At 72.7% G+C, this 53,996-nt stretch carries 56 protein-coding genes and 1 riboswitch (1 of these 57 running past the window's edge); of the genes, 25 read left to right on the forward strand and 31 right to left on the reverse strand.

What is annotated here, in order from left to right; genetic code table 11:
- The 3 genes from AB0M99_RS28115 to AB0M99_RS28125 form a co-directional block, all read right to left on the reverse strand.
- On the reverse strand, positions 1-460 hold a 460-nt coding region (locus AB0M99_RS28115; protein ID WP_365925188.1), incomplete at its 3' end, for an IS607 family transposase.
- 623 nt (positions 461-1,083) lie between these two features.
- Entirely contained in the window at positions 1,084-1,425 is a 342-nt protein-coding gene (locus tag AB0M99_RS28120; protein ID WP_365925190.1) for a hypothetical protein, read from the reverse strand.
- A gap of 40 nt (positions 1,426-1,465) precedes the next feature.
- Positions 1,466-2,152, reverse strand: a complete 687-nt coding sequence (locus AB0M99_RS28125) for a zinc ribbon domain-containing protein (RefSeq protein WP_365925339.1) — start codon at positions 2,150-2,152, stop codon at positions 1,466-1,468.
- 199 nt (positions 2,153-2,351) lie between these two features.
- On the opposite strand from AB0M99_RS28125, the gene AB0M99_RS28130 reads away from it, so the two are divergent.
- Entirely contained in the window at positions 2,352-2,504 is a 153-nt protein-coding gene (locus tag AB0M99_RS28130; RefSeq protein WP_365925192.1) for a hypothetical protein, read from the forward strand.
- A 10-nt stretch (positions 2,505-2,514) separates the two neighbouring features.
- Here the strand turns inward: AB0M99_RS28130 and AB0M99_RS28135 are convergent, their stop codons facing one another.
- Entirely contained in the window at positions 2,515-3,507 is a 993-nt protein-coding gene (locus AB0M99_RS28135) for a zinc-binding dehydrogenase (protein ID WP_365925341.1), read from the reverse strand.
- Between the two features lie 113 nt (positions 3,508-3,620).
- On the opposite strand from AB0M99_RS28135, the gene AB0M99_RS28140 reads away from it, so the two are divergent.
- Positions 3,621-4,304, forward strand: a complete 684-nt coding sequence (locus tag AB0M99_RS28140; protein ID WP_365925194.1) for a pentapeptide repeat-containing protein — start codon at positions 3,621-3,623, stop codon at positions 4,302-4,304.
- Between the two features lie 105 nt (positions 4,305-4,409).
- Here AB0M99_RS28140 and AB0M99_RS28145 read toward each other — a convergent pair whose 3' ends face one another.
- From AB0M99_RS28145 to AB0M99_RS28160, 4 genes are all read right to left on the reverse strand, one after another.
- Positions 4,410-4,913 (reverse strand): hypothetical protein, encoded by a 504-nt coding sequence (locus tag AB0M99_RS28145; RefSeq protein ID WP_365925196.1) that lies wholly within the window; start codon positions 4,911-4,913, stop codon positions 4,410-4,412.
- Positions 4,914-4,983: 70 nt separating this feature from the next.
- Entirely contained in the window at positions 4,984-6,435 is a 1,452-nt protein-coding gene (locus AB0M99_RS28150; protein WP_365925198.1) for a M4 family metallopeptidase, read from the reverse strand.
- Between the two features lie 485 nt (positions 6,436-6,920).
- On the reverse strand, positions 6,921-7,544 hold the full coding sequence (locus AB0M99_RS28155) for a response regulator transcription factor (protein WP_365925200.1): 624 nt from the start codon (positions 7,542-7,544) through the stop codon (positions 6,921-6,923).
- Positions 7,541-8,674 (reverse strand): sensor histidine kinase, encoded by a 1,134-nt coding sequence (locus tag AB0M99_RS28160; protein ID WP_365925344.1) that lies wholly within the window; start codon positions 8,672-8,674, stop codon positions 7,541-7,543. The genes AB0M99_RS28155 and AB0M99_RS28160 overlap by 4 nt, the downstream gene beginning before the upstream one ends.
- A 309-nt stretch (positions 8,675-8,983) precedes the next feature.
- On the opposite strand from AB0M99_RS28160, the gene AB0M99_RS28165 reads away from it, so the two are divergent.
- Together AB0M99_RS28165 and AB0M99_RS28170 are read left to right on the forward strand one after the other, a co-directional pair.
- Positions 8,984-9,547, forward strand: coding sequence for a heme-binding protein (locus tag AB0M99_RS28165; protein ID WP_365925202.1), 564 nt, complete (start codon positions 8,984-8,986; stop codon positions 9,545-9,547).
- Positions 9,548-9,614: 67 nt separating this feature from the next.
- Positions 9,615-11,060: a M1 family metallopeptidase gene (locus tag AB0M99_RS28170; RefSeq protein WP_365925204.1), complete on the forward strand. Its 1,446-nt coding sequence runs from the start codon at positions 9,615-9,617 to the stop codon at positions 11,058-11,060.
- 17 nt (positions 11,061-11,077) lie between these two features.
- Here AB0M99_RS28170 and AB0M99_RS28175 read toward each other — a convergent pair whose 3' ends face one another.
- Together AB0M99_RS28175 and AB0M99_RS28180 are read right to left on the reverse strand one after the other, a co-directional pair.
- The gene (locus tag AB0M99_RS28175; protein ID WP_365925206.1) at positions 11,078-11,605 is read right to left on the reverse strand and encodes a GNAT family N-acetyltransferase; all 528 of its coding nucleotides are present in this window, start codon (positions 11,603-11,605) and stop codon (positions 11,078-11,080) included.
- Positions 11,606-11,718: 113 nt separating this feature from the next.
- Positions 11,719-12,294: a TerD family protein gene (locus tag AB0M99_RS28180; RefSeq protein ID WP_365925208.1), complete on the reverse strand. Its 576-nt coding sequence runs from the start codon at positions 12,292-12,294 to the stop codon at positions 11,719-11,721.
- 146 nt (positions 12,295-12,440) lie between these two features.
- Here AB0M99_RS28180 and arfB point away from each other — a divergent pair, with 146 nt between their 5' ends.
- Complete coding sequence (arfB, locus tag AB0M99_RS28185; protein WP_365925210.1) at positions 12,441-12,866, forward strand: alternative ribosome rescue aminoacyl-tRNA hydrolase ArfB; 426 nt, start codon at positions 12,441-12,443, stop codon at positions 12,864-12,866.
- A 17-nt stretch (positions 12,867-12,883) separates the two neighbouring features.
- On the opposite strand, the gene AB0M99_RS28190 is transcribed toward arfB, so the two are convergent.
- On the reverse strand, positions 12,884-13,369 hold the full coding sequence (locus tag AB0M99_RS28190; RefSeq protein ID WP_365925347.1) for a flavin reductase family protein: 486 nt from the start codon (positions 13,367-13,369) through the stop codon (positions 12,884-12,886).
- A gap of 352 nt (positions 13,370-13,721) precedes the next feature.
- On the opposite strand from AB0M99_RS28190, the gene cdgB reads away from it, so the two are divergent.
- Positions 13,722-15,497: a diguanylate cyclase CdgB gene (gene cdgB / locus AB0M99_RS28195; protein ID WP_365925212.1), complete on the forward strand. Its 1,776-nt coding sequence runs from the start codon at positions 13,722-13,724 to the stop codon at positions 15,495-15,497.
- Between the two features lie 68 nt (positions 15,498-15,565).
- Entirely contained in the window at positions 15,566-16,606 is a 1,041-nt protein-coding gene (locus tag AB0M99_RS28200; RefSeq protein ID WP_365925214.1) for a CBM35 domain-containing protein, read from the forward strand.
- A gap of 6 nt (positions 16,607-16,612) precedes the next feature.
- Here AB0M99_RS28200 and AB0M99_RS28205 read toward each other — a convergent pair whose 3' ends face one another.
- The 3 genes from AB0M99_RS28205 to AB0M99_RS28215 form a co-directional block, all read right to left on the reverse strand.
- Positions 16,613-17,533: a 1-phosphofructokinase family hexose kinase gene (locus AB0M99_RS28205; protein WP_365925216.1), complete on the reverse strand. Its 921-nt coding sequence runs from the start codon at positions 17,531-17,533 to the stop codon at positions 16,613-16,615.
- Between the two features lie 125 nt (positions 17,534-17,658).
- Complete coding sequence (gene nagA / locus AB0M99_RS28210; protein ID WP_365925218.1) at positions 17,659-18,822, reverse strand: N-acetylglucosamine-6-phosphate deacetylase; 1,164 nt, start codon at positions 18,820-18,822, stop codon at positions 17,659-17,661.
- Positions 18,822-19,715 (reverse strand): ROK family protein, encoded by an 894-nt coding sequence (locus AB0M99_RS28215; RefSeq protein ID WP_365925349.1) that lies wholly within the window; start codon positions 19,713-19,715, stop codon positions 18,822-18,824. The genes nagA and AB0M99_RS28215 overlap by 1 nt, the downstream gene beginning before the upstream one ends.
- Positions 19,716-20,010: 295 nt before the next feature.
- Between AB0M99_RS28215 and AB0M99_RS28220 the strand changes: the two genes are divergently transcribed.
- From AB0M99_RS28220 to otsB, 3 genes are all read left to right on the forward strand, one after another.
- On the forward strand, positions 20,011-21,312 hold the full coding sequence (locus AB0M99_RS28220; RefSeq protein WP_365925220.1) for an extracellular solute-binding protein: 1,302 nt from the start codon (positions 20,011-20,013) through the stop codon (positions 21,310-21,312).
- Between the two features lie 36 nt (positions 21,313-21,348).
- The gene (locus tag AB0M99_RS28225; RefSeq protein ID WP_365925222.1) at positions 21,349-21,585 is read left to right on the forward strand and encodes a DUF3263 domain-containing protein; all 237 of its coding nucleotides are present in this window, start codon (positions 21,349-21,351) and stop codon (positions 21,583-21,585) included.
- A 74-nt stretch (positions 21,586-21,659) separates the two neighbouring features.
- Positions 21,660-22,508, forward strand: coding sequence for a trehalose-phosphatase (otsB, locus tag AB0M99_RS28230; protein WP_365925224.1), 849 nt, complete (start codon positions 21,660-21,662; stop codon positions 22,506-22,508).
- A 375-nt stretch (positions 22,509-22,883) separates the two neighbouring features.
- Here the strand turns inward: otsB and AB0M99_RS28235 are convergent, their stop codons facing one another.
- Positions 22,884-24,245, reverse strand: coding sequence for a trehalose-6-phosphate synthase (locus AB0M99_RS28235; RefSeq protein WP_365925226.1), 1,362 nt, complete (start codon positions 24,243-24,245; stop codon positions 22,884-22,886).
- A 63-nt stretch (positions 24,246-24,308) separates the two neighbouring features.
- A complete protein-coding gene (locus tag AB0M99_RS28240) occupies positions 24,309-25,259 on the reverse strand; it encodes a glucosyl-3-phosphoglycerate synthase (protein WP_365925351.1) in 951 nt (316 codons plus the stop codon).
- Between the two features lie 198 nt (positions 25,260-25,457).
- Positions 25,458-25,614, forward strand: a riboswitch (SAM riboswitch).
- Here AB0M99_RS28240 and thrC point away from each other — a divergent pair.
- The 4 genes from thrC to groL all read left to right on the forward strand — a co-directional run bounded on the left by thrC (position 25,608) and on the right by groL (position 29,783).
- A complete protein-coding gene (gene thrC / locus AB0M99_RS28245) occupies positions 25,608-26,906 on the forward strand; it encodes a threonine synthase (RefSeq protein ID WP_365925228.1) in 1,299 nt (432 codons plus the stop codon). Its footprint overlaps the riboswitch before it by 7 nt.
- A gap of 36 nt (positions 26,907-26,942) precedes the next feature.
- Positions 26,943-27,218: a MoaD/ThiS family protein gene (locus AB0M99_RS28250; RefSeq protein ID WP_365925231.1), complete on the forward strand. Its 276-nt coding sequence runs from the start codon at positions 26,943-26,945 to the stop codon at positions 27,216-27,218.
- Positions 27,219-27,627: 409 nt separating this feature from the next.
- Positions 27,628-27,834, forward strand: coding sequence for a cold-shock protein (locus AB0M99_RS28255; protein WP_030009783.1), 207 nt, complete (start codon positions 27,628-27,630; stop codon positions 27,832-27,834).
- Between the two features lie 326 nt (positions 27,835-28,160).
- The gene (groL, locus tag AB0M99_RS28260) at positions 28,161-29,783 is read left to right on the forward strand and encodes a chaperonin GroEL (RefSeq protein ID WP_365925234.1); all 1,623 of its coding nucleotides are present in this window, start codon (positions 28,161-28,163) and stop codon (positions 29,781-29,783) included.
- Between the two features lie 99 nt (positions 29,784-29,882).
- On the opposite strand, the gene AB0M99_RS28265 is transcribed toward groL, so the two are convergent.
- Together AB0M99_RS28265 and AB0M99_RS28270 are read right to left on the reverse strand one after the other, a co-directional pair.
- Entirely contained in the window at positions 29,883-30,464 is a 582-nt protein-coding gene (locus AB0M99_RS28265; protein WP_365925236.1) for a Uma2 family endonuclease, read from the reverse strand.
- 59 nt (positions 30,465-30,523) lie between these two features.
- Positions 30,524-30,691, reverse strand: coding sequence for a hypothetical protein (locus AB0M99_RS28270; RefSeq protein WP_365925238.1), 168 nt, complete (start codon positions 30,689-30,691; stop codon positions 30,524-30,526).
- A 311-nt stretch (positions 30,692-31,002) separates the two neighbouring features.
- Between AB0M99_RS28270 and AB0M99_RS28275 the strand changes: the two genes are divergently transcribed.
- From AB0M99_RS28275 to AB0M99_RS28285, 3 genes are all read left to right on the forward strand, one after another.
- Positions 31,003-31,623, forward strand: a complete 621-nt coding sequence (locus tag AB0M99_RS28275; RefSeq protein WP_365925240.1) for a phosphoribosylanthranilate isomerase — start codon at positions 31,003-31,005, stop codon at positions 31,621-31,623.
- 81 nt (positions 31,624-31,704) lie between these two features.
- Positions 31,705-32,433 (forward strand): beta-glucanase, encoded by a 729-nt coding sequence (locus AB0M99_RS28280; protein WP_365925242.1) that lies wholly within the window; start codon positions 31,705-31,707, stop codon positions 32,431-32,433.
- Between the two features lie 140 nt (positions 32,434-32,573).
- Positions 32,574-34,016 (forward strand): alanine/glycine:cation symporter family protein, encoded by a 1,443-nt coding sequence (locus AB0M99_RS28285; protein ID WP_365925244.1) that lies wholly within the window; start codon positions 32,574-32,576, stop codon positions 34,014-34,016.
- Positions 34,017-34,053: 37 nt separating this feature from the next.
- On the opposite strand, the gene AB0M99_RS28290 is transcribed toward AB0M99_RS28285, so the two are convergent.
- From AB0M99_RS28290 to AB0M99_RS28310, 5 genes are all read right to left on the reverse strand, one after another.
- The gene (locus tag AB0M99_RS28290; RefSeq protein WP_365925246.1) at positions 34,054-34,647 is read right to left on the reverse strand and encodes a peptidase inhibitor family I36 protein; all 594 of its coding nucleotides are present in this window, start codon (positions 34,645-34,647) and stop codon (positions 34,054-34,056) included.
- 336 nt (positions 34,648-34,983) lie between these two features.
- Positions 34,984-35,493: a dihydrofolate reductase family protein gene (locus tag AB0M99_RS28295; RefSeq protein WP_365925249.1), complete on the reverse strand. Its 510-nt coding sequence runs from the start codon at positions 35,491-35,493 to the stop codon at positions 34,984-34,986.
- 211 nt (positions 35,494-35,704) lie between these two features.
- Positions 35,705-37,183 carry a PTS transporter subunit EIIC gene (locus AB0M99_RS28300; RefSeq protein ID WP_365925251.1) on the reverse strand — a complete coding sequence of 493 codons (1,479 nt, stop codon included), beginning with the start codon at positions 37,181-37,183 and terminating at the stop codon, positions 35,705-35,707.
- 36 nt (positions 37,184-37,219) lie between these two features.
- Positions 37,220-38,224 carry an N-acetylmuramic acid 6-phosphate etherase gene (gene murQ, locus AB0M99_RS28305; RefSeq protein ID WP_365925253.1) on the reverse strand — a complete coding sequence of 335 codons (1,005 nt, stop codon included), beginning with the start codon at positions 38,222-38,224 and terminating at the stop codon, positions 37,220-37,222.
- Complete coding sequence (locus AB0M99_RS28310) at positions 38,221-39,162, reverse strand: MurR/RpiR family transcriptional regulator (protein WP_365925255.1); 942 nt, start codon at positions 39,160-39,162, stop codon at positions 38,221-38,223. The genes murQ and AB0M99_RS28310 overlap by 4 nt, the downstream gene beginning before the upstream one ends.
- 100 nt (positions 39,163-39,262) lie before the next feature.
- Between AB0M99_RS28310 and AB0M99_RS28315 the strand changes: the two genes are divergently transcribed.
- The 3 genes from AB0M99_RS28315 to AB0M99_RS28325 are packed head-to-tail and all read left to right on the forward strand — an operon-like array spanning position 39,263 to position 40,499.
- On the forward strand, positions 39,263-39,643 hold the full coding sequence (locus AB0M99_RS28315) for a hypothetical protein (RefSeq protein ID WP_365925257.1): 381 nt from the start codon (positions 39,263-39,265) through the stop codon (positions 39,641-39,643).
- 7 nt (positions 39,644-39,650) lie between these two features.
- Complete coding sequence (locus AB0M99_RS28320) at positions 39,651-39,917, forward strand: DUF4031 domain-containing protein (RefSeq protein WP_365925259.1); 267 nt, start codon at positions 39,651-39,653, stop codon at positions 39,915-39,917.
- 51 nt (positions 39,918-39,968) lie between these two features.
- Positions 39,969-40,499 carry an SMI1/KNR4 family protein gene (locus AB0M99_RS28325; RefSeq protein ID WP_365925261.1) on the forward strand — a complete coding sequence of 177 codons (531 nt, stop codon included), beginning with the start codon at positions 39,969-39,971 and terminating at the stop codon, positions 40,497-40,499.
- A 34-nt stretch (positions 40,500-40,533) separates the two neighbouring features.
- Here the strand turns inward: AB0M99_RS28325 and AB0M99_RS28330 are convergent, their stop codons facing one another.
- Together AB0M99_RS28330 and AB0M99_RS28335 are read right to left on the reverse strand one after the other, a co-directional pair.
- Positions 40,534-41,745: a Cmx/CmrA family chloramphenicol efflux MFS transporter gene (locus AB0M99_RS28330; protein WP_365925353.1), complete on the reverse strand. Its 1,212-nt coding sequence runs from the start codon at positions 41,743-41,745 to the stop codon at positions 40,534-40,536.
- Positions 41,746-41,799: 54 nt separating this feature from the next.
- Positions 41,800-42,480: a hypothetical protein gene (locus tag AB0M99_RS28335; RefSeq protein WP_365925263.1), complete on the reverse strand. Its 681-nt coding sequence runs from the start codon at positions 42,478-42,480 to the stop codon at positions 41,800-41,802.
- Positions 42,481-42,623: 143 nt separating this feature from the next.
- Between AB0M99_RS28335 and AB0M99_RS28340 the strand changes: the two genes are divergently transcribed.
- Positions 42,624-43,319, forward strand: coding sequence for a copper homeostasis protein CutC (locus AB0M99_RS28340; protein WP_365925265.1), 696 nt, complete (start codon positions 42,624-42,626; stop codon positions 43,317-43,319).
- Between the two features lie 173 nt (positions 43,320-43,492).
- On the opposite strand, the gene AB0M99_RS28345 is transcribed toward AB0M99_RS28340, so the two are convergent.
- The gene (locus tag AB0M99_RS28345; protein ID WP_365925354.1) at positions 43,493-45,514 is read right to left on the reverse strand and encodes an AAA family ATPase; all 2,022 of its coding nucleotides are present in this window, start codon (positions 45,512-45,514) and stop codon (positions 43,493-43,495) included.
- A gap of 457 nt (positions 45,515-45,971) precedes the next feature.
- Between AB0M99_RS28345 and AB0M99_RS28350 the strand changes: the two genes are divergently transcribed.
- Positions 45,972-46,157: a hypothetical protein gene (locus tag AB0M99_RS28350; protein WP_365925267.1), complete on the forward strand. Its 186-nt coding sequence runs from the start codon at positions 45,972-45,974 to the stop codon at positions 46,155-46,157.
- Positions 46,158-46,240: 83 nt separating this feature from the next.
- Positions 46,241-47,116: a glycosyltransferase family 87 protein gene (locus AB0M99_RS28355; RefSeq protein ID WP_365925269.1), complete on the forward strand. Its 876-nt coding sequence runs from the start codon at positions 46,241-46,243 to the stop codon at positions 47,114-47,116.
- Here the strand turns inward: AB0M99_RS28355 and AB0M99_RS28360 are convergent.
- Together AB0M99_RS28360 and AB0M99_RS28365 are read right to left on the reverse strand one after the other, a co-directional pair.
- A complete protein-coding gene (locus AB0M99_RS28360; protein ID WP_365925271.1) occupies positions 47,018-47,299 on the reverse strand; it encodes a hypothetical protein in 282 nt (93 codons plus the stop codon). The two genes, AB0M99_RS28355 and AB0M99_RS28360, sit on opposite strands and share 99 nt — an antisense overlap.
- Before the next feature lie 32 nt (positions 47,300-47,331).
- Positions 47,332-48,975: a DNA repair helicase XPB gene (locus AB0M99_RS28365; RefSeq protein WP_365925273.1), complete on the reverse strand. Its 1,644-nt coding sequence runs from the start codon at positions 48,973-48,975 to the stop codon at positions 47,332-47,334.
- A 154-nt stretch (positions 48,976-49,129) separates the two neighbouring features.
- Here AB0M99_RS28365 and AB0M99_RS28370 point away from each other — a divergent pair, with 154 nt between their 5' ends.
- Positions 49,130-49,657, forward strand: a complete 528-nt coding sequence (locus AB0M99_RS28370) for an N-acetyltransferase (RefSeq protein ID WP_365925275.1) — start codon at positions 49,130-49,132, stop codon at positions 49,655-49,657.
- Here the strand turns inward: AB0M99_RS28370 and AB0M99_RS28375 are convergent.
- Positions 49,642-50,232 carry a DUF4291 domain-containing protein gene (locus AB0M99_RS28375; RefSeq protein WP_365925277.1) on the reverse strand — a complete coding sequence of 197 codons (591 nt, stop codon included), beginning with the start codon at positions 50,230-50,232 and terminating at the stop codon, positions 49,642-49,644. The two genes, AB0M99_RS28370 and AB0M99_RS28375, sit on opposite strands and share 16 nt — an antisense overlap.
- A gap of 71 nt (positions 50,233-50,303) precedes the next feature.
- On the reverse strand, positions 50,304-52,787 hold the full coding sequence (locus AB0M99_RS28380) for a helicase C-terminal domain-containing protein (RefSeq protein ID WP_365925279.1): 2,484 nt from the start codon (positions 52,785-52,787) through the stop codon (positions 50,304-50,306).
- A gap of 86 nt (positions 52,788-52,873) precedes the next feature.
- Here AB0M99_RS28380 and AB0M99_RS28385 point away from each other — a divergent pair, with 86 nt between their 5' ends.
- Positions 52,874-53,908 (forward strand): hypothetical protein, encoded by a 1,035-nt coding sequence (locus AB0M99_RS28385; protein WP_365925282.1) that lies wholly within the window; start codon positions 52,874-52,876, stop codon positions 53,906-53,908.
- A gap of 61 nt (positions 53,909-53,969) precedes the next feature.
- Here the strand turns inward: AB0M99_RS28385 and AB0M99_RS28390 are convergent, their stop codons facing one another.
- Positions 53,970-53,996: the 3' portion of an ABC transporter ATP-binding protein gene (locus tag AB0M99_RS28390; RefSeq protein ID WP_365925285.1), read on the reverse strand. It continues 786 nt past the right edge of the window; 27 of the gene's 813 nt are visible here — the last part of the coding sequence; the start codon falls outside the window, past its right edge — the gene reads right to left on this strand; its stop codon occupies positions 53,970-53,972.

Here is a 53,996-nt window from a genome sequence, read left to right on the forward strand (position 1 = left end):
CTTCGGCCTCGCCGTCATCGAGCACGACCAGGCGCCGGCCCGTGGCGGACAGGGCGGCCTCGACGAGCTCGACGTTCATCCGGCCCAGCCGGTCCCTGTGCTCGACCACAACGGTCGTCACCCTCGGATCGGCCAGCAACCGGCGGGCCTTGGTTCGGGATCCGTTCATGCCGGAGCCGGTCTCCGACTCGACGCGGACGACCTGGTGACCGGCCTTGGCCGCCCAGTCAGCCAGCCGGGCGACCTGGCGCTCAAGGTCGGCCCTCTGGTCGTGAGAGGAGACCCGGGCGTACAGGCCCACACCACCGACCGCTTCGGGTACGGCGCTCGCCTCCACGCTCACGAGGATCGTGCGCGGACCAACACGCCGAGCAGGAACGGGCAGCGTCCCCTCGCGAAACCACTTGTACGCGGTTTGAGGGTGGATGCCTTGCACTCGCGCCCACTCGGTCAGATTCACCTCGTGAACGTATCACTCAATCGCTCGAACACTCACTCAATCGACCTTGATGACGCCCAGTTGAGAACCCCTCCCCATCCTTGACGTTCCGGAGCTGGGCCACGTCCTGGGGGTCGGTCACCGCGTCGCCCTGGACCAAGACCTCCCCGGTGTCCAGGTCCTCGTACAGGGTCGGGCATCCGTCGTTGCCGGAGTTGGTACCGATGAACCGGAGTCGCCGTGCCATTGCCGTTCCCCTCCCACCAGCGGACAAATCCCGACCAGGATGGGGCGAGTGCGGGCCTCCTGTCCTGCGTGATTCGCGATGATTCTCGGGACGCAACGCAGGGAGACCCCCGGCTTCTCGGGCGTATGCCGACGGGTGGGGACCAGGTTCGCCGCGACGAGCAGCGAGCCGAAAGCGTGTTTCGTGGTGGCCTGGCGCGGTGCTACCGCCCCTTGAAGGGCGAGTATCCGCAGGCCAGAGACTCAGCCGATATGCGTTGCGTCGTCGTGGGGACCTTGGAACCCGTACAGATATCGGGCTGCTATTACCCTTCGAGCCGTCTCGGTCCGCTCAGGGGGGCCTCCCCCAGGCCCGAATCATTCGGAGTCGCACCGACCCGGGCGGCGTGCGGTCAGGCTCAGGTTCCTGAGCGCAAGCCGAGGATGCTGTGCAGTACGACTCCAGGAAGTACATCGGTGCTTGAGGACGTAAGGGTGGTCAGTTCCACCAGCCGAGCGCGCAGCTCGGTGGCGTCTTCACCCAGCACGATCGAGCTGAGCACCAGCTCCAGCATCAGCGCGGCCCGCATGTCTGATGTGCCGCCGTAGCGCTCCGGATCGGATTCGACCACGGCGCCGGCGATCGTCCAGCCTCCGTCTTCGGCGGGAACGAAGGCGGATTCGAAGATTTCGAAGCCGGTCCAACTGCGGTGCAGGTAGACCACGCTGTCTTCCGTGAAGACGTCCCACTTCTCATCCATGTCCGCTGATCGGTAACCGATTTGTATGCGCTTCCACTGGTCATCCGTCCATGTCCGGGTCGGCAGCACAGACATCGGGCGGGGAGCGGAGAGGGGAGCGAGGTCGTGCAACGACGACCTGGTCACACGTGTGTCGGCGGGTATGGCCAGATCGTACGGACTCTCCTGCCGGGGAAGTCAGACGGTTCGAGCGGCGTGCGAATACTAGGTCCGCGTGAGCGAAGCTCATGGAAGCAGGTGAGATTGCATGATGGGGAAAGTGGCCCGAGCCGAGTGGTTGGAGCGGCTGCCGGAGAGCATTCGCAACGAGATCGACGGATACGTACTTCAGGACGCCGTGCTCGCAGCGGTCCGCGTCGTCGAACTCGCCGCGCTCCCAGCGGGCCTCCTCCAACGCCTCCAGACGGGCGCGGAGGGTCTGGACCTTGCTGTCGAAACCTGTGCGTTCGGCGTCGTACTCCGGCGCGTAGGTCGTCAGCCAGCGCTGCGCAACGGCGTGGAGGAGCGGGTCGTCCTCATCCAAGACCGAAAGGCGGGAGAGGACCCGGTCCGCCACCAGCCGTTCCAGGTTCTGGGCGGCCGGGCTGCCCTGCGCGCACGGGTGGCCGTGCGTTGATGCCCCGCACCGGTAGTAGGAGCGCCGCGGGGACTTGCGGCGGTTGCCCGCCATGGCCGTGCCGCAGTCGCCGCACCGGGCGGCCGGGGGAGCCGCACCCAGCGGACACATCCGGTGCGTCGCCGCCTTCGACCACCCCGTGCCGGTCGGACGCCTCCCGCGCTGCGCTACTACCTGCACACCGTCCCTTCGTCCGGCCAGGGCACCCCGTGTCGCGGTGTTACGTCATTCCTTCTCTACGCAACGGCGCGCGACAGGAGCCAGAGGGCATGCGGCCCGAACAGGGGCCGCTTCGAGAGAGGACGACAGGATGAGCCGCAGCACGAAAACCGTCACGCCGCTTCCGGCACTCGAACTCCGCTGTGGTGGGCTCCACCTGACCATTCAGCGTGTGCCCGTGTGGCTGATCACCCTCGTCACCACCGCCGCCGGCACGGGCACCGCGTGGTGGGCTCACCAGTGAGCGGGCTCGTTCAGGGTTCGAGGACGACCTTGCCGGTGGTGGCGCGGGATTCCAGGTCGTGGTGGGCGGTCGCGGCTTCGGCCAGGGGGTAGCGCTGGAGGGCGGGGCGCAGGCGGCCGGCGGCGGCTTCGGCCAGGGCGCGGGTTTCGAGGGTGCGCAGCGGGTCGGGGGCGCCGACGCGCTGGAGCATGGCGGGGCCGAGGACGTCGAGGGTGGTGACGCCGCGGGCGGTGAGGTCGGCGCGGTCGGCTTCGGTGAGCGGGACGGGGCCGCCGGACCAGCCGAAGACGATGTGGTCGGCGCCGGGGGCGAGCAGGTCGAGGGCGGTGCGGGCGGTCGCGCCGCCGACGGAGTCGAAGAGGTGCGTGGCGCCCCGGGGGTGTGCGGCGCGGACGGCTTCGGCCCAGTCGGGGCGGGTGTAGTCGAGGGCGAGGTCGGCGCCGTTGGCGGTGGCGAGGGCGGTCTTGGCCGGGCCTCCGGCGAGGGCGATGACGGTGGCTCCGGCGTTCTTGGCGTACTGGACGACCAGCGTGCCGATGCCCCCGGCGGCTGCGGTGACGAGGGCCACGGAGTCCGGTCCGAGGTCGGTGAACTGGAGGATGCCGAGGGTGGTGCGGCCGGTGCCGATCATGGCGACGGCCTGGGCGGGGTCGAGGCCGGGGGGTACGGGGTGCAGGCGGTCGGCGGCGGCGACGGCGTACTCGGCGTAGCCGCCCGGGGCGAAGCCGAGATGGGTGACGACCGGGCGGCCGAGCCAGGCGGGGTCGGTGCCGGGGCCGAGGGCGTCGACGGTGCCGGCGACTTCGCGGCCGGGGATGGTGGGGAGCGGGGGCAGGGCGGGGGCGGGGCCCTGGATGCCCTGGCGCAGTGCGGTGTCGAGGAGGTGGACGCCGGCGGCGGCGACGGCGATGCGGACCTGGCCCGGGCCGGGGGCGGGGGTGTCGACGGTCTCGTGGACGAGGTTCTCGGCGGGGCCGAAGGCGTGGAGACGGACGGCGCGCATGGTCTTGGTGGTGTCCATGCGGCCAGGCTCCGGCCTGAAGCGTGGTTGAGGTCAAGGGCGGGTGGGGTGCGGGATGCGGGGGCTCTGTCAGTGGGGTGGGACACGATGGGGGAATGGTGCGAAACGGGCGGCAGCAGCAGACGGTGAAGGCGGCTCGGCGGCCGGAGGTGCGGCTGCCGGTGCTGGAGGTGTGGGAGGGCGGCGTGCTGGAGCCCGACGGCGACTACGACGGGCTGGAGTTCGCAGACCTGGACCTGGCGGGACAGGAGGGGATCGGCGCCCGGTTCATGGACTGCGCGGTACGACGCTGCGCGCTGGACGGGGCGGGGCTGGCCAAGGCGCGGTTCATGGACGCGGTACTGGAGGGCGTGCGGGGGGTCGGGACCGACCTGGCGGGGGCTTCGCTGCGGGACGTGGAGCTGGTGGAGGCCCGGCTGGGCGGGGTGCAGTTGCACGGGGCGGCGCTGGAGCGGGTGCTGGTGCGCGGGGGCAAGATCGACTACCTGAACCTGCGCGAGGCGCGGCTCAAGGACGTGGTCTTCGAGGGCTGCGTGCTGGTGGAGCCGGACTTCGGGGGCGCGGTGCTGGAGCGGGTGGAGTTCCGGGGCTGCGTGCTGCGGGATGCGGACTTCTCGGGGGCGCGGATGTCGGAGGTGGACCTGCGCGGCGCGGCGGAGCTGGGCATCGCGCGCGGGGTGGAGGCGCTGTCCGGCGCGGTGATCAGCCCGGGCCAGCTCTTCGACCTCGCCCCGGCCCTGGCGGCGCAGCTGGGGCTCCGGGTCCTGGCACAGCCGTAACCGCCGGCGCCCGGCCCCCCGGCCTGGGCCCCGGCCCTGGCGGCGCAGCTGGGGCTCCGGGTCCTGGCCCAGCCGTAACCGGCGCCCGGCCCCCCCGGCCTGGGCCTAGGCCGGGACCCGGGGGAAGCGGGACTGGAGGGTCCAGATGACGGGGTTGTCGGCGAGGCCGTCGTGCATGTCCACGAGGTCGGCGATGAGGTCGTGCAGGAAGTCGCGGGCTTCGCGGCGCAGCAGGCGGTGGCTGAAGGTCAGCGGGTCCTCCTCCGGCGGCATCCAGTCGGCCTCGATGTCGACCCAGCCGAAGCGGCGCTCGAAGAGCATGCGGTCGGTGGACTCGGTGAAGTCGAGTTCGGCGTACTGGCGGTTGGAGGAGCGGCTGCCGCGGGGGTCCTGGTCGAGTTGCTCGACGATGTCGCACAGCGCCCAGGCGAAGTCCAGTACGGGCACCCATCCCCAGGCTGTGGAGACTTCCCGGTCCTTGTCGGTGTCGGCGAGGTAGACGTCCCCGCAGAACAGGTCGTGGCGCAGCGAGCGGATGTCCGCCGAGCGGTAGTCGGTCTGCGGGGGGTCCGGGAAGCGCCGGGAGAGGGAGTAGCCGATGTCGAGCACGTACCCGATGGTGTCACGGGTACGTGCGGGCCGGGCGCGCCCCCACCCCGGCGGGGTGGGGGCGCCGGGGTCAGCGGACGTTGACGGCGGTCCAGGCGGCGGCGACGCGGCCGGCCTCGGCGGAGGACGGGCCGTAGAGGTCGCCGGCGGCCTGGAGGGTGGCGCGGCGGGCGCCGGAGTAGTTGGTGGTGGAGGTCATGTAGAGGGTCAGTGCCCGGTACCAGATGCGGGTGGCCGCGTCGCGGCCGATGCCGAGCAGCTTGGAGCCGTCGTAGGTGGGGGAGTCGTAGGAGATCTTGTTGATCACCTTGGGGCCGCTGCCCTCGGCGAGGAGGTAGAAGAAGTGCCGGGCGGGGCCGGAGGCGTAGTGGGGGTCGATGCCGCCGATGTCGCGGGACCAGTAGTCGCGGGAGTGGCCGTCGAGGCTGGGCCGGTCCATGGTGCGCAGCGGGCCGCTGGCGAAGGCCTTCTCGCCGATGAGGTAGTCGCCCACGTCTGTGGTGTTCTCGGCGGAGAACTCGGCGGCGGTGCCGAGGATGTCGGAGGTGGCCTCGTTGAGGGCACCGGATTCGCCGCTGAGCATGAGGCCCGCGGTGCTGGCGGTCACGCCGTGGGTGAGCTCGTGGCCGACGATGTCGAGGGTGGCGAGGGTCTTGCCGGTGGCGGGATCGTTGCCGTAGTTGGCGCAGCCGCAGTTGCCGTCCCAGAAGGCGTTGGGGTAGTTGCTGCCGTAGTGGACGCGGGAGACGACGCCGACGCCGTCGCCCCGGATGCCGTTGCGGCCGAACATGCCCTTGTAGAAGTCCCAGGTCACGGCGGTGGCGTAGTGCGCGTCGACGCCGGCGGACTGGCGGTTGGTGGGGGTGCCGTTGCCCCAGGTGTCGTCGGGGTCGGTGAAGAGGGTGCCGCCGCCGGGCTGGTTCATGGCGTCGAGGGTGCGCTGGTTTCCGCGGGTGGTGTCGCGGAGCTGGTAGAGGCTGCCGGTGAAGTAGGTGGTGAGCGGGACGGTGCCGGCGTGCTGGCTGTGGCCGATGCCGGAGGCGACCGTGTCGTACGTGGCGAGGGTGTCGCCGGTACGGGCGTCCGTGACGGTGTGGAGCTCGCTGGGGGTGCCGTCGCGGTGGGTGGTACGGGTGGTGGTCTCCCAGGCGAGGGCGGCGGGGGTCGCGGCGGCCGCCCAGATGACCTGGCGGGTGGCTCCGCCGGGTGTGGAAGTGGGGGTGGGGGTGGGTGTGGCTCTGGGGAGGGGGACGGTGATCGGGGTGTCGTTGCCGGTGGTGGTGCGGGTGCCGTCGGGGCGCTGGTGGACGACGATGTCGCCGCCGAGGACGGGCAGGCCGGCGTACGTGCGGTCGTAGCGGGTGTGGGTGGTGCCGTCGGGGTCGGTCGCGGTGGCGCGGACCACGAGGCGGGTCTGCGGTGCGGTGGCCGGGCCGGGGGTGGCTGCGTTGGCCGTGACCGCGGTGGCGGTGAGGGCGGCGGCGGTGCCGAGGAGTACGGCGAGGCGGGTGGGGTGGGTCACGCGGGCTCCTTCGCGGTGGCCGGGGTGGCGGCGCGAGTGAGCGTGGCACCGGGGGGTGGTGGTTTGGCAGGTCTACGACAGGAACCTCGGCGGGGTTGTCCGAAGAACGGCTACGGCTGTCCGGATCCCGCCGGATCCCGCCGGATCCCGCCGGGGCGGGCCGGGGCGGGCCGGTGCGGTGCCTGTGCCCGTGCCCGTGCCGGTGCGGTGCCGGTGTCCGTGCGGTGCCGCTGCGCGGAGCAGCTCCCCGCCCCACCCTTCCGCCGTTCCCCGGGGCTCCGCCCCGGACCCCGCGCCTCAAACGCCGGCGGGGCTGGGTGAACCGGGCTCGGGCGGACCCCGGGGCTCCGCCCCGGATCCCGAGCCTCAAGCGTCGGCGGGGCTGGGTGAACCGGGCTCGGGCGGACCCCGGGGCTCCGCCCCGGACCCCGCGCCTCAAGCGTCGGCGGGGCTGGGTTGGGCCCTTCGGTGGTGGCGGGGGTTGGTCAGGACGGGAGGAGGCGCTGTTCCTTGGCTACTGCTACCGCGCCCGCGCGGGTGTCGACGCCGAGCTTGTCGTAGATCCGGCCCAGGTGGGTCTTGACCGTGGCTTCGCTGATGAACAGTGCGCGGGCGATGTCGCGGTTGCCGAGGCCGCGGGCCAGTTGGCCCAGGATGTCGAGTTCACGGTCCGTCAAGGTCGGGCGGGTGCCGCGCATGTGGGCCATCACGCGGCTGGCCACCGGCGCGGAGAGCGTGGTGCGGCCCGCCGCCGCCGAGTGGATCGCGGCGAAGAGCTCCTCGGGGCGTTCCGCCTTGAGGAGGTAGCCCGTGGCGCCCGCGCCGATGGCCCGGGTGATGTCCGCGTCCGTGTCGTAGGTGGTCAGGACCAGCACGTGCGGGGGGTCGGGCAGCGCCGTGATGCGGCGCGTGGCCTCCACGCCGTCAATTCCCTCGCCCAGCTGGAGGTCCATCAGGACCACGTCGGGGCGGAGTTTGGAGGCCAGGGCGACCGCCTCCTCGCCGCTGCCGGCCTCGCCGAGGACCTCGATGTCCGGTTCGCTGCCGAGCAGGGCCAGGAGTCCGGCGCGGACCACCACGTGGTCGTCGCAGAGGAGGATCGTCGTCATCCGGTGGGCTCCAGGGGGTCCAGGGGGTCCAGGGGGATCGCGGCCGAGAGTACGGTGCCTTCTCCCGCGGTGGATTCGATGGTCAGGGTGCCGCCCAGCTGGCGCACGCGGGCGCGCATCGCCGGGAGGCCGTGGCCTCGCTCCCCGGTGGCGGCCCGGGGTTCGCTGAAGCCGCGGCCGTCGTCCGCGATGTCCAGCACCACCTGGTCGCCCAGGTAGCTGAGGGTGAGCGCCGCCGTCCGGGCGCCGGAGTGCTCGCGGACGTTGGCCAGCGCGCCCTGGGCGATGCGCAGCAGCGCGGATTCCGCGCGGTCCGGGAGCGGGACCGGGGCGCCCTCCAGGTGGAAGCGGACCTCGATTCCCGGGCCCGCGTCGAGCGCGCGCAGGGCGTCCGCGAGGGGGGCGCCGCCCGCGAGTTCGCGCGGTGCCAGGTCGTGGACCAGCCGTCGGGCCTCCGCCAGGCCGCGGGCCGCGATGTCGGTGGCGGTGCGGACGTGCGAGCGGGCCGTGCCCGGGTCGGTGTCCCAGGTGCGGTCGGCGGCCTGGAGCAGCATCTGCTGGCTGGACAGGTGCTGGGCGAGGGTGTCGTGGATCTCCATGGACAGCCGCTGCCGCTCGGCGAGGGTGCCCTCGCGGCGTTCGGTGGCGGCCAGCTCCCGGCGGGTGCGGATCAGGTCGTCGATCAGGGCCCGCTGGGCCTGGGCCTGGCGCTCCATGTGGACGAAGACGGCCGTGGCGAGCGCGGCGACCGCGGGCGGGGCCACGAGGAGGTTCGGGTCGAAGGCCTTCGACAGTTTGAGCTGGGCCGCCACCACGAACACCGTGAGCAGGGCGACCAGGACGATCGCCGCCCGCGGGGGCAGGGTCCGCAGGGCCGTGTAGAAGAGCGGTACGGCGCACCAGGCGAAGCTGGGCGCGAGCACGACCAGCACCACCCAGGTGGCGACCACCAGGCCGAGCCACAGGAGCCGCCGCAGGGTGGGCGCGGCGCCGAGCGCGGGGCCGAGTACGTACAGCAGCGCCAGGGTGACGCTGAGGGCGATGATCCACGGGGTGCGCGGCTCGCCGGGGTGGCGGAGGAGGAAGCGGGCCACGGAGGAACCGAGGAGCAGGAAGAACGCGGTGTGCATGACCGCCGCCAGCACCCGGGTGTCTGGATTTCGCGCGGGGTGGCTCACCGGGGGCTCCTGGGGTGGGGGCGTGCGTCCATTGTCGCCTGCGGCGCCGTCGCCGGGCTGCCGCCACGGCCGTGACCAGCCAATACCCCCGTGGAGCGGACCCGCATCAACCGATCGGATGACCCCCGGGTCATCCGGTGCGCTGGCCGTCGCGAGCCGGTACGGGGACGGGTGGGAGGGGGATGCGGCCACAGGCTTGGAGCAGAGCAGGACAGCAGACGAGCCGCACAAGACGAGCCGACGTACTCAGGAGCAGCAGACATGAAGACCCGCACCCGCGTTCTCACCGGTACCGCCCTCGCCGTCGCGCTCGGCGCCGGGACCTTCGGCGCCGTCAGCGCCACCGCCGCGCCGGCGACCGCCGAGCAGGCCGTGTCCGCGCAGCAGGCCGCCCCGGCGAAGAAGGACAACGACAAGAACTTCACCACCACGACGCACCTGACCATCGACGCCGCCACCCGCGCCGCGCAGGCCGCGCTGCAGGCCGCCGAGAAGGAGAACCAGAAGGTGACGGTCGCGGTCGTGGACCGCAACGGCAACACCATCGTCACGCTGCGCGGCGACGGCGCGGGCCCGCAGTCCTACGAGTCGGCGGAGCGCAAGGCCTTCACGGCCGTGTCGTGGAACGCCCCGACCTCGGTGCTCGCGGGCCGCCTCGCCCAGGCCCCGAACCTGAAGGACATCCCCGGCACCCTCTTCCTGGGCGGCGGCACCCCGGTGCAGCTCAAGGGCGCGCCGGTCGCGGGCATCGGCGTGGCCGGCGCCCCGAGCGGCGACCTGGACGAGAAGTACGCCAAGGCCGGTGTCGAGGCCCTCGACAAGTAGTCCCGGCGGGGGGCCTCCGGCGGCCGGTCCCGCCGGCCCCGGAGGCTGCCCGCTTAGGATCGGGAGCGTGGAACGCCGCGCTTTCTCCCGTCCCTCCCGTACCTCTCGTCTCTCCCGCCTCGCGGGCCCCGCCCTTGCCGCCCTGCTCGCCCTCACCACGGCGTGTACGGGCAGCACCGTGCAGGGGCGGCCGGGCGCGTCGGGGCTGCGCGACCCGTACTTCCCCAAGGCCGGCAACGGCGGCTACCAGGTCGAGCACTACGCGCTGGACCTCGACTACGACCCCGACGACGGGCAGTTGGACGCCACGGCCGTCATCACCGCCCGCGCCGAGCAGGGTCTCAGCTCCTTCAACCTGGACCTGAGCGGCCTGAAGGTCGAGGGCGTACGGGTCCAGGGCGCCGGGGCCCGGTTCAACCGGACCGGGAACGAGCTGACCGTGCGCCCGGCCGAGGACCTGAAGAAGGGCGAGGTGTTCCGTACGGAGATCGACTACGGCGGCAAGCCGAAGACGATCACCGACGCGGACGCCTCCGAGGAGGGCTGGATCACCTCGGAGGACGGCGCGTTCGCGGTCGCGGTGGGCGAGCCGGTCGGGTCGATGAGCTGGTTCCCCGGCAACCACCACCCGAGCGACAAGGCCGCGTACGACATCACGCTCACCGTCCCCAAGGGCTACGAGGCGATCTCCAACGGCGAGTTGCGCTCCCGCTCCGACACCGACGACGGGCGTACGGAGTTCTCGTGGCACAGCCCCGAGCCGATGGCGAGCTACCTGGCCACCGCCGCCGTCGGGAAGTTCAAGGTGACGACCGGCCGGACGGCATCGGGCGTGCCCGTCTACAACGCGGTGGCGCCCGAGGAGTCGGCGCCCGCGGCGCCGGTGCTCGCGCGGCTGCCGGAGGTGGTGGAGTGGGGCGGCGGCCGCTTCGGCCCGTACCCCTTCTCGACCGTCGGCGCGATCGTGCTGCCCGGGGAGACCCTCGGCTACGCACTGGAGACGCAGACCAAACCCGTCTACCCGGGTGCGCCCGACGAGGAGACCCTCGTACACGAGATCGCGCACCAGTGGTTCGGGAACTCGGTGTCGCCCGCGTCCTGGAAGGACATGTGGCTCAACGAGGGCTTCGCGACCTACGCCGAGTGGCTGTGGGCCGAGGACCACGGCGGCATCACCGCGCAGCGCCGCGCCGAGGCCTTCCTCGCCGGTGACACCTCGGTCGACGGCCACGCCCGCGCCGGCTGGGACGCCTTCCCGCCCGCCGCGCCGCCGGGTCCGGACCACATCTCCGATCCGCCGGTGTACTACCGCGGTGCGATGGTCCTGCAGCGGATCCGCCAGGAGGTGGGCGACGAGAAGTTCTTCGCCCTGGTGCGCGGCTGGGTCGCGGACCACCGGCACGGGAACGTGGACACGGCCGACTTCACGGAGTACGCGCAGGAGAAGACGGGCCGGGACCTGAGCCGGATCTGGGACGTGTGGCTGTACGGCGAGGACCGCCCGAAGGCCTAGAACCCAGAACACGAGGTCTACTCCGGCCGCTGGAGGTCCTTGCGCAGCACCGTGCAGGCGCGGCCCAGTTCGCGGTCGGCGGCCCGGCGCAGGGTGACGTAGCCCTGGGCCTGCCAGAACGCGAGGCCCCTGGGGTTGTTGTCCAGTACGGCGAGCCGTACCCCGGTGCGGCCCGCGGCGCGGAAGCGGCCCTCGACCAGGCCGGCCACGGCGCGGCCGTAGCCCTCGCGGTGCGCGGTGGCGTCGATGAGCAGCAGGCCGATCCACGGGTCGGGGTCCTCGGCCTGCGCGTCGGGGTGGTGCGCGAGGGTGGCGGCGAGGCCGACGAGGCGGCCGGCCGAGCGGGCGAGGAGCACCTCGGCGCCGTCCTGGGCGATTTCGTCGGCGAGGGCGGCCGCGACCTGTTCGACCGTGATGCGGTTCGGGTCGGGGAAGTCGCCGCTCAGCTCGAAGAAGGCGTGGTTGGTCGAGTAGAGCGCGGCGATTTCCGTGAGGACCGGGCCCGGTAGGGCGCCGTCCACGGGGGTGAGCTGTTGGAGGATCACCTACCGAACGGTAGCGAAGCCCCCTCCCCGGACGGCCGGGAGGGGGCTTCAGCTGCGGTGTCGTCGGCCGGTCGTGCTCGGACGCCGACTGGGGCGCCGACTCCGGCGCCGGATCAGACGTTGACGCCGAAGTCCTGCGCGATGCCCGTCAGGCCCGAGGCGTAGCCCTGGCCGACGGCGCGGAACTTCCACTCGGCGCCGTTGCGGTACAGCTCGCCGAAGACCATGGCGGTCTCGGTCGCCGCGTCCTCGGAGAGGTCGTAGCGGGCGATCTCGGCGCCGCCGGCCTGGTTCACGACGCGGATGTACGCGTTGCGGACCTGGCCGAAGTTCTGGCTGCGGGTCTCGGCGTCGTAGATGGAGACCGGGAAGACGATCTTGTCGACGTCGGCCGGGAGCCCGGCGAGGTTGACGTTGATGGCCTCGTCGTCGCCGGCGCCCTCGCCCGTGCGGTTGTCGCCGGTGTGGACGATGGTCTGGTCGGGGGTCGCCTTGTTGTTGAAGAAGACGAAGTGGCTGTCGGAGACGACCTTGCCCATGGCATTGACCGCGATGGCGGAAGCGTCGAGGTCGAAGTCGACACCGGTGGTCGTACGGACGTCCCAGCCGAGGCCGACGGTGACGGCCGTGAGGCCCGGGGCCTCCTTGGTGAGCGAGACGTTTCCGCCCTTGGAGAGGCTTACTGCCATGGTGACTGGTGTCCCTTCCTAGTCGCATGACCGCGAGATGTGGCCAAGTTACCGCTGAACCCCATAACGCCGGGAGGGGGCCGTAGGTTCCATCGGCTCCGGAAATGCGCGTGACGGGGCCCCCGCGGGGACGGATCATAGGGGGCATGTCTGGTCCCCATGTCATCCGCGGTTCGGTCGTGCTCCCCGAGGGCGAGCTCGCCTGGCGCTTTTCGCGTTCCTCGGGACCCGGCGGCCAGCACGTCAACACCTCCGACTCCCGCGTGGAGCTGCTCTTCGACCTCGGCGCGACGAAGGCGCTGCCGGAGGTGTGGAAGGAGCGCGCGCTGGAGCGCCTCGCGGCGAAGCTGGTGGACGGGGTGGTGACCGTACGTGCCTCCGAGCACCGTTCGCAGCTGCGCAACCGGGAGATGGCGCTGGTCCGGATGGCTTCGCTGCTGGCGGAGGCGACCGCGCCGCCGCCGAAGGCGCGTCGGGCGACGAAGATCCCCCGGGGGATCAACGAGCGGCGCCTGCGCGAGAAGAAGGCCCGCGCCGAGACCAAGCGGGGCCGCACCGGCCGGGACTGGTAGCCCGGCCCGGCCCGGCCCTACGGGGCGAGGTGCCGGTAGCGCCCCCGGAAGTACGTCAGGGGCGGGGCGTCCGGCGAGGGCAGTGCGGCGCCGAGGACGCGGCCGATGACCAGGGTGTGGTCGCCCGCCTCGACGCGGTTCTCCGTACGGCATTCCAGGGTGGCCAGCGCGCCGGTCAGCAGCGGGGCGCCGGAGATCGCGCCCCGTTCGCAGGGGAGGTCGGCGAAGAGCAGGCGGTCGCTGATGCGGCCCTTCATCGCGAAGCGGCCGGCGATCTGGAGCTGGTGGTCGGCGAGGACCGACACGGCCCACAGCGGCTGCTCGGCGAGCAGGTCGTCCATCCGGGAGCCCTCGCGCAGGCTGACCAGGACCAGCGGCGGCTCCAGGGACACCGACAGGAACGCGGTCGCCGTCATTCCGACGTCCTCGCCCCGCGGCCCGTCGGCCGTCAGCGGGGACTCGTGCGCGGTGATCAGGCACACGCCCGCCGCCAGCCGGGACATGGCGGCCCGGAACTCGTCGTTGCTCACCCCCTCAGGATGCGGGGTCGGGGCGGGAAGCGTCGTTGCGGGGCTCGTCTTGGGCACGGGGAAACGCTAATCTCGGCCTCCCTCGCCGCACATCGGGCCCTGGCCCGAGCCGTGTCCCCACCCCCCGACCTAGGCCGAGGCGTATCGTTTGCTCCCGGGAACGCCGGAGGGTTAGTCATCTCATGTGACTTAAGTCACAGAGAGCAAGATTTGTTGACCCTGTGTACCTGCCGCACAGCTCACTGTGATTCAGTGGACGGGACACCGCAACGAAACGCCGATGACAAACCTGGAGTTGCTGTCGAGGTCTCGGGGAGAGCGAGCAATGGAGACCGAGTCGGAGCCGTACGTCCGTCTTGCGACCCTGCGGCAGCTGCACCGGGTGGTGGCCGAGCTCAACACGGCCAGGAGCCTGGCGGACACTCTGCAGACCGTCGTGGACGGCATCGTCGTGGGCCTCGGCTACGAACTCGCCTGTGTCAACCTCGTACGTCCTGACGGTGATCTGGTCGTTGCCGCCTTCGCCGGAGACCCCGCCGCCGAAGCCCTCATCACCGGCCGCGTCGGCTCCCGCAACTCCTGGGAACGCCGTCTGACGATGGGTGAGAACTGGGACGGCCTGCGGTTCATCCCGCACACCGAGGGCTGGATCCTCATGGAGGACGACGTCCCCCAGTGGCACACCGACGGCCCCGAACCGCGCTTCGAGGACGAGTGGCACCCCGAGGACCGGCTCTACGCCCCGATGTACGCGTCCGGCGGGGAACTGCTGGGTGTCATTTCGGTGGACAGACCGCGCAATGGCCGCCGTCCCGGAGCCTGGGGGCGCGAGGCGCTCCAGATGTACGCCTTCCAGGCAGCGATTGCGATCAGCAACGCCAGACTCCGCGCAAACATGCAGCGCGCCCTCGTCCGGCTGGAGCGCGAGCAGCAGGCGCTGCGGGCCAGCGAGGAGTCGTTCCGGCAGGCCTTCGAGTACGCGCCCAGCGGCATGGCCATCGCCGAGATGGGCGGCGACCAGCACGGACGGCTGCTGCGCACCAACGACGCGCTGTGCCGGCTGCTGGGCCGCCCCGCCTCCGTGCTGCGCCGGTACTCCTTCTCCGACCTCGTCCACCCCGAGGACATCGGCACCCTGCTGCGCACCTCCGCCGAGGGCGGCCGCGCCGAGCTGCGCCTGGGGCGGCGCGACGGCACGTATGTATGGGTCTCGCTGCGCAACTCCGTCGTCGCGGACGCCGCCGACGGGCCGCGCTTCCTGCTCACGCACGTCGAGGACATCGAGGAGCGCAAGCGGCACGAGCTGCAGCTCGCGCACCGGGCCAGCCACGACTCGCTGACCGGCCTGCCCAACAGCGCCGAGCTGCGCGCCCGGCTCGGGGCCCGGCTGTGCCGCCGCCCGCAGTCCGTGCGGGCCACGGCCGTGGAGGCGCTGGACGCGGCCTACGAGGGCCGCGAGGGCGCCCACGCGGGCGGCTACGCGCCCGGGCACGCGCCCGGGTACGAGGCGGGGGGTGGTGCCGGCGAGCACGGCTTTCAACCCGACGGCCCCGACCGCTTCGCCGGATCCGACTCCCCGGAGTACCCCGCCGGCCCCGGCGCGCCCGGCGGCCCCGGCCCGCTGGCGGCGGGCCCCGGCGGGGCGGGGGCGTACGACCACCACGTGCACACGGTGGCCCCCGCGACGGACATCGACGACGGCACGAAGGGGCTCGCGGTGCTCTTCTGCGACCTCGACGGCTTCAAGTCGATCAACGACCGGTTCGGGCACCACACGGGTGACGCGGTCCTGATCGAGGTGGCCCGGCGGCTGACGACCGGCGTCAGGGACGGTGACACCGTCGCCCGGCTGGGTGGTGACGAGTTCGTCGTGCTCGCCGACGGGCTCGGCGCCGCGGACGCCGCCGATCTCGCCGTCCGGCTGCGCAACGCGATCATCCCGCCCATCCGGGTGGACGGCCGCGCGGTCCGCGTGGGGGCCAGTTTCGGCATCGGCTGGGCCAGCTGCGGCATGTCGGCGGACGAGGTGCTGCGCTCGGCCGACCAGCGGATGTATATCGAGAAAAGGTCCCGTTCCAAGGCGCACCGCCGGGCCGGCTGAGGCGATCGGCCGCCCGTGGGCGCACGTGTTCGGGGTAGGCTCCCGTGGGTCGAAAGGAGTGACCTGCGATGACGACGCCCGCGAACAACAACCCGGACGGTGGGGCGAACAAGCCCGAGGCCGACGATCCGTTCGGCTACCTCTACGCGGACGGCCAGGCCGCCGGTGCCACCCCGCCCGCCCAGGGCGGTGGATACGGCTACCCCGGTTCCACGGTCGGAGGTCACCCCGGCGCGCAGCCCGGCGTCCCCCGCACCTCGCACCACCAGGTGCGCACGGTCGGCGAGCGGACCTACGGCGGCCAGCGCGGCCCCGTTCCCCAGCAGCAGGGCGGCGGCGCGCAGCAGCCCGCCCCCTACCAGGCGCAGTACCAGGCCCCGGAGGCGCTCCAGGCGGGCGGCTACGGCGTCCCGCCGCAGCAGCAGCCCCCGCAGCCTCCGCAGCACTACACCCAGCAGATGGCCGCCCCGGGCGGCCACGGCGGCGGCGGTTCCAGCCGCAGGGGTCTGCTCATCGCGGCGGTCGCGGTGGTCGGCGCGGTCGTGATCGGCATCGGCGCGGCCCTGGCCTTCGGCGACAAGGACAAGGACAAGGGCGACAGCAACGCGAACGGGCAGAACCAGTCCGCCCCGCCGCAGAACTCCGCCAGCCCGCAGCCGAGCGGTTCCCCGTCGGCCTCGGAGGCGCCGCTGCCGAAGGCCGACGCCTCGGGCGCCGGCATGGCCCTGTCGGGCGGCGCGATCCTGATGAACGTGGTGCCGGGGGCGAAGAGCGCGGGCGGCCAGTACGTCGGCAACTTCAACCAGCCCGGCGCGGCCGTCACCTGGACCGTGGACGTCGCCAAGGCGGGCTCGTACAAGCTGAAGATGATCTACGGGGTGCCGGGCAAGGACGCCAGCACCACGCTGACCGTCAACGGCGAGGTGCAGTCCCGCCCGATCAACATGAAGAACTTCAGCAACGCCAAGCCCGGCGAGTGGGACAAGGGCTGGACCAACACCTACTCGATCGTGACCCTGAAGAAGGGCACGAACAACGTCAAGGTGTCCTGCGAGGCGGGCAACCAGTGCGAGGTCGCCCTCGACCAGCTGTGGCTGGAGCAGGGCTGACCCGGCTCAGTCCACCGGCGTGACCTTCACCGACCCCCGCACCTCCTCATAGGTGCGGGGGTCGAATTCTCCCGCCGCCGGGGCGTGGACCGTGGCCGCCGAGAGGGCGACCGCGCGGACCAGCCGGGCCGGCCAGTCCAGGCCCTCGGCGAGGGCCGAGAGCAGGCCCGCGACCGCGGAGTCGCCGGCCCCGGTGGGGTTGCCGGACAGCGCGCGCGGCGGGGCGGCCTGCCACGTGCCCTGAGCGGTGGCGGCGAGCAGCCCGTCCGGGCCGAGCGAGGTGACCACCGCGTGGGCGCCCCGGCGCCGGGCGTCGCGCGTGGCGGGCAGCGGGTCCCGGGAGCCGGTCAGCTCGGCCAGCTCGGCGGAGTTCGGCTTGATCATCTCCGGGCGGGCGGCGACCCCGCGGCGCAGGGCCTCGCCGCTGGTGTCGAGCAGGACGGGTGCGCCGGCCGCGCGGGCCGCCCGTACGAGGACGGCGTACGCGCCGACCGGCACGCCCGGGGGCAGGCTGCCGCACAGGGCCACCGCGCGGGCGTCCGCGACCAGCTCCTCGTACCGGGCGAGGAACGCGGACCACTCGGCGGAGGCGATCAGCGGGCCCGGCTCGTTGAACTGCGTGGTGTCGCCCGAGCCCTCGTCGACCACGGCCAGGGTGCGCCGGGTGGTGCCCGCGCAGGGGACCAGGGCGTCCGACACCCCGGGGCAGTCGGCGAGCAGTTCGCGTACGACCGCGCCCGTGCGGCCGCCGGCGAAGCCCGTCGCCGTCACCTCGTGGCCGAGTGCCGCCAGCACCCGGGCGACGTTGAGTCCCTTGCCGCCGGGGCGTTCGGTGACGCCGGTGACCCGGTGCGAGGTGTGCGGGTGCAGCCTCGGCACGCGATAGGTGACGTCGAGCGCGGTGTTGAGCGTCACGGTCAGGATCATGGGCCACCCCCGGGTCTGTTGCTGCCGGGATCATGCCAAACAGAAGGCGGTCGGCCCAGTCCTCCGGGCCGACCGCCCTCGTACGTCCAGCCGCTTGGCCGTCGGATCTCCTGCCGGATCCGCCGTCAGGCCGTGGTTCGGCCCAGCGGGTTGACGATCCATTCGCCGCGCCGCATGACGCCCTTGACGTCGAAGGCGGCGTCCAGGACCACCAGGTCCGCGTACTTCCCGGGCTCCAGCGAGCCGACCTGGTCGTACAGGCCGAGAAGCTTGGCCGGGTTGGCGGAGATCGCCTGGACCACGGACTCGACGGGGAGCCTGTCCAGGGTCACCGACCGCTTGAAGGCAGTGTCCAGGGTCAGGGTGGAGCCGGCGATCGAGCCGCCCTCGACGAGGCGGGCCACGCCCTCCTTGACCTCGACCTCCAGCGGACCGAGGTGGTAGATCCCGTCTCCGAAGCCGGCGGCGTCCATCGCGTCGGTGATCAGCGCCACCCGGTGCGCGCCCGCGTGGTGGAAGGCCAGCTCCAGCATGGCCGGGTGCAGGTGCGTGCCGTCGTTGATCAGCTCGACGGTGACCCGCTCGTCCTCCAGCAGCGCCGCGATGGGGCCGGGCGCGCGGTGCTCCATGCCCGGCATCGCGTTGTAGAGGTGGGTGGCCACGGTCGCGCCCGCGTCGATGGCCTGGCGCGTCTGGTCGTAGGTGGAGTCCGTGTGCCCGATCGCGGCGATCACCCCGTGCTCCGCCAGCAGCCGTACGGAGTCCAGGCCGCCCGGCAGTTCGGTGGCGAGGGTGAACATCCGGGCGGTCCCGTGCGAGGCGTCGACCAGCTTGCGGACCTCGGCCGGGTCGGGGTCGCGGAGCAGGTCCTCCTTGTGCGCGCCCTTGCGGCAGGGGTTGATGAACGGCCCCTCGAAGTGGATGCCCGCGATCTCGCCCTGCTGGGTCAGTTCGGCCAGCAGTCCGGCGCGGCGGGCCAGTTCGTCGAGTTCGCCGGTGACGGTGGACGCGACCAGGGTGGTGGTGCCGTGCTCGCGGTGGGTCCGTACTCCCTTGAGGATCTCCTCGGCGGTGCCGGAGGTGAAGGACGCGCCGCCGCCGCCGTGGTTGTGCATGTCCACGAAGCCGGGGACGATCCAGTGGCCGGAGAGGTCGACGACGCGTGCGTCCTCGCGGGCGCTGCCGGCGATGCGGTCGCCGTCGACGATGACGCGGCCGCCCGCCACGGTCCCGGTGGGCAGCACCACGTCGGCGCCGGACAGGACGGTGCTGTGAGCGCTTCCGGACATCAGGCAGGTACCTCCGTGGCGAGTAGGTCCCAGGCGAGCAGCCCTGCGCCCAGGCAACCGGCGGTGTCCCCGAGGGCCGCCGGAACGATGTGGGGCAGCCGCTGGAACGTCACGCGCTCCTCGACGGCCTTCCGTAGTGGTGTGAACAAGGTTTCCCCGGCCTCGGCGAGCCCGCCACCGATGATCAGCGTGCGCGGGTCCAGCAGGGTGATCGCGGTGACCAGCCCGTCCGCGAGTGCGCCGATGGCGGTCAGCCAGACCTCGTGGGCGCGCTCGTCGCCGGATTCGACGGCCTTGGCGCAGTCCGCGGCGTCGGCCTCGGGGTCGCCGGAGGCGCTCGCCCAGGCGCGGCTGACGGCGGAGGCGGAGGCGAGGGTCTCCAGGCAGCCGTGCTGGCCGCAGCCGCAGGCGGGGCCGCCGGGGCGGACCACGATGTGGCCGATCTCGCCCGCGTAGCCGTGGGCGCCCGCCTCGATGCGGCCGGCGATGCCGATGGCGCCGGCGATGCCGGTGCCGAGCGGGACGAAGAGGAACCGGTCGGCGCCGCGGCCCGCGCCGATGCGGCCCTCGGCGAGTCCGCCCGTGCGCACGTCGTGGCCGAGGGCGACCGGGATGCCGCCCAGGCGTCTGCTGAGCAGTTCGCGCATCGGTACGTCGCGCCAGCCCAGGTTCGCCGCGTAGACGGCGATCCCGTTCTCGGCGTCGACGATGCCGGGGACGGCGACCCCGGCGGCCGAGGCGACCGTTCCGTAGCGCTCGCGGCCGAGGTCGAGGAGCTCGGCGGCGAAGTCCTGGATCGTCTCGACGACGGCTTCGGCGCCCCGCTCACGGCCGGTGGCGCGGCGCGCCTCGTGGAGCAGGAGGCCGTCGGCGGCGACGAGGGCGGCCTTCATCCCAGTGCCGCCCACATCGAGGGCGATGACGTGTTCAACGGGTTTCACGGGTGACAGTCTCGCGTGCTGGAAGGGGAAAGGTCTAGTCCACTGAGGAGGGATTGTTGAGTCGCCATACAAAATCGGGACCAAGGTCCGCGCGCTGCCCTGGGCAGAAGCGGAGGAGAGGGCGTGAAGAGGCAGGGGGGAGGCGGGGGAGAGCCGGGGGAGGGGTGCCGTCCGGATGTGGCGGAGCCGCCAAAGTGGTGTAGACCTTACGTGGATCGTACGTACAACAAGGGGTGGCAAGAGAACTGTGAAGGGCCGTTACCTGAGCCTGGCCGTGTCCGGCACCGCACTGTGTCTGACCGCTGTGACGCTGACGGGCTGCGGGGCCGTGTCGAGCCTCACCGGTGACAACGAGGTGACCCTGCGGGTCGTGGCGGCCGACTACGGGGACAATCCGCAGAACTCCTCCGCGGCCTACTGGAAGGAACTCTCGGAGTCCTTCGAGAAGGAACACCCGGGAATCAACGTCGAGGTCAGCGTCTACTCCTGGTCGGAGGTCGACGCCAAGGTCGCCGAGATGGTCAAGGCGGGCAAGGCCCCCGACATCGCGCAGATCGGCGCCTACGCCGACTACGCCGCCGACGGCAAGCTGTACACCGCCGACGAACTGCTCTCCGTACAGACCGAGGCCGACTTCCTGGCGCCGCTCGCCGACGCGGGCAAGGTCAAGCGCGTCCAGTACGGGCTGCCCTTCGTCGCCAGCACCCGGCTGCTCTTCTACAACGAGAAGCTGCTGACGGACGCCGGCGTCATACCCAAGGACGCCAAGACCGGCTGGCAGCCCAAGAGCTGGGCGGACCTCGAAGCGGCCGCCAAGAAGCTCAAGGCCGCCGGCGTGCAGACCCCCTTCGCGCTGCCGCTGGGCCGCGAGGAGGCACAGGCCGAGACGATGATGTGGCTGCTCGCGGGAGGCGGCGGCTACACCGACAACGAGGAGTCGTACGCGATCGACTCCCCGGAGAACGTCAAGACCTTCGAGTTCCTGCGCGACAAGCTGGTCGGGCAGGGCCTGACCGGCGCCGTCGAGCCCGGGAAGCTGGACCGGCAGGCCGCCTTCGACGCCTTCACGCGGGGCGAGGCCGGCATGCTCAACGGGCACCCGACGCTCCTGAAGCAGGCCGGGGAGAAGGGCGTGAAGTTCGGCATGACCGCCATGCCGACGATCGACGGGACCGAGCACTCGGCGATGGGCGTCGCCGACTGGGTGATGGCGTTCAAGAACGGACACCGCACGGAGTCCGGGAAGTTCCTGGACTACCTCTACCAGGCCAAGAACGTGACGGCCTTCACCGGCAAGTACGACCTGCTGCCGGTCACCACGAGCGGCTACCGGGCGATGGACGCCGCCGCCGGGGCCTCGCAGACGCAGCTGAAGACCTTCCTCCAGGCGCTGCCCAGCGCACGGCTGTACCCGGTCGGCAAGAAGTCCTGGGCGGCCGTGAGCGAGGACGTCAAGCAGAACATCGGCAAGAGCGTGCAGCCGGGCGGGCAGCCCGCGAAGGTCCTGGAGGACATCGCGGGCGCGGCGCGGGCCGCCGACCCCCGCTGAAACCCGGGTGTCAGCCGGCGGCGTTAATCTGGCCGTATGACGGACGAGGGGCGGCTGACCGCTGAGGAAGCGGCCGTGCTCGCCTACGAAGGCCGCACCTGGCCGGGGCCCGGGGCCAAGGAGCGGGCCATACGGGAAGGACTGGGGATGGCCCCGGTCCGGTACTACCAGCTGATCAACGCGCTGATGGACGACCCCCGGGCCCTGGAGCACGCGCCGGGCACGGTGAACCGGCTGCGGCGGATCCGCGAGGCCCAGCGGGCCCGGAGATGACGGGTCGGGGGCGCTCGCCGCGGACGTGGTCCGCGCCGTAGCCGTCGCCCCGCTCGGCCGTTAGGGTCGTGCGTATGGGGAGCCATCCGCACGACCTGCCGATGCCCGTCACCGTTGCCGGACGCGAGGGACTCGAAGCCCTCCTCCGGGTACCCCGGCGCTCCGTGGTCGCCCTCGACTTCGACGGCACCCTCGCCGAGATCGTCCCGGACCCGGACCAGGCGCGCGCCCACCCCGGTGCCGTCCCCGCACTCGCCGCGCTGGCCCCCGAGGTCGCGTCGGTGGCCGTGGTCACCGGACGGCCCGCCGGGGTCGCGGTCCGCTACGGGGGCTTCGCCGGCGTCTCCGGCCTGGAGCACCTGGTGGTGCTGGGCCACTACGGGGCCGAGCGGTGGGACGCGGTGTCCGGGATCGTGCACGCGCCGGCCGAGCACCCCGGGGTGGCGGCCGTACGGGCCGAGCTGCCGGGCTTCCTGGACGCGATCGGCGCGTGGCGCGGGACCTGGATCGAGGAGAAGGGCCGGGCGCTCGCGGTCCACACCCGGCGGGCGGCCGACCCGTCCGCGGCCTTCGAGGCCCTGCGCGAACCCCTGGCCGAACTCGCCGCGCGGCACGGGCTGATGGTCGAGCCGGGCCGTGCCGTACTGGAGCTGAGGCCGCCGGGCATGGACAAGGGCGTGGCGCTGTCGGAGTACCTGGCCGAGACGGGCGCGGAGGCCGTGCTGTACGCCGGCGACGACCTGGGCGACCTCGCGGCGTACTCGGCGGTGGAGAAGCTCCGGACCGACGGCATGCCGGGGCTGCTGGTGTGCAGCGGCTCGGCGGAGGTCCCGGAGCTGGCCGCCCGTGCCGATCTCGTCCTCGACGGGCCCGCGCAGGTCGTCGCGCTCCTGTCGCGCCTGGCCGTCGCCCTGCGGGGCTGACCGGCCCCTGCCCGTGAGGCCGTCGCCCTGCGGGGCTGACCGGCCCCTGCCCGTGAGGCCGCTGCCCTGCGGGGCTGACCGGCCCCTGCCCGTGAGGCCGCTGCCCTGTGGGCTGACCGGCCCCTGCCCGTGCGGCGCCGTTGCGGGGCTCCGCCCCGTACCCCGCGCCTCAAACGCCGGCGGGGCTGGATTTCGGCTGATGCCGCCCGCCCGGTGCGGCTGGATTGCGCGAAGCGCAACTGCAGCGCCGCCGCGCAATTGCAGCCCGGCGAGTTCCAGCCCCGCCGGCGTTTGAGGCGCGGGTCCGGGCGGAGCCCGCGGGGGGCCGCGCCTCGGGGGTGCCGCCCGGCGGAGCCGGACACGGCAGCGGACCCCCTAAGTGCTGAGGGCGGTGAGCTGCGCGGCGAACCACTGGGCCGGGGGGAGCGCAACGGCGGCCGCCGCGAGCCGCTTCGTGCGCTCGGCGCGCTCCGCCGCCGGCATGGACAGCGCCGCGTGCAGGGCCTGCGCCGTCTGTGTCACGTCGTACGGGTTCACCGTCAGCGCGTCCTCGCGGAGCTCCTCGTACGCCCCCGCCCCGGTCGACAGCACCAGCGCGCAGCCCGCCTCCGACACCACCGGGATCTCCTTCGCCACCAGGTTCATCCCGTCCCGCACCGGGTTCACCAGTGCCACGTCCGCCATCCGGTACGCCGCCAGCGAGCGCGCGAAGTCGTCCTGCACCGACACCAGCACCGGCTGCCAGTCCGCCGTGCCGAACTCCGCGTTGATCTCCGCCGCCAGCTCCGCGACCGACTCCGTGTACGCCCGGTACACCGCCAGGTCCTGCCGCGACGGATAGGCGGAGGCCAGGTGCACCACCCGCCCGCGCCACTCGGGGCGGGCCGTCAGCAGCTCCCGGTACGCCAGCAGGCCGCGCAGGATGTTCTTCGACAGCTCGGTCCGGTCCACCCGCACGATCGTCTTCAGGTCCCCGACCTCCGCCCGCAGCCCGGCCAGCTTGTCGTCCACCTCCGGCCGGTGCGCCAGCGCCCGCAGTTCGTCCGCGTCCACGCCCAGCGGGTACGCGGACACCTCCGTCCGCTGCCCGGCCGGGCAGCAGCTCAGGAAGTTCTCCGCCCACTGCGACGTGTGGAACCCCAGCCGGTCCGCACCGAGCATCCCCCGCAGCAGCTGCTCCCGGACGTCGTCCGGGAGCATGCCCAGGAAGTCCCGCGAAGCCCACGGCGTGTGCGTGAAGTGCCCGATCCGCAGGTCCGGCCGCAGCTCGCGCAGCGCACCCGGCACCAGCGCCAGGTGGTAGTCCTGCACCAGGACGCGGGCCCCCTGCGCCGCCTCCTGCGCGAGAGCCTCGGCGAAGGCCCGGTTGTACCGCACGTACGACGCCCACCGCCGCCGGAACTCCGCGTCGAAGACCGGCTCGCGCGGGACGTCGTACAGGTGGTGGTGGGTGAACCACAGCACCGAGTTCGCGATGCCGTTGTACGCGTCGTCGTACACCTCGGGATCGATGTCCAGCATCCGGACCCCTGGCTCGGCGACGCCCCTGCGCACCGCCTCCCGGTCCGCGTCCGACAGCGCGGCGCAGATCCACAGCGCCTGCGGCTGCTCGGCCAGGGCCGCCGAGAGACCGGAGACGAGTCCGCCCCCGCCGCGCCGGGCGCTGAGCGTGCCGTCGGCGGCCAGGGCGTACGAGAGCGGGCCGCGGTTGGCGGCGACGAGTACCTGAGAAGCCATGCGGCGAACCTAGCCCGGCCCGTGCCCGCTCAAACGTCAGTTCCTCCCGGGCGTTTTCCCCGGTTACGCCACACGACGGCGCGCGTACTCCTCGATGTCGCGCATCGGCGGCCGCTCCTCGGTGTCCACCGCGTACGTGTGCGGGACGAAGCCGTCCGGGCCCCGATCGAACTGGGTCAGCTCCGGCCGTACGAGGTGCCCGCGCGAGAGCCGCAGCTGGGCCGTGCGGTAGATCGCCGCGGCCATCCGGCCCAGCGCCTGGCCGTCCTGGTGGCGGTGCAGGCGTACCCCCACGTCCACCTGGGCCAGCGCGTCGAGCCCGACCGTGTGCAGCGCGTCCACCAGCAGGCCCAGCTCGACCCCGTACCCCACGGGGAAGGGCAGCCGCTCCAGCAGGGAGCGGCGTACGGCGTACTCACCGCCCAGGGGCTGTACGAAACCGGCGAGTCTCGGCCAGTGGAGGTTGAGCAGCGGGCGCGCCACCAGCTCGGTGACCCGCCCGCCCTGGCCGGGGGCGTCGCCGAGCGGACGGTCGTACATCGCCTTGACGAACTGCACGTCCGGATCGGTCAGCAGCGGGCCCACGATCCCGGACACGAAGGCGGCGGAGAAGTCGCGCAGGTCGGCGTCGACGAAGCACACGATGTCGCCGGTGGTGACCAGCAGCGAGCGCCACAGCACCTCGCCCTTGCCGTGCAGGGCCGGGATCCGCGGCAGGATCTCGTCGCGGTGCACCACCCGGGCGCCGGCCTTCGCCGCGACCTCCGCGGTGCCGTCGGTGGAGCCCGAGTCGATCACGACCAGCTCGTCCACCAGGGGGACGGGCAGTCCCTCGATCAGATCGCGCCGGATCACCTCGACGATATCGCCGACCGTCGCTTCCTCGTCGAGCGCGGGCAGCACCACGCTGACCGTGGTCCCCGCTGCCCGCTTGGCGGAAAGCAGCTGGTCGAGCGGTCGGTCGGCGGCGGACCAGGAGCGGTCTGCCAGCCAGCGCTCCACCTCTTCCAGCACCTTCTGCACTCCCTGGTTCATCATCGGGTTCATTACTGGTTTGGACCGAAATGTGATCCATCTCGCGGTTCGGACGGCTGTCTCAACCGCCCGGGCCTTCGGTTACAGTCTTGAACAACGCGAAGGTCCACCGCATGCCGGGGGTCCCCGCGTACAAACGCACCGGCGCGCCATAGAGCGCGTGTGCCGGTGCCATACCGCTCATCCAGAGGGGCAGAGGGACACGGCCCGTTGAAGCCCCGGCAACCCTCCAGTCGGTTCTCGCGATGCGTTTTTGCGCACTCCCGCGAGGTCCCCGGCTAGGGAAGGTGCCAATTCCGTCTCATGGCGAAGTGCGCCATGGGGAAGATGAGGAGAAAGGGCCTCGCCATCATGGCTGCACAGACTGCTCCCACCTCTGTCGATCTCGGACCTGCCACCGGCCTTTCCTGCCGCGAGTGCGGAACCCGCTTCGAGCTCGGTCCGATCTTCGCCTGCGCCGAGTGTTTCGGACCGCTGGAAGTCGCCTACGACCTCCCCCTCGGTGACCCCGAGGCGCTGCGCGCGGCGATCGAGGCCGGACCCCAGAACATCTGGCGCTACGCGCCGCTGCTGCCCGTCCCCGCGGACGTGGCCTCCAAGCCGAGCCTGAACCCCGGCTTCACCAAGCTCGTGGACGCGGCCAACCTGGCCAAGGAGCTCGGCGTCACCGGCAAGCTCTACGTCAAGGACGACTCCGGCAACCCGACGCACTCCTTCAAGGACCGCGTCGTGGCCATCGCCGTCGAGGCCGCCCGCGCCTTCGGCTTCACCACGCTCTCCTGCTCCTCCACCGGCAACCTGGCCGGCGCCGTCGGCGCCGCGGCCGCCCGGGCCGGCTTCCGCTCGTGCGTGTTCATCCCGCACGACCTGGAGCAGGGCAAGGTCGTCATGGCCGGTGTGTACGGCGGCGACCTGGTCGGCATCGAGGGCAACTACGACGACGTCAACCGCTTCTGCTCGGAGCTCATCGGCGACCCGCTGGGCGAGGGCTGGGGCTTCGTCAACGTCAACCTCCGCCCGTACTACGGCGAGGGCTCCAAGACCCTGGCGTACGAGATCTGCGAGCAGCTCGGCTGGCAGCTGCCCGACCAGATCGTGATCCCGATCGCGTCCGGCTCGCAGCTGACGAAGATCGACAAGGGTCTGCAGGAGCTGATCAAGCTCGGCCTGGTCGAGGACAAGCCGTACAAGATCTTCGGCGCCCAGGCCGAGGGCTGCTCCCCGGTGTCCACCGCCTTCAAGGCCGGTCACGAGGTGGTCCGCCCGCAGAAGCCGAACACCATCGCCAAGTCGCTGGCCATCGGCAACCCGGCGGACGGCCCGTACGTCCTGGACATCGCCCGCCGCACCGGCGGCTACGTCGAGGACGTCAACGACGAGCAGGTCGTCGAGGCCATCAAGATCCTGGCGCAGACCGAGGGCATCTTCGCCGAGACCGCGGGCGGCGTGACCGTCGGCGTGACGAAGAAGCTCATCGAGAACGGGCAGCTCGACCCGGCGCTGACCACCGTGGTCCTGAACACCGGCGACGGCCTCAAGACCCTGGAGGCGGTGGCCGCGGACAGCGGGCAGACCGCCACCATCCGCCCGAGCCTGGACGCGTTCCGCGCCGCCGGCCTGGTCTGATCCTCTCTCCCTGCACACCGGAAAGGCAGAAGCGCCATGAGCGTCAACGTCCGCATCCCCACCATCCTGCGCACCTACACCGGCGGCAAGGCCGAGGTCCCCGCCGAGGGCGCGACCCTCGCCGAGGTCATCGAGTCCCTGGAGAAGAGCCACCCGGGCATCGCCGCGCGCGTCCTGGACGACCAGGGCAAGCTGCGCCGCTTCGTGAACGTCTACGTCAACGACGACGACGTGCGTTTCGAGGGCGGACTGCAGACGGTGACGCCGGAAGGCGCCGGCATCTCGATCATTCCGGCCGTCGCGGGCGGCTGATCCCGGCCGGCCGGCGTCCGGCTGGCACGTAAAATCTAGAATTGCCCCCTCCGCTAATAAGCGGAGGGGGCAATTCTGCTTGGTTGGGCGCGGTAGGGTTGGGGAAGTCCCCTCCGCTGTTCTTGCCCGCCGCATATGAGCGGGTCGCATGAGGGTTGACATTGAGTCAACATGCAAGTGCCGTATGGGCTGTTTGCGGTGCTATGCCGGGTCCGAGTTGCCCTGGAAGATGCCAGCTTTTCACTCTATTTCAATCTTTCCCCGTGTCCAGAATTCTCGTCGGATTGACCTGTTGCAGACAGCAGCGGTGCGGATACATTCAGCCCCGGTCGAGGCGTTCCGGCGCAAGTTCTGACCCGGGACCGCGAAGTGCGGTCCTGCGCAAGGGCCAGTAATAGGGGAGTTAGGCATGGCTCAGGGCACCGTCAAGTGGTTCAACGCGGAGAAGGGCTACGGCTTCATCGCGGTCGACGGTGGTGCGGATGTGTTCGTCCACTACAGCGCCATCCAGATGGACGGGTACCGCACCCTTGAAGAGGGTCAGCGGGTCGAGTTCGAGATCTCGCAGGGCCAGAAGGGTCCGCAGGCGGACATGGTCAAGCTCGCACTCGGCTAGTCCCGGCGCGATCGACCGCCCACGCGTACGCACGAGGGGCCCACATCCTGGACACGGGATGTGGGCCCCTCGTACGTCGTCCCCCGGCGGCCCGTGTCCCGCCCGCCTCCCGGCCGGGCGTTGCACGAAGCCGCTTGCACTCGGGGGGGTCGAGTGCTAATCATTGGCGTTAGCACTCTCCTGGTGAGAGTGCTACTAAGACGAGGACCGGGTCGGTGAGGCCCGCAGGGTCCGGCGGGAAGGAACCGCCGGGCACGCAGGCCGTCCGTCGCGGGCGCGGGCGCGGTCCGGGAGCAATCCACCGCTGTCCGGGAGGACCACTTCAGATGGCCAAGATCATTGCGTTCGACGAGGAGGCCCGGCGCGGTCTCGAGCGAGGCATGAACCAGCTCGCCGACGCCGTCAAGGTCACCCTTGGCCCCAAGGGTCGCAACGTCGTCCTTGAGAAGAAGTGGGGCGCCCCCACGATCACCAACGATGGTGTCTCCATCGCCAAGGAGATCGAGCTCGAGGACCCGTACGAGAAGATCGGCGCCGAGCTGGTCAAGGAAGTCGCCAAGAAGACGGACGACGTCGCCGGCGACGGTACGACCACCGCCACCGTCCTCGCCCAGGCGCTCGTCCGCGAGGGCCTGCGCAACGTGGCCGCCGGTGCGAACCCGATGGCCCTCAAGCGCGGCATCGAGAAGGCCGTCGAGGCCGTCTCCGGCGCCCTGCTGGAGCAGGCGAAGGATGTCGAGACCAAGGAGCAGATCGCTTCCACGGCCTCCATCTCCGCCGCCGACACCCAGATCGGCGAGCTCATCGCCGAGGCCATGGACAAGGTCGGCAAGGAAGGCGTCATCACCGTCGAGGAGTCGCAGACCTTCGGTCTGGAGCTCGAGCTCACCGAGGGCATGCGCTTCGACAAGGGCTACATCTCGGCGTACTTCGCCACCGACATGGAGCGCATGGAGTCGTCCCTCGACGACCCGTACATCCTGATCGTCAACTCGAAGATCGGCTCGGTCAAGGACCTGCTGCCGCTCCTCGAGAAGGTCATGCAGTCCGGCAAGCCGCTGCTGATCATCGCCGAGGACGTCGAGGGCGAGGCCCTGTCGACCCTGGTCGTCAACAAGATCCGCGGCACCTTCAAGTCCGTCGCCGTCAAGGCCCCGGGCTTCGGCGACCGCCGCAAGGCCATGCTCGGCGACATCGCCATCCTCACCGGTGGCACGGTCATCTCCGAGGAGGTCGGCCTCAAGCTGGAGAACGCGGGCCTGGACCTGCTCGGCCGCGCCCGCAAGGTCGTCATCACCAAGGACGAGACCACCATCGTCGACGGTGCCGGTGACAGCGACCAGGTCGCCGGTCGCGTGAACCAGATCCGCGCCGAGATCGAGAACTCCGACTCGGACTACGACCGCGAGAAGCTCCAGGAGCGCCTCGCGAAGCTGGCCGGCGGCGTGGCCGTCATCAAGGCCGGCGCCGCGACCGAGGTCGAGCTCAAGGAGCGCAAGCACCGCATCGAGGACGCCGTTCGCAACGCGAAGGCGGCCGTCGAGGAGGGCATCGTCGCCGGTGGCGGCGTGGCCCTGCTCCAGGCCTCCGCGGTCTTCGAGAAGCTCGAGCTCACGGGCGACGAGGCGACCGGCGCCAACGCCGTGCGCCTGGCCCTGGAGGCCCCGCTCAAGCAGATCGCCGTCAACGGTGGTCTCGAGGGTGGCGTCGTCGTCGAGAAGGTGCGCAACCTCCCGATCGGCCACGGCCTCAACGCCGCGTCCGGCGAGTACGTCGACATGATCGCCGAGGGCATCATCGACCCGGCGAAGGTCACCCGCTCCGCGCTGCAGAACGCGGCGTCGATCGCGGCCCTCTTCCTCACCACCGAGGCCGTCATCGCCGACAAGCCCGAGAAGGCCGGCGCCGGCGCGCCGGGCGGCATGCCGGGCGGTGACATGGACTTCTGATCGGCCCGGGCTCCGGCCCGCCGTTGATCGGCTGTTCTCGAACGAGGGCGGCACCCCTTCCCGGCGGAGGGGGTGCCGCCCTCGGGCGTTTCCGGGGGCTCAGTTCGCGTAGTCCTTGAGCTTCTCGGTGTCCAGCGTGATCCCCACGGGGGAGGGCAGGATGACCCTCTTCCCGTAGGCGTATGACTCGGAATGCCGGTACGTCCCGCCCTCGGGGTCGCTGTGGACGCTGAGCATGTCCGTGTCCCGGTCGACGAGGAGGTACACCGGGATGCCCGCCTGGGCGTACGCGGTGCACTTCTCGCGCCGGTCGCGCTGGTCGGTATCGGGGTCGAAGGACGTGACCTCCACGACCATCAGCGTCCCGGCCGGATCCGCCCACTCGCCTTCCTGCGCGGCGTAGTGGTCGTACGGCGCGAGCGCCCCGTCGGCGCGGGCTCGTCCGGTGCGGTAGCTCTCCACTTTCAGCCCCTGCTCGGGGTAGAGGGCGAGCTCAGGACGCTGCTGCATGCACTGGCGCAGCAGCCACATGACGATGGCGCCGTGGCGCTGATCGGGCAACGGCTTGACTCCGAGCTTTCCGTTGATGAATTCGAGCGTGACCGTCTCGGGTGCGCGGCGGGCCAGCGTCTCGAAGTCCGTCAGGGACATCTGGGCGTGCGCGGCGGTGCTGGGGGTCATGGCGTCGCCTCCTCGACACCATGGTGCCCCGGTTCGGCCTCGGCTGAGCGGCGGACTGGTCATCGGCGATTCCCTTCGCGGATGCGGGTCGGGTGGGCGCGGACCTCGGCCGGGGTGAGGGCCGGGGTGAACACCGGCTTGCGGGGGGCTTCGGGGCGGCAGGCGATTTTGCCGTAGCCGGGCTTGGCGAGGGGGTGCGGGGCACCACTAAGCTGGACGTCATCCATGGGGATCGTCTCTAGTCCGATCTCGTTTGGTCAGGCCCTCGTTCGGTGTTGGCGCACCGGCGGGGGCCGATTTTCGTTTCCAGCCGCAAGGCAGGGCCTGATGGCCCTGCGTGGCAAGCCGATCACACATCGCCATCCGGCCTGGTATGGGCGGGGGTTGGGGAGGGCGGTGGGTGGTGGTGGGCTCCGCCCACCACCCATTCCACAGACAAAGCGCTCGGACTCTCGGGACTTGAGCCCCGGGGCCGGGCGGCCGCCCGGAACGTGGGACGTATCGGCGTGACAGAGCGCCGTTTGGTTGACTTGCCGCCATGAGCGACGGGAAGAGCGTGTTCGTCAAGATCTGCGGGCTGAAGACCCCGCACGACGTCGACGTGGCGGTGGAGGCCGGGGCCGACGCCGTCGGGTTCGTCTTCGCGCCGGGCAGTCCGCGCACCGTCGACGCCGCCACCGCGCGGGAGCTGGCCGCGCGGGTGCCGGACGGGGTGCTGACCGTCGGGGTGTTCCGGGGGCAGTCCGTCGAGGAGGTGCGCCGGCTCGCCGAGGAGAGCGGCGTGCGCGGCGTACAGCTGCACGGGGACGAACCGTCCGAGTACTACGCGCTGCTCCGAGCTCCGGGGCGCACGCTGCTGCGGGCCACCGCCGAGCATGTGAAGCGCTGCGGTGAGTACGGGGAGGACCTGCTGCTGCTGGACGCGCCCGACCCGGGCTCCGGCAAGCCGTGGAACTGGGGATCGGCGGACTTCACCGCGCCCGAGGGGCACTGGCTGCTCGCCGGCGGGTTGAACCCGGGCAATGTGCGAGAGGCGATCGGGACGACCGGGGCGTGGGGCGTGGACGTGTCCTCCGGCGTCGAGAGCGAGCGCGGGGTCAAGTCCCCCGAGCTGATCCGGGCCTTCATCGAGGCCGCACGGGGCGGCGCCCATCTCTGAAGGTAGTCATGTGATTACTCTGAGCGAGAACGGGTGTGTGGTCCGGGGATCCGCGGGCAGTCAAACCGTATGGACTCGGACATGTTCGGATGGCTGCGGCGCCTGACGCGCCGCCTCGCTCCGGGCGGGGGCGGTGGCGGGGTGCCGGTGTTCACCCCGCGCCGCGCTCCCGTCTTCACCGCCGACTTCGCCTCGACCACCCAGTGGGTCGCCGGCCGCTCCTGGGCGTATCCCGACGGCGGCCCGGTCAACCCGGGCGACAACAAGCTGGACCACCTCGTCCCCGACCCCGCCTACAGCCGGGGCGGCGTCTTCCGGGCGACGCGCCGCCCCGACGGCGACTGGGACACCGGGCTGCTCACCACCGAGGGCAGCGACGAGGGCTTCATGGTGCGCACCGGCGACGTGCTGGAGGCCCGCGTCCGGCTTCCGGTGGAGCAGGGGGCCTGGCCCGCGATCTGGACCTGGCTGGACGGCGGCCAGGAGATCGACGTCTTCGAGTACCACCCCGACAACCCCGACCTGCTGGAACTGTCCAACCACGTCCGGGAGGCGCACCGCTACCACCGCGACGCCACGGTCCGCCCGGGGGCGTGGGTCGACCTGAAGGTCGAGTTCGGGCGGAGCTCGGTCGTCTGGTGGGTCAACGGCGCCCGCGTGTACAGCGACGGGCGGGGCGTGGGCCGCAGTTGGCGCGCGTACCTCATCGTCAACCTGTCGGTGTCGGCCGGGAGGTACCACCCGGCGCCGGGGCCCGCGGTCACCGAGATGTCGTACGAGGTGTCACGGCTCCAGGTGTACCGGAGGTAGAGCGGGAGGCGTGCCGGGCGGGGTCGGGGGCGCGGGGTCGGGGTCGGGGTCGAAAGGCGCGTACGGCGGGTCTTCGGGCCCGCGCCCAGCGGACCAAGGTCCCTGTCGGCGGGCCTTCCGCCCCGGGGAGACTTCGATCCATGGACACCCTGGACTCGCTGATCGTCAGCGTGAACGATCACTTCTGGACCTACCTGCTGATACCGCTGGTGGTCGGTGCCGGCCTGTACTTCACGGTCCGGTCCAGGGGAGTGCAGCTGCGCCTGCTGCCCGAGATGTTCCGGGTGGTGAAGGAGAAGACCCCGCCGCGCGCCGACGGCCGCAAGCAGGTCTCGTCCTTCGGGGCCTTCACCATCTCCGCGGCCGCGCGCGTCGGCACCGGCAACATCGCCGGCGTCGCCACCGCCATCACCCTGGGCGGCGCGGGAGCCGTCTTCTGGATGTGGATGATGGCGCTGATCGGCGCGGCCTCCGCCTTCGTGGAGTCGGCGCTCGCCCAGCTCTACAAGGTGCGGGGTGCGACCGGCGCGTACCGGGGCGGTCCGGCGTACTACATGCAGCGCGCGCTCGGCAAACGCTGGCTCGGCGTGCTCTTCGCGGTGACCATCACCGTCACCTTCGGCCTCGTCTTCAACGCGGTGCAGGCCAACACCATCTCGGCGGTGGCCACGGGCTCGCTGCCGGAGACCGACACGGCCTGGTTCGGCCCGGTGACCGGCGTCCTGCTCGCGGCCCTCCTCGGCCTGGCGGTCTTCGGCGGGGTCAGGCGGATCTCGTCCGTGACGACCGTGCTGGTCCCGGTGATGGCCGTGGTCTACCTGCTGCTGGGCGCGGCGGTGGTCCTCCTCAACATCACGGAGTTCCCGCGGGTCCTCGCCGACATCGTCGGCGGCGCCTTCGGGCTGCGCGAGCTGGCGGCCGGCGGGATCGGGGCGGCGATCCAGCAGGGCATCAGGCGCGGCATGTTCTCCAACGAGGCCGGCCTCGGCTCGGCTCCGAACGCGGGCGCGGCGGCCGAGGTCTCGCACCCGGTCAAGCAGGGCCTCGTACAGTCCCTGGGCGTCTTCTTCGACACGATGCTCGTGTGCACGATGACGGCCTTCATCGTCCTGGTGACCAACCCGGAGCTCTCGGGCCGGCAGGGCGCGGACCTCACGCAGACCGCGCTGAGCGACACGCTGGGCGGCTGGGCGGGCCACGTGCTGACGGTGGTCGTCTTCATGCTCGCCTTCAGCAGCATGATCGGGAACTACTACTACGGCGAGACGAACATCCAGTTCATCACCCGCAAGCGGTGGGTCCTGCCCGGCTACCGGGTGCTGGTCCTGTCGGCGGTCGTGCTGGGCTCGCTGGGCTCGGTGTCGGTCGTCTGGAACGTGGCCGACGTGTTCATGGGCTTCATGGCCCTGGTCAACCTCCTGGCGATCCTGCCGCTGTCGGCCATCGCCTTCCGGCTGCTGGACGACTACCTCGCGCAGCGCCGCGCGGGCCTGGAGCCGGTGTTCACCCGCGACCGGATGCCGGACCTGAAGGGCGTCCAGTGCTGGGACCCGGTCCGTACGACGGTCCGGGCCCCGGCGTAGCTGGGCTAGTGGTGCGCGTTACGGGTGAGGGTGCGGGTCAGCAGACCCACAGGCCGTCCGCCTTGTCGTTGGCCCAGTTGCCGACGTAGGAACTCGAAGACGGGGCGGCCGCGGACCACAGCTGCTCCCAGGAACTGCCGGTCCAGTTGTAGACGGTGGTCACCGTCCCCCTGGTCTGGTTGTTGTGCCAGGACGAGGTCTGGTCGTTGAACCCCCAGTTGGCGAGGTTCTCGAAGTTGCAGTCCGACCACGTCAGCCGGCGGCCGTCGAAGTTGGAGTGCTGGTAGAGGCAGGTCCAGGCGTAGTTGCAGTTCGGCGAACCGAGGGCGGCGGCGGGCTCGTTCACGGCCCGCGCCTTCGTCTCGCCGGGCAGCGGCCAGGTCATGACGGCCTTCCCGTCGCGCCAGGAGGCCTGGTTGAGGCTGATCCGCTTGCCACCCGGCGTCAGGGCCAGCTGCTTGTCGATCTGCTTCTGCAGATCGGCCACTTCGCTGCTGCTCAGACCGGCCTGGTCGGCCTGGGTGGCGATGGTGGCGTCGAGGGTGGACTGGGCGGAGGAGGTGCCGGAGAGGCCGAAGACGGCGAGGGTGCCGGCCGCCAGGGCCACGGCGAACCTCGTGCTCGTGCGCATAGGAATCGTGTTCCCTTCTCGTCACGAAAGCCCCGGTTTTTGTGGGGCGACGCCACGCTATGGCACGTTTCGCGGCCCATCCAGGTCCGTACCGGACAGAGGCCCTCTTGACCCGCCCCGCGCGCGTCGGGCCAGGCCGCGGCGCGCCCGCGACGCGAAGTCCCGTCCCCCGGGCGGAGGAAGCCCGCCGTCCACGGCATCAATGAGCCAACGTGCCGCCGCCCGCCCCGATCGGCTCATGCCGGCGGCATGGAGTTCCCGGACGGGAACGGAGCATCCCGCCCGGGCGGGACCACGGAGGGCGTCACCCGGGCGAGCCGGCGGTGCGGAAGCGGGTCAGGAGGGTCTGGGACCGGGGGGCGTCGGGGGCGTGGTGCGGCGGTGTCGCAGGAGGACCACCTGGGAGTCGAAGGTCCGGGACTCGACGAGTTCCAGGCCGAAGCGGTCGGCCCGGGCCCGGAACACCGGCTTGCCGCCGCCCAGGACCACGGGGTGGACGAAGATGCGGTACTCGTCGATCAGGCCGTGCGCGGTGAGGTGGGCGGCCAGCGCGGACCCGCCGAACAGCAGCAGCGTCACGCCGGACTCCTTGAGCGCGGTCAGCTCCTCGACCACGTCCTCGCCGATCACCCGGGTGTTCCAGTCGGCCTTCTCCAGGGTGCGGGAGACCACGATCTTGGGCGCCGCGCGCCAGATCGGGGCGAAGGCCAGGTCGTGCTCGTGCGTCGAGTGCTGCTCCGCCTGCGGCCAGTAGCCCGCCATCATCTCCCAGACCACGCGGCCGTACAGGAACACCTTGTCGCCGCCGGTCAGCTCCTGCGAGTAGGCGGAGAGCTCCGGTCCCATCACCGGCCAGTCGAACTCGCCGTGGGGCCCTCGATGAATCCGTCGAGGGACTGGTGCACGAAGTGGATCAGCTTGCCGAGTTTGCCGTTGGTGCGCATGGCGGTGTCCTGTCCGGGCCCGGGTCTGCCGCGCCCGCGGGGGCGCGCTGTCATCTCTTCGTCGAACGGGCCGCCCGTTCTCGACATCCGGCGGCGGCCTGCGCGAGGGCCGCCTACGCGAGGGCCGGCTCCGGCGAGGGCTCGGTGGCGGGGGTCGTCGGCGTGGGGTCCGGGTCCGTGTTGAGCTCCGCCAGCATCTCCCGCGTGAAGCCGAAGAAGTAGGTCGCCACGAAGCCCACCAGGTAGCCGACCGCGAGGCCGCCCGCGTAGATCGCGAGGGTGGAGCCCATGCCCGCCCTGCCGTCCAGCAGCGGGAAGAGGGCCCAGCCCGAGGGCCCGATGGCGGTGGATCCGAAGGCGACACCGAGCTGGTTGAAGAGCCCGACGAAGGCCCCGCCCGCCGCACCGCCCACGCAGGCGGTGACGAAGGGGCGGCCCAGCGGCAGCGAGACGCCGTAGATCAGCGGTTCGCCGACGCCCAGGAAGCCCACCGGGAGCGCGGACTTGATGGTCGTGCGCAGGGAGCGGTTGCGCGGCAGGCGGTAGTAGACCGCGATGGCCGCGCCGACCTGGCCGGCGCCCGCCATGGCGAGGATGGGGAGCAGGACCGTGTACCCGGACTGCTCGATGAGGGTGGTGTGGATCGGGATCAGGGCCTGGTGCAGGCCGAGCATGACCAGCGGCAGGAAGAGGCCGCCCAGGATCAGCCCGGCGAAGGCGCCGCCGGTGGCGAGGAGCCAGTTGGCGAACGTACCGATGGCGGTGGAGGCCTCGCCGGCGATGAACATGAGGCCGAAGATGGTGACCAGGCCCGAGACCAGGACCGTGAGGGTGGGGGTGATCAGGACGTCCAGGGCCTCCGGGACCCAGCGGCGGCACCACTTCTCCACGTACACGGCGAGCAGGGCGGCCCCCAGCGCGCCCAGTACGCCGCCCTGGCCGGGCTTCAGCTCCAGGCCGAAGGCGGTGATCTTCGCGACGCCCGGGAAGACGATGATCGCGGCGACCGCGCCGCCGAGGATCGCCGTACCGCCGAACTCCTTGGCCGTGTTGTAGCCGACGAACACCGCGATCAGCGACATGAAGCCGGAGGCCATCGCGGCGAGCGCGGGGACCACCGCCGGCAGCCAGCCCGTGTTGGTCAGTACGCCGTTCAGGCCGGCGATGACGCCGCAGCCGATGAGCGCCGGGATCAGCGGGACGAAGATGTTCGCGATGCGGCGCAGGAACAGCTTGAAGGGGGTGGAGTTGCGCTCCTTCTGGGCCTCCTTCAGCGCCGCGCCCCGGTCCTTCAGCCCGTCCGCGGTCACGGCGTGCGCGGGCGCCGCCGAGCGGCCCTCCTCGACCAGCGCCTCGAACTCGGGCGTGACGCGGGCGACGGTGCCCGGGCCCAGCACGATCTGGTAGGTGTCGTCGTCGACCACGCCCATGACCGCCGGGAGCGCCTTCAGCGCCTCGTCCTGGACGAGCGAGCGGTCCCGCAGGCCGATGCGCAGGCGCGTCATGCAGTGCGCGATGGAGGTGATGTTGTCCGGGCCGCCGACCAGAGGAAGGATCGCGGCGGCTGTGGCGCGGTTCTTGTCAGTGGACATGGTGGTGGTCGCCTTGCTGTCGTGGAGGAGGTCAGGTCAGCGGGTCTGGGTCTGGGTCTGGGGCTGGGGCTGCGTCTGGGGCTGCGTCTGGGGCTGGGGGGTCTGGGTCTGGGTCTGGGCCCGGGTCTCGGCGAGGGCCGCGCGGAGGTGGCCGGACGAGGCGGCGAGCAGTTCGGCGGCCTTCGGACCGTCGACCCCGCCGAGGACGACGAGGATGGCGTCCTTGACCTCGCCGCCGGTGGCGGTGAGCGCCGCCTCGATCTCCGTGTCGGGTGCGCCGGTGGCCAGCGCCACGATGCGGCGGGCGCGGGCGCGCAGCTTCTCGTTGGAGGAGCGCATGTCGACCATCAGGTTCCCGTAGGTCTTGCCGAGGCGGATCATCGTGACCGTCGAGATGAGGTTGAGCACGAGCTTCTGCGCGGTGCCGGCCTTCAGGCGGGTGGATCCGGTGAGGAGTTCGGGGCCGACGACCACCTCGATGCCGTGCTCGGCGGCCGCCGCGAGTGCGGAGCCGGCGTTGCAGGACAGGCCGACGGTGAGAGCGCCGCGCGTGCGGGCGAACTCGACGGCGCCGATCGCGTACGGGGTGCGGCCGGAGGCGGAGATCCCGATGACGGTGTCCTCGGCGGTCAGCCGCAGCGCGGTGAGGTCCTCGGCGGCCAGCTCCCGGGAGTCCTCGGCACCTTCGACGGCCTTGACCATGGCGGAGGGGCCGCCCGCGATCAGGCCGACGACCTCGGCCGGGTCGGTGTTGAAGGTGGGCGGGCACTCGCTGGCGTCCAGTACGCCCATCCGCCCGGCGGTACCGGCGCCCGCGTAGACCAGGCGGCCGCCCCGGGCCATGCGCGCCGCGATGGCGTCGACGGCGGCGGCGATGCGCGGCAGCTCCCCGGCGACGGCGGCCGGGACGGTGGCGTCCTCGGCGTTCATGAGGCGGGCGATCTCAAGGGTCGACAGCCGGTCGATCTCGGCCAGCTCGGGGCGGAAGGCCTCGGTGGTGAGCGTTTCGAGCTGGGCGCGGAGTTCGGCGTACGCGGTCATGTGCGGGGCTCCTGGCGGGTGGTGCTGCGGTGGCGGTGGGCGAGCGCCTCGTACGAGGCCGCGAGCGCGGGCGCGGCGGTCTCGTACGTCTGCTGCGCGACGCCGACGAACAGGCAGTCGACGACGAGCAGTTGGCTGGTGCGGCTGGACATGGCCGCCGGGCGCAGCTGGGTCTCGCGGGCCGCGGAGGTGGTCAGCACCAGCTCGGCGTGGTGCGCGACCGGGGCGTTCGGGCGGCCGGTGACGGCGATGGTCGTGGCGCCGTGCTCGAAGGCGGTGCGGAGCGGCTCGATGACGTCGCCGGTCGAGCCGGAGTGGGTGATCGCGACGGCCACGTCGCCGGGGCGCAGCAGGACGGCGTTGGTGACGGCCAGGTGGGGGTCGCTGTGGGCGTGGGCGATCAGGCCGATCCGCAGCAGCTTCTGGGCGAGGTCCTGGCCGACGAGGGCGGAGGCGCCGACGCCGTAGATGTCGATGCGGCGGGCGGTGGCGAGCGCGGTGACGGCGGCGGAGAGCTGGGCCAGGTCGAGGGCGGCGGCGGTGTCGGCGAGGGTCTGCGCCTCCTCCTGGGCCAGTTTGGCGACGACGTCCGCGATCGGGTCGTCGACGGCTATGTCGACGGTGACTGCGGGCGCCGCGCCGGTCTCCTGCTGGGCCGCGAGCGCGGCGAGGGCCAGGCGCAGGTCGCGGTAGCCGGGGTAGCCGAGGAGGCGGGCGGTGCGGACGACGGTGGCCTCGCTGGTGCCGGTGTGCTCGGCCAGGGCGGTGACGGTGAGCCGTGAGCAGCCCGCGGGGTCGGAGGCGACGGCTTCGGCGACGGCCTGCATGGAGCGGGTCATGGAGGGGGCGAGGCTGCGCACGCGGGCGCGGAGGGCGTGGGCCGGCGGGGCCGGTGGCGCCTGGCCGGGGCTGAAAGTTTCTTTCGCATTCTCACTCACCCTTGAAATCTATTTTCAGGGGAGGTGGGGGTCAAGGCGCCATTGGGCCCCCGGAAAGAGGACCTTCGTCACCGGGCCTCCGCGGGTCCACAATGGGCCCATGGACCACGCGACCCCCCTGGAACAGGCGCTGCACGTCGCCCGTGCTCTGGTGCTCGCCGATCTCGCCGCGGGCGAGGTCGCCGATGCCGATGTCGTCTCCCTCGTCGAGGACTCGGTCACGCACCGCCGCTGGTGGGTGGAGCAGTGGCCGGAGGGGGTCGACTACCTTCCCGGACTCGTCGCCCAGGACGTGCAGGACGCGCTGTTGGAGAAGTACGGCCGCTGGCCGCTGTGCCCGGTCTGCTCGCACGGTGACCCGCACGCGCTCGACGTCGAGCCGGAGCTGGGCCCCGACCCGCACTGGGTGTGCTCGGAGGCGGGAGTGAAGGTGGCCGCGGTCGGCAGCCTCGGACCCGTTTTCCACACCGGCGGCCGGTGAGCCGCCGGTGACGCTCTACATCGACCCGCCGACCTGGCCCGGGCACGGCCGCCTGTGGTCGCACCTGGTCAGCGACGTCTCGTACGAGGAGTTGCACGCCTTCGCCGAGTCCATCGGCTGTCCGCCGCGGGCCTTCGAGCGGGACCACTACGACGTGCCGTCCCACCGGTACGCGGACGCGGTGGGCGCGGGCGCGGTGGAGATCGGCAGCAAGGAACTGGTCCGCCGCCTCACCGCGGCCGGTCTGCGCCGCCCGAAGGGCCGCCCGGCGTAGGCCGTCCCCTTCGGATCCTGCCGTGTCAGTGGGCCCCGTTAGCCTTCCCCGGTGATCGAGACCACCGGCGAGGACCGCCGCTTTCCGCATGCCCTGACCGAGGTGTCCCGGGTCGAGTTCGACTACGGCGACGAGGGCGAGGGCGTCGCATTCATGCCTTACGCGGCCTTCGGATCCGCCGAGGAGACCACCGACTGGCTGCGCGCCTGGACGGCGAACCACGAGCTCGACGGCGGTGCGTACCGGGTCTTCGGCGAGGACGGCTCCGGCGGCGTCGCCGCCATCTGGTGCGTCCGGCCGGGTCGCCCCCTCGTCGGGCAGCCCGTGGTGTTCATGGGCTCGGAGGGCGAGGTCGGGGTGGTGGCCGGGGACCTGTCCGACTTCCTGTGGGTGCTGGCCGACGGTTTCGGGCCGAGGGAGGCCGCCTTGTACTCGGAGCGCGAGGCGCGTCCGGACGCCGCCCTGGCCGAGATCGCCGAGCGGCACGCGACCACCCCGCGCCGGTCCGCGCGCGAGATCGTCGCGCAGGCGCAGGCGGAGTTCGCGACCTTCGAGGAGGACCTCGACGAGCTCTGCCGCTGAGGCGCGGCCGCCCGCCCCGGCGCCGTACGCCTAGCTAGACCTTCTCGGCCGCGTCCGCGCGGGCCGTCGGCGAGGCGGCCACGATGCGCGTGCGGGCGGGCGTACGGCGGTCCAGGCGCAGGGCCACGACGCCGAGGGCGATGGCGGTGACGGTCATGGCGGCGCCGGCCCAGGCCGTGGCCGCGAAGCCGTGGCCCGCGTCGATGACGGTGCCGCCGAGCCAGGGGCCGCCGGTGTTGCCGAGGTTGAAGGCGGCCGTCGTGGTGGCGCCGGCCAGGGTGGGGGCGGCGCCCGCGACGTTGAACATGCGGGCGTTCAGCGCCGGGGCGGTGAAGAACGCCGAGAACCCGATCAGGAACGAGAGGGCGACCGCCGCGGCCGCGGTCGACGCCAGCAGGGCGAGCGCCGTCAGGAAGACGGTCGAGGCGGTGATGCCCCACAGCATCACGCCGAACAGGTGCGCGTCCGCGACCCGGCCGCCGACGGTGGTGCCGACCAGCGCCCCGATCCCGAACAGGCCGAGGATCCACGGGACCCACTTCGAGTCCAGCCCGGCCACGTCGGTGATCAGCGGCGACAGGTAGCTGAAGGCGCAGAACACGCCGCCCGCGGCCAGTGCGGTGACGCCGATGGACAGCCACACCTGGCGGTCCCGGTAGATCCGCAGCTCCCGCGAGAGCGTCGGCTTCTCGGCGGGCAGCGGGATCCTCGGGATCAGCGCGAGGATGCCGACGAGCGCCACCGCGGAGGCCGCGCCGACCGACCAGAACGCGGAGCGCCAGCCGAGGTGCTCGCCGAGGAAGGCGCCGGCGGGGACGCCGAGGACGTTGGCGATGGAGAGGCCGCCGATCATGACGGCCATGGCCCGGGCCCGCTGGTGCTGCTCGACCATCGCGATCGCGACGGCCGCGCCGACGGCCCAGAAGCCGGCGCAGGCGAGCGCGGAGACGATGCGGGAGGCGAAGAGCAGCTCGTACGAGGGGGCCAGCGCGCCCGCGACCTGGCCGAGGCCGAAGAGGCCGATGAGCGAGACGAGCGTGGTGCGGCGCGGTAGCCGCAGCGTGGCCACGGCCAGCAGGGGGGCGCCGATGACCATGCCGATCGCGAAGGCGGATATCAGCAGGCCCGCCTGCGGAATGGTGACGTCCATGTCCTCGGCGATGGGCGGCAGGAGCCCGGAGAGCATGAATTCGCTGGTCCCGAGCGCGAAGACGGACAGGCCGAGGATGTAGACGGCGACGGGCATGCGGGGGCGTTCGGCTGCTGTGGGCACGACTCTCACCAACCGCCGCGGAAGCGATCACATTTCCGGCGAATCCCGATCCGCGGGTTCCGTGAGCCGTCCGAGCTCCGCGGCGAGGTTCGCGCGGGCCGGGGCCTCCCAGTGCGCGGCGCCGTACGGGGTGCGGAAGAGGCGCGGCAGGGCGAGCAGCTGGCGCAGCACGGCGGCGCGTCCGGCGCAGAAGGCTTCGTCGGGGACGAAACCGTACTCGGCGCGCACGGCCGCGACGTACGCCGCGTACGCGTCCGGGGCGCCGGCCAGGACGGCCAGGTCCGCGTCGCAGAGCACCTCGCCGTCGGTGTCGCCCGGGGCGGGGTCGTGGGTGACGGTGAGCCGCACCAGCCGGGCCACCTCGGCGGTGCGGGCGGCGTCGACGCCGAGCTCGGGCAGGGCGCGCTCGGCCAGGGCCGCGCTGCGCTCCTCGTTCTCGGAGCGGTCGGGGCGGTAGACGGCGTCGTGGAACCAGGCCGCGAGCTCCACGGCGGCGGGGTCCGCGGCGTGGCCCGCCAGTACGTCGATCCGTGCGAGTACGTCGGCCAGGTGCGCGGTGGTGTGGTACTTGCGCTGCGGCTCTGCCCAGGCGGTCAGGAGCCGGTCGGCGTAGGGCGCGGGTTCGCGGTCGGCGCCCGCGGCGGACGCGGTCGCGTGCCAGCGGGCGCGGAGCGGCGCGGTGTCGGTGTGCGCGGGGTCGGTGTCCATGGGCACATTGTGGGGGTGGCGTGATTGTGCTGGTGAAGCGCGGGCGAAGGCCCGTACCCTGGCATTGGACTAGACCTATTTTCCAAACCGGCCGGTAGTGGCCGGTACCGGCCAGACGAGCAGATTCCGAAGGATGGGATGACATGAGCAACCGTGCGCTCCTGGAGGTGATCGCCCTCGACGCTGAGGACGCGATCGCGGCCCAGGCCGGTGGGGCCGACCGCCTCGAACTGGTAGCCGACATGGCCGCCGACGGGCTCACCCCGCCGCGCGAGACCTTCGCGGCGATCCGGGCGGCGGTCGACATCCCCCTGCGCGTGATGCTCCGCAAGGCCGACGGCTTCTCGGCGGGCTCCGCCGCGGACCTGGAGCTGCTGGTCGCGGAGGCGCGGGCGCTGCACGCGGAGGGGGCCGAGGAGTTCGTCCTCGGCTTCCTGAACCCGGACGGCAGCCCCGACCTCACCGCCGTCGAGGCCCTCGTGGCGGAGCTGGCCGGCTGCCGCTGGACCTTCCACCGGGCCATCGACCGCGCCGCGGACCGGGACCAGCTGCGCAAGGCCCTCGCGGACGTGCCCGGACTGGACACCTACCTGACGGCCGGCGCCGCGGCGGGCGTCGACGCGGGTCTGCCGGTGCTGCTCGCGGAGGCGGCGCGCAGCGGTGAGCCGGGCTACGGGGCGAGCATCCTGGTCGGCGGCGGCCTGACCCTCGCCCACCTGCCGGAGCTGCGCGGGGCGGGCATCGACGCCTTCCACATCGGCAGCGCGGCCCGCCCCTCCGGCTGGGACCACCCCGTCTCGGCCGCCGCCGTCGCGGACTGGCGCGCGGCCCTGGCCTGAGCCGGCGGGGCTTCCGCCCCGGACCCTCGCCTGTACCGGCCGGGCGCGGCGCCACTGCCGGGGGTCAGCCCCCGGACCCCCGCGCCTCAAACGCCGGCGGGGCTGGTTCTGCGGCGGAGCCTTCGAGGCGCGGGGTCCGGGGCGGAGCACCGGGAAGCCCCGCGGCGGGGCCGTCAGGCCAGGGCCGGCGGGAGGGCGGCCGCGTGGAGCAGGGTCAGGCCCGAGACGGCTCGGGTCAGGCACACGTACAGGCGGCGCAGCCCGGTGCGTTCGTCGGGCTCGCCGTCCACGATCGCCGACGGCTCGTCCAGTACGACGTAGTCGTACTCCAGACCCTTCGCCAGCGAGGCCGGCACCAGCGTCAGCCGCGACTGCGCCGTCGTCTCCTCGCCCGGCTCCAGGTACGGCACGCCCGCCGCCACCAGCGCCTCGGCCAGCACCGGGATCCGCGCGTCCGCCGCGATCAGCCCGATCGAGCCCTCGTGCGCGAGCGAGGCCCGGCAGGCCTCCAGCGCCGCGGCCGTCAGGTCCCCCGCCTCCGCGACCGGCGAGACGACGAGCGAGCCCGGGGTCTCACGGACCGAGGAGACCGGGGCCAGACCCGGGGAAATCGCCGGCAGCAGCCGGGACGCGTACGCGATGACCTCGCGCGGCACGCGGAAACCGGCCGTCAGCTCCTCCAGCACCGCCTCCGGCTTGCCCAGGTGCGTCAGCGCCTCGTCCCAACTGCGCGTGGCCCACGGGGTGGTGCCCTGCGCGAGGTCGCCCAGCACCGTCGCCGAACCCGTCGTGCAGCGTCGCCCCACCGCCCGGTACTGCATCGGCGACAGGTCCTGCGCCTCGTCGAGGACGACGTGGCCGAGCGAATGCGTCCGCTCCACCAGGTCCGCCGCCTCGTCGATCAGCACCAGGTCCGCCGCCGACCACTTCGCCGACTTCACGCTGCGCGCCGGCTTATCCCACAGCAGCAGCTTCTGCTCGTCCTCGGACAGCACCCCCTGCGCGTGCGCCGCCAGGAACTCCGGGTCCGCCAGCAGCCGCAGCACCAGCTTCGCCGGCTCCACCGGCGGCCAGACCTCCTTGACGACCGCCTTGACCGCGGCGCTGCGCGCCACCGCGTCCTGCACGCGGTCGTCCGGGGCCTCGCCCGCCTGCTCCATCCGTACGAGGACCGCGTGCGCGATCCGCTGCGGCAGCGCGTCGCGCGCGGCGCCGTAGCGGATGTCGCGGTTCTGGAGCTCGGCGACGATCTCCTCCAGCTCGTACGCCGGCACCCGCCAGCGGCGCGAGCCGCGGACCACCATCAGCGGTTCGACGGGCAGGGTGACGTGCGAGCGGACCGCGCGGCGCAGCACCTGCGCCATCCGGGCGTCGCCCTTGACCACGGCGGTCGCGGCCGCGTCGGTGCCGCGGACCTCCAGGCCCGCGCGCGCGACCAGGTCGTCGACGGTGGCCTGCTTGACCTCCAGCTCGCCGAGCGCGGGCAGGACCTGCTCGATGTAGTGCAGGAAGGAACGGTTCGGCCCGATGACCAGCGTGCCCGTGCGGGCGAGGCGGTCGCGGTGCGCGTAGAGCAGGTACGCGACGCGGTGCAGGCCGACCGCCGTCTTCCCGGTGCCGGGGCCGCCCTGGACGCAGACGGACCCGGACAGGCCGGAGCGGACGATCTCGTCCTGCTCGGGCTGGATCGTCGCCACGATGTCGCGCATCGGGCCCACGCGCGGCCGCTCGATCTCCTGCTGGAGCAGCTTGCTGACGGCGGCCGCCTCGGAGGGGTCCGAGAGGTGCTCGTCCTCGTACGCCGTCAGCTCGCCGCCCGTGTAGCCGAAGCGGCGGCGCAGCGAGACGTCCTGCGGGTCGGTCTTGGAGGCCCGGTAGAACGGCTGGGAGACGGGCGCGCGCCAGTCGATCACCATCGGGTCGCCGTCGGCGTCGTGGACGTGCCGGCGGCCGATGTACAGCGGCCCATACAGCGGCCCATTAGCTGCCTCCGGCAGCGGGTGCTCGCCCTCGGCGCCCTCGGCGAGCTCCGCGCCCGGCGCGTGGAGGTAGTCGAGGCGGCCGAAGAAGAGCGGGGTGTGGGCGAGGTCGGCGAGCGCCTTGATGCGGTCGTCGATCTGGGCCTGGAGGACGATCGCGTTGACCCAGTTCGCGGTGACGTCGCGGATGTCGAGGGCCTCGACGTCCTCGCGCATGGCGCGCAGCGCGGAGCGCGAGGCGGACAGGTGCGCCCGCTCGCGGCCCAGGGGGTCGTTGTCCGGGGCGGCGGCGGGATCGGTGACGTGGGCGTGCGCGGGCACGGAACTGCCTCCTGCTGATCGTCTGTGTGATCGGTACGGCGCACTGCGGCGCGTACGGCGATCGGTACGGAACATGCCCGCCGGTTTCCGGCCGGTGGGCGGCTCTCCCCGGTGAGGCGAACGGGAGGCGGCAAGAGCGGAGATTGTAGTCACCGGGGCGGCGGCGCGCGAATGGATTACCGGGCCGGAAGTCCCGCGCCCACAGGCACCCGTACGGGGGTCATACCTGGGAGTGTCAGACCTGGGGCAGAGACCCTAGGGGCCGTCATGGTCCCGGAGTACTACCCGGGAGGGCCGCGGATTCCCTCCCCAGAGCGATGCGCGGGGCGCCGCGGAAACGCACCATGGATACATGAGCACCGCAACCTTCACCCCGGTCCAGGGTCGCCACGCGAGAGGCGCGACCGCCACCTCCGACCACCGCCCGCGCCACCGCGTCGGCAGCGTCCTGCACGCCGCCCGGGTCTTCGCCGCGACCGCCGTGAGCGTCGTCGTCCTGGGCGAGTACGCCGAGGACGCCGGCGTCATACGCCGCTGACCCGCGGCCGCCGCCCCGCGCGCGGTGGCCTGATACCGGCTGACCCCGACAAGGGGACGCCGTTGATCCACTAAGGTCACGCCGTGACCCGGAGCCCCGACCCCAGCCGCTCGCCGTCGCCTCTCGCCGGTGCGCTGGTCACGGGCTCGCTGCTCGCCCTGGGCGTGCTCTACGTCCTCCCGCGCATCCCGATGGCCGACGCCCTCGTCCACGGCTTCTCCGCCGCCGAATGGCGCCCGCCCGCCGCGTACCCGCCCTTCGCGGCGATCCTCTTCACGCCGGCCGCCTGGCTGCCGCTCGGCCTATTGAAGGCCGTCCTCGTCCTCGGCAACGCCGGCCTGCTCGCCCTGCTGATCCTGCTGTCCTGCCGCCTCGCGGGACTCCGGGCCCGGCCGGGCCCCGTCCTGGCCGCCACCCTCGCCGGGCTGTGGCTGGAGCCCGTGTTCCAGACCCCGCTGTCCGGGCAGATCAGCCTGGCGCTCGCCTGCCTGGTCCTGTGGGACCTGCGCCGACCCACCGCCGCCCTCGGCAAGGGCTTCGCCCTGGGCACCGCCGCCGGGATCACCCTGACCCCGGCGGTCCTCATCCCGTACCTGCTGATGACCGGCCGCATCCGGGCCGGCCTCACCGCCCTGGGCGCCTTCGCCGGCACCGGACTGCTCGGCCTGCTGGTCCTCCCGCAGGCCTCCGCCGAGTTCTGGTCCCGGCACCTGCCCGCAACCGGGCGGGCCCTGCTGCTGGACTGGCCGCACCTGTGGGTCTGGTCCGTCCCCCTGCTCACGGCCCTGCTCGCCCGGACCCCGCGCCGCCGCCGCGGCGGCACCGAAGGCGCCGCCCTCCCGGGCGTCCCGGCGCCGAGGTCACCCCTCCGGGAGGAGGGTGTCCGCGTCGCCGAAGACCCGCAGGACCACGAGCAGCAGACGCCCGCGCGACACCACGTACTCGGCCACGATCTGTGACGTGAGCCGGATCTCGCGGTCCTGCTCGCCCGCTCCTATCGGCCGAGACAGCTCGGTGTACGGATCACGGGCCAGGATTTCGAGCGCCTTGTCGAAGGAGGCGCGGCGCACGGGTTCCAGCCGGTCACGATCGCGACCCGCCGACTCGGTGAAGAGGACTTCGTAGATCTCCTGGTGCGCCATGCGGCAAGCGTAGTCCTCGGCCGCCGTGACCGTCAGTCGCTCGCCAGCAGCTCGTCCGCGTCCATGATCCGGTAGGCGTAGCCCTGTTCGGCCAGGAAGCGCTGGCGGTGCGCCGCGAAGTCCTGGTCGATCGTGTCGCGCGCGACGACCGAGTAGAACCGCGCCTCGTGGCCGTCCGCCTTCGGACGCAGCACGCGGCCCAGCCGCTGTGCCTCCTCCTGGCGGGAGCCGAAGGTGCCGGACACCTGGATGGCGACCGTGGCCTCGGGCAGGTCGATGGAGAAGTTCGCGACCTTCGACACGACCAGCACGCTGATCTCGCCCTCTCGGAAGGCGTTGAAGAGCTTCTCGCGCTGCGCGTTGGACGTCTCGCCCTTGATGACCGGCGCGTCCAGGTGTTCGCCGAGCTCGTCGAGCTGGTCGATGTACTGCCCGATGACCAGCGTCTGCTCGCCCTGGTGCTTGCGCACCAGCGCCTCGGTCACCTTCCGCTTCGTCGCCGTCGTCGCGCAGAACCGGTACTTCTCCTCCGTCTCCGCGGTCGCGTACGCGAGCCGCTCCGACTCGGTGAGGTTCACGCGGACCTCCACGCAGTCGGCGGGCGCGATGTAGCCCTGCGCCTCGATCTCCTTCCACGGGGCGTCGAACCGCTTCGGCCCGATCAGCGAGAAGACGTCCGACTCGCGGCCGTCCTCACGCACCAGCGTCGCGGTCAGACCGAGCCGCCGCCGGGCCTGGAGATCGGCGGTGAACTTGAACACCGGCGCCGGCAGCAGGTGCACCTCGTCGTAGACGATCAGGCCCCAGTCCCGGGAGTCGAACAGCTCCAGGTGCGGGTAGACACCCTTCCGCTTCGTCGTCAGGACCTGGTACGTGGCGATCGTGACGGGCCGGATCTCCTTGCGGGTGCCGGAGTACTCGCCGATCTCCTCCTCCGTCAGCGAGGTCCGCTTGACCAGTTCGTGCTTCCACTGGCGGGCCGACACGGTGTTCGTGACCAGGATCAGCGTGGTCGCCTTGGCCATCGCCATGGCGCCCGCGCCGACCAGCGTCTTGCCGGCGCCGCAGGGCAGTACGACCACGCCCGAGCCGCCGTGCCAGAACCCCTCGACGGCCTGCTGCTGGTACGGCCGCAGCGCCCAGCCGTCCTCGGCCAGATCGATCGGGTGCGCCTCGCCGTCGACGTACCCGGCGAGGTCCTCGGCCGGCCAGCCCAGCTTGAGCAGCGTCTGCTTGATCTGCCCGCGCTCGGAGGGGTGCACGGCCACGGTGTCGGCGTCGAGCCGGGCGCCGACGAGCGGGGTGATCCGCTTGGACCGCAGGATCTCCTCCAGCACCGGCCGGTCGGTGCTGGTCAGCACGAGCCCGTGCACGGGGTGCTTGGACAGGGTGAGACGGCCGTAGCGCGCCATGGTCTCGGCGACGTCGACGAGCAGCGCGTGCGGGACCGGGTAGCGGGAGAACTCGACGAGCGCGTCCACGACCTGCTCGGCGTCGTGCCCGGCCGCCCGCGCGTTCCACAGCCCGAGCGGGGTGATCCGGTACGTGTGGATGTGCTCGGGCGCCCGCTCCAGCTCGGCGAAGGGCGCGATGGCCCGCCGCGCGGCTCCGGCGAGCTCGTGGTCGACCTCCAGAAGGAGGGTTTTGTCGCTCTGGACGATGAGTGGCCCATTCACCTGGCGTGCGTCCCTTCCTGCATACGGCCGCCCGGACGCGGACGGCCAAACCTCCAGTCTGCCGTATCGCCCCGCGGGCGGGGCGGCTTCCGTGCCGGGCGGCTCCGCCGGAAAACCGGTGGAGGGCGGGCGGGGCGGTGCCTATGGTCCCGGCATGAGCGACGAGACCAACGCGACCAACGCGACCAACGCGACCGACGAGACCGACGAGAGCGGTACGACCACGGACCGGGCCGGCTTCGTGCCGGACGGGTTCGACGCACCGGGCGGGCTGGAGGCGGACGGCTTCCGGCTGGAGCCGCTCGGGCCCGAGCACAACGAGCGGGACCTCGCCGCCTGGAGCGGCAGCATCGCGCACATCCGGGCCACGCCCGGCTTCCTGAGGTCCTGGCCGCCCCTGGAGGGCATGTCCGCCGAGGAGAACCTGGCCGATCTGGTGCGCCACGCACGGGACTTCGCCGACCGGCGCGGGTTCACGTACAGCGTGCTGGAGGGCGAGGCGGACGTCATCGGGTGCCTGTACGTCTACCCCGCCAAGGAGGAGCCCGGGCGGGTGCACGTCAGCTCCTGGGTACGGGCCGACCGGGCGCACCTCGACGCCCCGCTGTACGAGGCCGTGTCCCGCTGGCTCCGCGAGGAGTGGCCCTTCGACGCCGACCGGGTCGACTACGCCCCCAGGTGAGCCAACGGGCCCGCGGGGTAGGGGGTCTCCACCGGCAGCAGGGCGCGCGCCGCCGCGTCCTCACCGGCGCGGATCAGGCCGTGGACCTCCCGGGCCAGGGGCGTCACGTCGCGGATGGAGACCGTCCACTCGTCGGCGTACGCGCGCGAGGCCGGCCCGGACAGGCCCAGCTGGAGCGAGCGGTACGGCAGCGGGTTCAGGTGCAGGTCGCGCTCCGGGTCCCACTGGACGCGGGCGGGCGCCTCGCGCAGGGACTCCTTCCAGGCGGCCTCGTCGGCGTGCACGCCGGACTCGTAGTGCGACAGGCAGGCCTCGCGCAGCGCCCGGTCGAAGCCCGCGCGGGTGATCTCGATCGCCAGCACCGTCTCCTGGTCGGCCTTCGCCGCCCAGCCGCAGCGGTACATCATCCACAGGAACGACGGCTTGATCCACGTCATCCGCTCCCGCTTCCAGGCCGCCGGGAAGCGGCCGTCCCGCGCGGCCGGCAGGCCGAGGTGGGGCCCGTACGCCTGGTAGACGGTGACGGTGGTGGCGGTGTGGGCGGCGCGGATCTGGCGGTTCGGTACCTCGTGCATGGGGTCAGCGTGCGGGCCGCCGGGGCGGGCCCGCCACCGCTTTTCGACCGCTACGTCTTCCGGCCACAGCCCTAGACCTGGTCCTCCGCCAGTTCCGCGACCCCGGTGATCCGGTGCAGCGGGTACGTGCGCACCTCGTCGGCCGTGTGGTCGTACCCGGTGACGAAGCCGCCCTCCACCCGCACCGGCGCGATGACCCGCTGGCTCGCCGCCCCGTCGGCGTTGACGTAGCCGATCCACACCGCCGAGCCGGTCAGCGCGGCCGCCTGCACCGTCGCCAGGGTCTCCGCCGCGCTGGTGCGCGGGAGTTCACCCGGCGCCGGGGCCGGGACCCCACTGCCGCCGGCGGGTTCCTTGCGCACGGCCGTCGCCGCCAGGTCGCCCGCGCGTACGGCCCGTACGGCAGCCCCCAGCAGCGTCACGTCCGGTACCGGCGGCCCGTCCGGCACCGGTACGGGGGCCGTCCGCCGCGGAGTGCGGTGCGCGTCGGCCCGCGCCACGAGCACGTCGCCCGTACGGGATTCCGCGGCCGGCGCGTACCCCATCGCCCGCAGCCCGTCGAGCAGCGCACCCGGGTCGGCCTGCGAGGCCAGCACGGTCGGGGCGAGGCGGCGCAGCCCCAGCCCGGCGGACCGCTTGTCGGCCAGGATCTCGTTCAGCATGCCGTCGTCGTCGCAGCGCACGTACGAGGAGGCCGCGCCGACCCGCAGGTGCCCGTGCCGCCGCGCCACGTCGTCGATCAGGTACGACAGCGGCTGCGGAACCGGGGTGCGGCTGTGCTCGGCGAGGAAGGCGTGCAGGTCGACGGCGGTGCGCCCGGCGTCCAGGGCCCGGCGCACCGAACCCGGCGTGAAGCGGTACACGGTGGCCCCGCCCTTGGACTCCACGTCGGCCAGCACGGCCAGCGTGTCGCCGAGCGGCCGGCGCAGCGGCCCGGGCGCCACGGCCGTCAGGTCGGCCTGCAGCAGTACGTGGTCCACCGGCTCGGGCAGCATCGGCCCGAGCAGCGGAGCCGGGTCGCGCTCCTCCAGCAGCGCGCGCCCGAACGCGGAGAGCGCGCCCCGGCCGGTGACGCCGAGGACCTCGGCCTCGGTCAGCGCCCACTGCGCGAGGCGGGCCCGCAGATCGCTCGTACCGCGCACCGGGCGCTCCCACGCGAGGCGGCCCTGGAGCGCGTCGGGGTCCGGGGAGCCGCCCTCGGGGAGCGCGGCGAGGAGTTCGAGGACGCGTCTGCGGACCTCGGGGGCGGCCGAGCGGTCCAGTTCCGGGCCGAGCACGGACAGCGTGCGGCCCTTGCTGTCCTGCTCGCCGACGAGCCCGGCGGTACGGGTCGCGGGCAGCCAGGCCGCGGCCAGCGCCGACCACCGCTCGGCGGGAGGCAGTTCGCACCAGTCGTCGAAGGCGGGGGTGGGCGCGTACCGCTCGTCCGCCTCGCCGTCGCTGGCCAGCAGCCCGGCCGCGTAGGCCAGTTCGATCCAGAACGCCGCCGACGGCTCGGTGGTGTCCAGGGCCGACGCCGCCCGCTTCAGATCGCGTACGGACAGCCCGCCGGCCCGGAGCACCGGCGGACCGGCGTGCTCCCAGGACTTCACCAGTTCCTCGACGGTGGACAGGGCGGCCAGCGCCTGCCCGGCCGCGTTCGCGTCCACAAGCTGTGGACGGTGCTCGCGGTGCGCGGACACCTGCGGCGCCACCGGCTCCGGGGTGCGGTGGGCGAGCCCGCCGCGCAGGTGCAGCGCCACCTCGCGGGGCAGTACGACGGTCCGCGCCGAGGCGGGCAGCAGCAGCCCCCGGTCGCGCAGCCAGCGCACGGGCGGGGTCGGGCTCGGGGTCACCTCCCCGTACGGCGGCCCCCACACGAGCCGGCCCAGCACCTGGTGGGCCTCGGCCGGAGCCTCGTCGAGCAGCGCCGACATCCGCGCGGGGTCGGTGAACAGCCCGGTCAGCGCGGTCACGGCGGACACGGCGTCGTGCGTGGCGGGCAGCCCGGCGGCCACCACGATCTCCTGGATCCGGGTCGGCGACATCCCGGCGGTGGCCTCGGCGACGGTCGGACCGAGCCCGGTGGGGGAGGGCCGCCCGGCCGACGGGGCGAGGAGCTCGCGGGCGGTGCGCACCAGGCGCAGCCGGTCCTCGTCACCCCAGACGAGGGCCTGGTCGCGCAGCACGCCCAGCGCCCGCGGGAGCGCGGCGCGGGCCGCGCTCTCCCCGGCGTACGACCCCTGGTGGCCCGTCAGCAGCGACTCCAGCACCGGGTACGGGCAGGGGTCCGGGGCGACCGCGAGGGCCTCGGCCGTCTGCAGGGCGAACCGGTCCAGGCGGTCCAGCGCCCGGACGACCGAGGCACGGGTGCCGGCCCGGGTCGCCAGCTGCGTCACGTCCCCCGGTACCGGGTTCAGCAGGTCCGGGCGCGCGTGCAGCAGGGCGGCGAGCGCCGCGTCGTCGCGGGCGCGCAGCGCCTCGGCGAGGGAGCGCGGGGCGCTTCCCGCAGTGCTCGGGTCAGGCACGGGCGTCGCCTCCTGGTCACGTCGGCCGGTTCGTCGGCCGGTCCCCATCCGGCCAACGGTATCCGCTGCGCCCTCGGCAGCTCCACGGGCGCACGCGCTACCTTCGGCTCAGGAGGTACGGGAGGAGCCGGGGCGTGGGGATCGAGAGCGACCATCTGGTCTACGAATATCTGAGCCGGGTCGGGGACTTGGCGCAGCGGCGGCAGCTGTCCTCGGGCGACCGGATGCGGCTGGTGGCGGGGTTGCGGGACGAGATCGACCGTCGGCGCGCCAAGTACGACCCGGAGACGCCGGCCGCGGTACGCCGGATCCTGGACCGGATCGGTACGCCGGAGGAGGTCCTGGACACGCTGGGCAACGCGCGGCCGGAGTCGCGGTCGGGCTCGGCGCCGGCGTCCGCCGCGGCCGCGTCGCAGGGGCCCGTGCCCCGGCCCGGTCCCGCGGTGCCGACCCAGCGCGGCCGGCGCCGGCCGGTGGTTCCCCCGCCGCGCCCCGCGGACACCGCGCCCGCGCCGCCGCACCTGGCCGGGCTCGACGAACTCGGCGCCTCCGGGACGGCGGAGCCCGACTGGTGGCGGGTCGCCCCGGGGCCGTACGGCGAGGGTCCGCAGGTCGAGGGCTTCGCGGGCGGGCTGGAGTTCCCGGACCTGTTCAAGGAACCGCCGGGGAAGGAACCGCCTTCGAAGGACGCGGCGGAGCCGGGCGCGGCGCCCGAGCCGGAGCCCGGCGGGGCCGCCGAGCGGCAGGGCCTCGTACGGTACTTGCGCGAGCGTCGGCGTGCGAAGGCCGCGGCCGCCGCCCCCGAACCGGAGCCGGCCGCCGCGGCGGCGCGGCCCAGGCCGCACGCGTTCCTGCTGCTGGCGGCCGTCGCGCTGGTGGCGGGCGCGGTCACCGGGTACTGGCTGCTCCTCGCCGCGGGCTGGCTGCTCGCCTACGCCTCGCGGGTGCTGGGGCCGGCCGAGCGGAAGTGGGTGGTCTTCGGGCTGCCCGGGGCGGTGTTCGCGAGTGCGGTGGTGTGGCTGTGGGGGCGGCTGAACGGCCGCTGGGGCGAGGCGCTGGCCGACGACGCGCTGGGCGAGGCCTTCCACGACATGTGGCCGTGGCTGGCCCGCGGCGCGGCCGTCGCCTCGGCGCTGTACCTCCTGTGGCGCTCCCGCCGCCGGGCCTGACCCATCGGCCGCCGGGCCGCCCGGCTGCCCGGCCGCCCGCCCGCCGGTACCCGGCTGCCAACTACCCGGCGGGCGACCACGGGGCCGA

This window comes from Streptomyces sp. NPDC051183 (genome assembly GCF_040682455.1).
Lineage (GTDB): Bacteria > Actinomycetota > Actinomycetes > Streptomycetales > Streptomycetaceae > Streptomyces.

What these genes read in the sequence shown, in the direction of transcription:
- AB0M99_RS28255 (WP_030009783.1), top strand. Translation starts at nt 27,628, where the DNA reads ATGGCTCAGGGCACCGTCAAGTGGTTCAACGCGGAGAAGGGCTACGGC.
- AB0M99_RS28130 (WP_365925192.1), top strand. Translation starts at nt 2,352, where the DNA reads ATGAGCCGCAGCACGAAAACCGTCACGCCGCTTCCGGCACTCGAACTC.
- AB0M99_RS28125 (WP_365925339.1), bottom strand. Translation starts at nt 2,152, where the DNA reads ATGTGTCCGCTGGGTGCGGCTCCCCCGGCCGCCCGGTGCGGCGACTGC.
- AB0M99_RS28345 (WP_365925354.1), bottom strand. Translation starts at nt 45,514, where the DNA reads ATGCGCGAGGACGTCGAGGCCCTCGACATCCGCGACGTCACCGCGAAC.
- AB0M99_RS28360 (WP_365925271.1), bottom strand. Translation starts at nt 47,299, where the DNA reads ATGGCGCACCAGGAGATCTACGAAGTCCTCTTCACCGAGTCGGCGGGT.
- AB0M99_RS28180 (WP_365925208.1), bottom strand. Translation starts at nt 12,294, where the DNA reads ATGGCAGTAAGCCTCTCCAAGGGCGGAAACGTCTCGCTCACCAAGGAG.
- AB0M99_RS28265 (WP_365925236.1), bottom strand. Translation starts at nt 30,464, where the DNA reads ATGACCCCCAGCACCGCCGCGCACGCCCAGATGTCCCTGACGGACTTC.
- AB0M99_RS28235 (WP_365925226.1), bottom strand. Translation starts at nt 24,245, where the DNA reads ATGGCTTCTCAGGTACTCGTCGCCGCCAACCGCGGCCCGCTCTCGTAC.
- AB0M99_RS28205 (WP_365925216.1), bottom strand. Translation starts at nt 17,533, where the DNA reads ATGATCCTGACCGTGACGCTCAACACCGCGCTCGACGTCACCTATCGC.
- thrC (WP_365925228.1), top strand. Translation starts at nt 25,608, where the DNA reads ATGAGGAGAAAGGGCCTCGCCATCATGGCTGCACAGACTGCTCCCACC.
- AB0M99_RS28165 (WP_365925202.1), top strand. Translation starts at nt 8,984, where the DNA reads ATGAAGACCCGCACCCGCGTTCTCACCGGTACCGCCCTCGCCGTCGCG.
- AB0M99_RS28155 (WP_365925200.1), bottom strand. Translation starts at nt 7,544, where the DNA reads ATGACGACGATCCTCCTCTGCGACGACCACGTGGTGGTCCGCGCCGGA.
- AB0M99_RS28330 (WP_365925353.1), bottom strand. Translation starts at nt 41,745, where the DNA reads ATGCCCGTCGCCGTCTACATCCTCGGCCTGTCCGTCTTCGCGCTCGGG.
- nagA (WP_365925218.1), bottom strand. Translation starts at nt 18,822, where the DNA reads ATGTCCGGAAGCGCTCACAGCACCGTCCTGTCCGGCGCCGACGTGGTG.
- AB0M99_RS28295 (WP_365925249.1), bottom strand. Translation starts at nt 35,493, where the DNA reads ATGGGACCGGAGCTCTCCGCCTACTCGCAGGAGCTGACCGGCGGCGAC.
- AB0M99_RS28370 (WP_365925275.1), top strand. Translation starts at nt 49,130, where the DNA reads ATGAGCGACGAGACCAACGCGACCAACGCGACCAACGCGACCGACGAG.
- AB0M99_RS28380 (WP_365925279.1), bottom strand. Translation starts at nt 52,787, where the DNA reads ATGGGGACCGGCCGACGAACCGGCCGACGTGACCAGGAGGCGACGCCC.
- arfB (WP_365925210.1), top strand. Translation starts at nt 12,441, where the DNA reads ATGTCTGGTCCCCATGTCATCCGCGGTTCGGTCGTGCTCCCCGAGGGC.
- AB0M99_RS28315 (WP_365925257.1), top strand. Translation starts at nt 39,263, where the DNA reads ATGGACCACGCGACCCCCCTGGAACAGGCGCTGCACGTCGCCCGTGCT.
- AB0M99_RS28280 (WP_365925242.1), top strand. Translation starts at nt 31,705, where the DNA reads ATGTTCGGATGGCTGCGGCGCCTGACGCGCCGCCTCGCTCCGGGCGGG.
- murQ (WP_365925253.1), bottom strand. Translation starts at nt 38,224, where the DNA reads ATGACCGCGTACGCCGAACTCCGCGCCCAGCTCGAAACGCTCACCACC.
- AB0M99_RS28250 (WP_365925231.1), top strand. Translation starts at nt 26,943, where the DNA reads ATGAGCGTCAACGTCCGCATCCCCACCATCCTGCGCACCTACACCGGC.
- AB0M99_RS28270 (WP_365925238.1), bottom strand. Translation starts at nt 30,691, where the DNA reads ATGGATGACGTCCAGCTTAGTGGTGCCCCGCACCCCCTCGCCAAGCCC.
- AB0M99_RS28290 (WP_365925246.1), bottom strand. Translation starts at nt 34,647, where the DNA reads ATGCGCACGAGCACGAGGTTCGCCGTGGCCCTGGCGGCCGGCACCCTC.
- AB0M99_RS28340 (WP_365925265.1), top strand. Translation starts at nt 42,624, where the DNA reads ATGAGCAACCGTGCGCTCCTGGAGGTGATCGCCCTCGACGCTGAGGAC.
- AB0M99_RS28300 (WP_365925251.1), bottom strand. Translation starts at nt 37,183, where the DNA reads ATGTCCACTGACAAGAACCGCGCCACAGCCGCCGCGATCCTTCCTCTG.
- AB0M99_RS28285 (WP_365925244.1), top strand. Translation starts at nt 32,574, where the DNA reads ATGGACACCCTGGACTCGCTGATCGTCAGCGTGAACGATCACTTCTGG.
- AB0M99_RS28350 (WP_365925267.1), top strand. Translation starts at nt 45,972, where the DNA reads ATGAGCACCGCAACCTTCACCCCGGTCCAGGGTCGCCACGCGAGAGGC.
- AB0M99_RS28140 (WP_365925194.1), top strand. Translation starts at nt 3,621, where the DNA reads ATGGTGCGAAACGGGCGGCAGCAGCAGACGGTGAAGGCGGCTCGGCGG.
- AB0M99_RS28190 (WP_365925347.1), bottom strand. Translation starts at nt 13,369, where the DNA reads ATGTCCCGGCTGGCGGCGGGCGTGTGCCTGATCACCGCGCACGAGTCC.
- AB0M99_RS28275 (WP_365925240.1), top strand. Translation starts at nt 31,003, where the DNA reads ATGAGCGACGGGAAGAGCGTGTTCGTCAAGATCTGCGGGCTGAAGACC.
- otsB (WP_365925224.1), top strand. Translation starts at nt 21,660, where the DNA reads ATGGGGAGCCATCCGCACGACCTGCCGATGCCCGTCACCGTTGCCGGA.
- AB0M99_RS28200 (WP_365925214.1), top strand. Translation starts at nt 15,566, where the DNA reads ATGACGACGCCCGCGAACAACAACCCGGACGGTGGGGCGAACAAGCCC.
- groL (WP_365925234.1), top strand. Translation starts at nt 28,161, where the DNA reads ATGGCCAAGATCATTGCGTTCGACGAGGAGGCCCGGCGCGGTCTCGAG.
- cdgB (WP_365925212.1), top strand. Translation starts at nt 13,722, where the DNA reads ATGGAGACCGAGTCGGAGCCGTACGTCCGTCTTGCGACCCTGCGGCAG.
- AB0M99_RS28160 (WP_365925344.1), bottom strand. Translation starts at nt 8,674, where the DNA reads ATGCACACCGCGTTCTTCCTGCTCCTCGGTTCCTCCGTGGCCCGCTTC.
- AB0M99_RS28335 (WP_365925263.1), bottom strand. Translation starts at nt 42,480, where the DNA reads ATGGACACCGACCCCGCGCACACCGACACCGCGCCGCTCCGCGCCCGC.
- AB0M99_RS28135 (WP_365925341.1), bottom strand. Translation starts at nt 3,507, where the DNA reads ATGCGCGCCGTCCGTCTCCACGCCTTCGGCCCCGCCGAGAACCTCGTC.
- AB0M99_RS28225 (WP_365925222.1), top strand. Translation starts at nt 21,349, where the DNA reads ATGACGGACGAGGGGCGGCTGACCGCTGAGGAAGCGGCCGTGCTCGCC.
- AB0M99_RS28215 (WP_365925349.1), bottom strand. Translation starts at nt 19,715, where the DNA reads ATGAAGGCCGCCCTCGTCGCCGCCGACGGCCTCCTGCTCCACGAGGCG.
- AB0M99_RS28375 (WP_365925277.1), bottom strand. Translation starts at nt 50,232, where the DNA reads ATGCACGAGGTACCGAACCGCCAGATCCGCGCCGCCCACACCGCCACC.
- AB0M99_RS28120 (WP_365925190.1), bottom strand. Translation starts at nt 1,425, where the DNA reads ATGGATGAGAAGTGGGACGTCTTCACGGAAGACAGCGTGGTCTACCTG.